This window comes from Pseudomonas sp. MWU13-3659 (assembly GCF_023757525.1).
Classification (GTDB): Bacteria; Pseudomonadota; Gammaproteobacteria; order Pseudomonadales; family Pseudomonadaceae; genus Aquipseudomonas; species Aquipseudomonas entomophila_E.
Window position 1 is genome coordinate 1 of sequence record NZ_JAMSHW010000029.1, and the last position, 56,102, is coordinate 56,102.

Sequence of the window (56,102 nt, forward strand, 5' to 3'; positions counted from 1 at the left end):
TCCGTACTCACAAGCACCCACACGAATTGCTTGATTCAATTTGTTAAAGAGCGATTGGTTAAGAGCGTTTCGTCTCAACCGAGGCGCGCATTCTACGCCAACCTCATTTCGTGTCAAGCGTTATTTTCGAAGTTTTTTCCGAAGCTGCTTTTCAAAAACACCTTCAACCTCAACAACTTACCGCTTGCCTCGTCGCGTTCAACGCTGCGAGGAGGCGAATAATACGCGATTTGAAATTAGAGTCAACACCTTGATCTAAAAACTTTAAATCGCCGTTTGGCAGTCATCCGGCAACTATTCGATACGACCTCTGCTCTGTAGAGAAACACCCACGCGGAGCGCCATGGCCATGAGCGATGCACAAAGTGAAAAGACCCCGGGGCTATCGGCGGACGAAGAGCAGGAAGTCAGCCATAACCAACCCCCCAGGGCTGCGGTGCTGCACGAGATCATCCGTTCCCAAGGCGATCAGGAACTGGAACGTACCCTCGCCGCTTTATGGTGGTCGGCGCTGGCGGCCGGTCTGACCATGGGCCTGTCGTTGATGGCCATGGGGCTCTTCTATGCCCGCCTGCCAGAAGGCGACAGCACCCAGGTAATTGCCAGCCTGGGTTACGCCGCAGGTTTTCTCGCGGTGATCCTGGCTCGCCAGCAACTGTTTACTGAAAACACCCTGACCGCAGTCCTGCCGGTCATGACCACCCCTACCCTGGCCAACCTTGGCCGCTTGCTGCGTCTATGGAGCATCGTCCTGCTGGGGAATCTGGCGGGCACGTTGCTGGTAGCCTGGGTGATGCTCGAACTGCCGATCTTCGATGCCAAGACCGACAGCGCATTCCTCGAGGTGGGACGCAAGGTGATGGAGAACGGCATTTCCCAGATGTTCGCCAAGGGCATCGTTTCGGGATGGATGATTGCCACCATGGTCTGGATGATACCGTCCATGGAGCACGCCAAGATCTGGATCATCCTGATGATCACCTACCTGATGGCACTGGGCGACTTCACTCATATAGTAGTGGGCTCGGTGGAGGTGTCTTACCTGGTCTGGGCCGGAGAGCAGACTTGGCGCGCATTCTGGCTGGACTTCGCCCTGCCCACCCTGGCCGGCAATATCATGGGCGGCAGTTTCATCTTCGCCCTCATCAGCCACGCCCAGGTCCGCAGTGACAGCGGCAAGCCGCCTTCAAAGCTGTCGAAGGATGCAAGACCCTCGAAAAACGACACCTGACGTGCCACGGCCGAGTTGTTGGAACATCCATCTCGGCGCGGTGCCGGCTCGCCAGGGGTGGATAGCCAGGGGGCCCATGAGCGAGAGCATTCCGAGCAAAAAGAAAGCCTTCACGTTACCGCCCAGGGATCGGATCAACCGTGAATTGGCTTGCAAGGCCATTTTTCGCCGATGAACGATTGTTCAACAATATTCACACGACTTATGCGATAAACGGCGCCTCACAGAAGAACGACAACCATGATCGACAACCGCAGCGGCAAGGGGCTTTCTTTCGTCAGGCGCATCTATCTGCCGCGGATCATCGGCCTGGGCATCGGACTGTTCAGCGTGATGGCCGCCGTCGCACCGCTGGCCTTGCCGCACTGGGCGTGGGCGCTGTTGCTGTTCAACGGCCTGGCATGGCCGCACGTGGCCTACCAGTGGGCACTGCACTCGGCCAGCCCCTACCAGGCCGAACAGCGCAACCTGTTGATCGACTCGCTCATGGGCGGCTTCTGGACCGCTGCCATGCATTTCAATCCGCTGCCCACTGTCACCATCCTGTCGATGATGACCATGAACAACGTCGCCGCTGGTGGCAAGCGCCTGCTACTGCGGGGCCTGCTGGCCCAGTCATGCGGGATGCTGCTGGCCAGCGCCCTGCTGGGTACCGGTTATCAGCCACAAGCCACGCAGTTGCAGGTGTTCGCCTGCCTGCCCATGCTCACGCTCTACCCGCTGGCCCTGGGCTGGGTGTGCTACCAGCTGGCAATCAAACTGGCCGAGCACAAGCGCCGCCTGAGCGCCCTGAGCCGCACCGACAGCCTTACCGGCCTGCTCAACCACGGCTCATGGAAGGACCTGCTGCTGCTCAAGTTCCAGATCTGCCAACAGCAGCAACTGCCGGCGGTCATCGCCCTGATCGATATCGACCACTTCAAGACCATCAACGACACCTACGGCCATGTGGTCGGCGACTGCGTGCTGCGCCAGCTCAGCCAGGAGCTCAAGCGCAGCCTGCGCGAGGATGACCTGGCCGGGCGCTACGGTGGCGATGAGTTCTGCGTGATCCTCCCCGGCACGCAGGAAGCCCATGCCTGCCAGGCCATGGAGCGCCTGCGCGAACGCGTGGGCGACTACCGCAACCCGCAACTGCCGGACCTGCGCATCAGCTTGAGCATCGGTCTGGCGGCATTCCAGCCAGGCCTGCCCACCCCGGAACACTGGTTGGCGGAGGCCGACCGGGCGCTGTATGCGGCCAAGCACCAGGGGCGCGATCAGGTCAATTTCGCCCGCGGCGGCGTCACCACGCTCAGGCTGGCCTATCCTGAGTGAACCTTCCCCCAGGCTCGGGCGGAAGACGGCTGTCGAAGGAGTCGCCCGTACATGGACAGGAACGTCGACCTTTCACCCTCCACGCCCACCTCGCGCCTGCAGATGCGTCGCCTGGTCAGTGGTTTCTGTGCCGTGTTCGGCCTGGCCTGCCTGATTGCCCTGGGTGCCTTGTTCAACATCGCCGCCACTCTCGACCAGCAGGAACGCAAGCGCAGTACCTTCCACGCCACCCAGGCGCTGGAGCAACGGTTGCTGGCCTCGCGTCAGTTTCTTTCCAGCTATGCCGTCTGGGACGCCGCCTACGAACACCTGGTCGGCAAGGTCGACTGGCAATGGGCCTATGACGAGAAGAATGTCGGCGAATCGCTTTACAGCGCCAGCGGCTACGAAGGTGTATTCGTGGTTGAGGACGACACCACCACCTATGCGCTGTTCAAGGGCAAGCCCACTCACTCGCCTGTCGGCGCCTACCTCGATACCGCGCCGGCTGCGCTGATCGCCGAGGCGCGCCAGGCCGCCCCGGCACGAGAACAGGTCACTCATTTCATTCGCTTCAACGGCTGGCCAGCGGTGCTCAGCGGTGCGGCAATACGGCCCGACAAGGACGTGACCGAGGGCGAAGTCAGCCATGCACCGGTGATGATGTTCATCGACCAGTTGACCGAAGCCAAACTCGCCCGCCTGGGCGAAGGCGCTGGGCTGGCCAGGATGCGCCTGGAAAAAAATGCCGGCGAAGCACCTGAGCAACCGCACATCGACCTGGGCGAAACCGGCTACCACCTGGCCTGGGACAGCCCCCAGCCAGGCCGCCAGCTGCTTTGGGCGGTGCTGCCGCCCTTGCTTGGCGTGCTGCTGATCATGGGCTTGGTGCTGGTCTACCTGTTCCGTCACGCCTTGCGCAGTTCCCATGCCATCGATCAGAGCCTGCTGCGCCTGCAGCAGAGCAACCAAGCCCTGGAGGCCAGCGAGCAGCGTTTTCGGGCCGTGGCCGAGGCAGCGTCCGACTGGATCTGGGAAACCGACCGGCACCATCGGCTGACCTACCTGTCACAACGTTTCGTCAAGGTGACCGGCTACCCGGTCGAGCACTGGCTGGGGCAGCCACTCAACCAGTTGCTGGCCTGCGACACCACGCCCCTGCTGCCTTGGCTCGACAGCCAGGCCGACAGCGATGCGCAACATCTGGCCAACCTGCGCTGCAACTACGACGACGCCACCGGGCAGAACCGCTATTGCCGTGTCTCGGCGCGCTCGATCATGTTCGACGGCAAACTCGCCGGGTTCCGTGGCACGGCCAGCGACATCACCGACGAGGTCGCCGCCCATGCCCGCATCCAGCACCTGTCGATGCACGATGCCCTGACGGGCCTTGCCAACCGCAACAAACTCTCGCGCCACCTGGAGCAGGTGCTGCTGCGTGGCAGTGACTCGCCGCCCTTGACCTTGCTGCTGCTCGACCTGGACAGCTTCAAGCCGATCAACGACTCCCTCGGCCACCCCGCGGGCGACGCAGTGCTGCAGGAAGTCGCCAACCGCCTGCGCGACACCACCCGTGACGATGACCTGGTCGCCCGCCTGGGTGGCGACGAATTCGTCCTGGTGTTGCATGGCCTGGACACCCGCACCGAGATCGACCGTTTCTGCGCTCGCCTGCTCGACCTGCTGCAACAACCGATCAGCTACGAGGAGCATCAGTTGCATATCGGCGCCAGCATCGGCATCGCCCAGACCCGGGTCCAGGGCTACGATGCCGGCGAACTGATCCGCTGCGCCGACATCGCCCTGTACCAGGCCAAGGCCGACGGCAAGAACACCTGGCGCTACTTCTCGCCGGAGATGAACCAACAGATCCAGTACCGTCGCCAGCTGGAAAACGACCTGCGCCGGGCCATCAAGCAACATGAGTTCGTTCTCCACTACCAACCGCGCTATCGCCTGGACGACCTGCACATCGTCTCGGTCGAAGCCCTGCTGCGCTGGCAGCACCCTCAGGAGGGGCTGCTGGGGCCGGACACGTTCATCCCGCTGGCCGAGCAGAGCGACCTGATCGTGCCCCTGGGTCGCTGGGTGCTGGCAGAAGCCTGTCGCAATGCCCGCGACTGGCCGGAAGAGTTGCTGGTGTCGGTCAACCTGTCACCCGCGCAGTTCTCCCGCAGCGACGTGGTCGCCGATGTGCGCCAGGTGTTGCAGGAAACCGGCTTCCCGGCCCAGCGCCTGGAGCTGGAGATCACCGAGAACGTGATGCTCAACGATATCGAGGGCGCCCTGGGCACCATGCTCGCGCTCAAGGAGCTGGGCGTGCGCCTGAACATGGATGATTTCGGTACCGGCTACTCGTCGCTGGGCTACCTGCGCACCTATCCGTTCGACAGCATCAAGATCGACAAGCGCTTCATCGCCGGGCTGAACAGCCAGAGCGGTAATGACAAGGCGGTGGTTCAGGCCATCATCAACCTCGGCCAGGCCATGGGCCTGACCGTCACCGCCGAGGGGGTGGAGACCGAGCAGCAGCTCCAGGCGCTGGGCAAGGAAAACTGCCACGAAGTGCAGGGGTACTACCTGAGCAGGCCGGTGGACCGGGAAGGCTTCGAGGCTCTGTTGTCGGCGCGAGAGGTGCGCCAGGGTGTCTCCTGAAGCAACGACCTTACCGGATGACGGGGCTGCGCTCGGCAACGATTTCCGGCAGGTCGGTACGCCGCAGGTAGAGGCGCAGTGGCTCGCCGATGTTCAGGCGGTCGTCCACATGCTGGCCGAACAGCAGCGCTAGGCGCTCGCGGCACAGTGCCATGCGCAAGTCGCCATCGGCGCGCCAGACGAACTCGCTGCAGGGGGTGATGCTGTCGTCGGCCACATCCATGCCGAACGAATCTTCGGAAAAGCGCACGATATGGGTGCCGCGCTTGCCGTGAAAACCGACGAAGCCCTTGAGCTGGTCGGCGGCGTTGCAGATGTCCTGGGACGTGATGGCCATGACGTAACCTCGCAAAGAAATTCGGAAGTGACGCACGCCGGGCTGGGGCGGTCGCCTCTGGCGGGCAACGCGCAGGTGCCAGCCTAACGCAACTGCGAGACTGTTCGCCAAGGTTTTTCATTCGCTTTTCACAAGCCCGCTAAACTGGATCATGGCCCCTTTTACCCGCTTTAACTCCGGACCTTTCATGACCCAGGCCGTCAACACCGACATCGCTATCATCGGCCGTATCAATGCGGTGCCCGCCATTCTCCAGGTGATCTGCGAGACCACCGGTCTACGCTTTGCCGCCGTGGCGCGGGTAACCGAAAACAGCTGGACGGCCTGCGCCGTGCTCGACACCCTGGGCTTCGGCCTGGACGTGGGCGGCGAACTCGACGTGACCACCACGCTGTGCCACGAGATCCGCAGCACCCGCCAGACCATCGTGATAGACAAGGCCAGCGAGGACGAGCAGTACTGCCGTCATCACACGCCGCGCCAATACCGCTTCGAGAGCTATATCTCGGTGCCGCTGCTGCGCACCGATGGCAGCTTCTTCGGCACCATCTGCGCCCTCGACCCCAACCCCACTGCGTTGAAGGGGACCGCCATCCAGCCGATGATGGAATCCTTCGCCCGCCTGCTGGCCATTCAGATCGAGAGCGAGGAGAACGCCCAACGCACCGAACAGGCCCTGTTGAAGGAACGGGCCATGGCCGAGGTGCGTGAACAATTCATCGCCGTGCTGGGGCACGACCTGCGCAACCCGCTGTTCGCCATCACCGCCGGCGCCGAACTGTTGAGCCAGCGCCTGCAGGACGATAAACAGCTGCTGATCGCTCGGCACATCCTGACCTGCGGCCAACGTGCCACTCAGCTCGTACGGGATGTCCTGGACTTCGCCCGTGGGCGCTTGGGGGCCGGTATCGCGCTCAACCTGCTGCCCTGCCACGACCTGCGCGAGGCCCTTTGCCATGTCGCCTCGGAGCTGCAACGGGTGCACCCGCAACGGCGCATCGACCTGCAGATCGGTGAAATCGATGGGCTGTACTGCGACCGCGAGCGGCTCACGCAACTGCTGTCGAACCTGATCGCCAACGCCCTGGCCCATGGCGCGCCAGACAGTCCGGTAACCGTGCGCGCCAGCATCGAGGCCCGTACCTTCAACCTGAGCGTGCACAATCATGGCACGCCGATTCCGGCACAGACCTTGCCACTGCTGTTCCAGCCCTTCACTCGCCCAATGTCCGACACCCCGCAACAAGGCCTGGGGCTGGGCTTGTACATTGCCAGCCAGATCGCCCTGGCCCACGGCGGGCATATGGAAGTGGCGTCCAGCGTCCAGGGCGGCACCTTGTTCAGCTTGCGCCTGCCGCTGGATCGACCTGGGGTTCCAGCAACACCGCCAGCCAGCTCATGAAGGCCTGGACCCGGCGTGGCACATGGCGTTGCCGGGCATAGAGCAGCGACACCGGCATCGCTTGCGCCTGCCAGGGCTCGAGCACCGACACCAGCTCACCCCGACGCAGGTGTTCATCCACCCCGACCACCGGCACCTGGATCAAACCAAGGCCGGCCAGGCAGGCTGCAGAGTAGGCCTCGGCGTTGTTGACCGTGACCACGCCGCCCATGGCCTGGAAACGCAATTCGCCGTCCTGCTCGTACTCGAAGCCCTGGCTGCGGGCACCCAATGTGCGCACGTAATGGACCAGGCGATGGTCGGCGAGGTCCGACAGGCTTCTCGGCATACCGTGGCGCTCCAGGTACGCGGGGCTGGCGCAATTGCACATGCTCAGGCGGCCAACTGGGCGAGCCACCACATCCAGGTCGCCCAGGGCGCCGATCCGCATCACGCAATCGAACCCTTCGCGCAGCAGGTCGACCTGGCGGTCGGTGCAGCTGATTTCAACCTCCAGGCGCGGGAAGCGCTCGAGAAACCCTGGCAGGGCCGGCACGATGACCCGCCGCGCCATCATGGTCGGCAGGTCGATGCGCAGACGCCCGGCCAGCTCGGCATCGTCGGCGCGGAACAGGCTTTCGATGTCGTCCATGCCCGACAGCAGGTCCTTGCTGCGCTCGTACAACAATGCACCATCCTGGGTCACCTGCACACGGCGAGTGGTGCGATTGAACAGGCGTGTGCCGAGCAGACTCTCCAACGCCCGCACCTGCTCGGAGACGGTCGAACGCGGCAGCCCGAGGCTGTCGCCGGCCTGGGTGAAACTGCACAACTCGCTGACCCTCACGAAGGTGCGCAAAAGCTCCAGCTTGTTCATCGATGGTACCAACTGTCCAAATTTTGCGAACAGTATTTCCGGATTCACGGGATTTAACAGCAACCATCCGATCAATAACCTGTCGCCAACAGCCACCGCCCCACCACGAGGTAACCGCAATGACTCGCAAGATCGCCTTGATCACTGGCGCCAGCCGCGGCCTGGGCCGCAATGCCGCCGAACACCTCGCCGCCCGCGGCATCGATATCATTGGCACTTACCACAGCAAGGCCGACGAGGCCCAGGCCGTGGCAGCAAGGCTGGAACAGGCTGGCGTGCGGGCTGCCATGTTGCAGTTGGACGTCAGTGACAGCGCCGGCTTCGCCACCTTCATCGAGCGCCTGGGTGACACCCTCGAGCAGCGGTTTGGACACCGTCAGCTGGACTTCCTGGTGAACAACGCCGGCATCGGCTTGAACGTGCCGTTCAGCGAAACCAGCGAAGCACAGTTCGACCAGTTGCTGAACATCCAGCTCAAAGGCCCCTTCTTCCTGACCCAGCGCCTGCTGCCCTTGATTGCCGACGGTGGACGCATCGTCAACATTTCCACCGGCCTGACCCGCTTCGCCCTGCCCGGCTATGCCGCCTATGCGGCGATGAAGGGGGCGATGGAAGTGCTGACCCGCTACCAGGCCAAGGAGCTGGGGCCACGCGGTATCCGGGTGAACATACTTGCGCCGGGCGCCATCGAGACCGACTTCGGCGGTGGGGTGGTACGCGACAACGCACAAGTCAACGATTTCATTGCCGGGAACACTGCGCTCGGGCGGGTTGGCTTGCCCGATGACATCGGCGCGGCCATCGCGTTGTTGCTGGAAGAGGGCAATGGTTGGATCACCGGGCAGCGCCTGGAAGTCTCCGGCGGCATGTTCCTCTGATCGATCAAGTCCCCATGAGTGCCTGGTGCAAGCTGGCCAACGCCGGCAGCGCCAGGGCCTGGGTGGTGAGGCACAAACCGACACGGCGGCGCAACGACAACCCCGGGGCGGGTTGCCAATAGACCCCTGGGTACCGCTCGACCAGCGACTGGGGCAGCCATGCGCTCCCCAGGCCAGCGGCGACCATGATCAGGGCCTGCTGCAGCGAGCCGGCCTGCCCAACCTGCTCCCCCTCGTCATAGAGGCTCATCAGTCGCTGGTGCGAGGGGTGCTGCGGGCAGGTGATCCAGCGTCCATCCGGTTGGCTGCCCGTGGTCATCGCCAGGACAAAGGCCTCTTCCCACAGCGGCAGGAACAGTTCGTCCTCACACCGCTGGGCCTCGTCGGCCAGTCGCGCATCCCCGGCGCATCCTTCCAGCAAGGTCAGTTGCAACCCGGGCACAGCCTGGCTGGCCAGACGCACGCAGGATTCGACCTGGGCCGGGGCGATGTCCGCCTCGATGCCCAAGGTCAAAGGCACCCGCTCCTGCCCCTGGCGAAAACGCAGGCGCAACGCGTTGGCTTCGGCCACCATGCGACAGGCCAGGGGGTAGAGTTCGCGAGCCTGTTCACTGACTTCGACGCCACGGGCCTGGCGCAGGAACAGTTCGGCGCCCAGGTCGTCCTCCAGCTGGCGAATGGTCACCGACAAGGTCGGCTGGGCCACGCACAGGCGCTGGGCGGCTACAGTGATGTTGCGTTCCTCGAATACCGCGATGAATGCCTTGAGATGACGGATATCCATAGATAGAACCGATGCCAGCCAGAGAAATAAGCCGTTTTTCATGGCCGGAAGCGCTATCTAGAATCCCCGCCATCGAAAGCGATTATGCCTTGGAGGCCACCATGAACAAACCACTGATCATCATCACCGGCGCCAGCTCCGGCATCGGCGCCGCCACCGCCCGTCTGTTTTCCGCCGCGGGCCACCCTTTGCTGCTGATTGCCCGGCGCCTGGAGCGCCTGGAAGCCCTGGCGCTACCCAATGCCCTGTGCCGTGCGGTGGACATCCGTGATCGCGCCGCGCTGGTGGCGGCCGTGAAGGAAGCCGAAACCCTGCATGGGCCGGCCGACGCGCTGGTGAACAACGCCGGGGTGATGCTGCTCGGGCAGATGAGCGAGCAGGACCCGGAGCAATGGGAACGCATGTTCGACATCAATGTGAAGGGGCTGCTCAATGGCGTGCATGCGCTGGTCGGCGGCATGCTCGAGCGGCGCCATGGCACGCTGATCAATGTCAGCTCCGTGGCCGGGCGCAAGACCTTCCCCAACCATGTCGCCTATGTCGGCAGCAAGTTCGCCGTGCATGGCTTGTCGGAGAACCTGCGCGAGGAGCTGGCACCGCACAACGTGCGCGTGGTCACTATCGCACCGGGAGCGGTGGAGACCGAGTTGCTGGGGCATACCACCGACGAGGACATCAAGCGCGGCTACGAGGCTTGGAAAGCCAATGACATGGGCGGCGTGGTGCTGAGCGCCGAGGATGTGGCCGGGGCGATCCTGTGGGCCTACCAGCAGCCACAGCAGGTGTGCATTCGCGAAATCGTACTGGCGGCCACCGCACAGCAGCCTTGAGAACTGGCGCCGCTCATCTGTAGGAGCCAGCCTTGCTGGCGATGCCCGGCATAGCCGGGCCAGGGGCGCCAAGCGTCCCATTGCCCCATTGGACCAGGCTCATCGCTGCCCCTGGTCCTCATGCACCTGAACACTGGCCGTCATCCCCGCGCTCAGGGTCACACCCTCGGGAATCTGGTCCAACCGTATGCGCACCGGAATCCGCTGCGCCAGCCGCACCCAGTTGAACGTCGGCTCCACTTCCGGCAACAACTGCCCGTCGGGTGTCGAGTTGCGGTCGGTGATCCCGCGGCTGATGCTTTCCACATGCCCCTGCATCGACTCGCCCGCGCCCATCAACCACACGTTCACGGTATCGCCGACACGAATGCGCGGCAGCTTGGTTTCCTCGAAATAAGCCTGGATATAGAACGTGGCATCGTCTACCAGCGCCATCACCGACTGCCCGGTATTGACGAAGTTGCCCTCGGCCAGGCGCAGGTTGGTGATATGCCCGCCACGCGGGGCGCGCACTTCGCTGCGGGCCAGGTTGATCCTGGCCACCTGCAACTGCGCCTCGGCTTCGTGCAGTTCGCCGCGGGCAACGGCGGCGTTGATCTGGGCGTTCTCGCGCAGCTCGGCACTGATCGCCTCCGTCCCCAGCGCCGTGCGCCGCGCCGCTTCGCGATCACGCAGACGCAGTTGCTGGGTGCGGGTCTCGACCACGGCGCTGGCCTGGTCGAAGGCGGCCTGGAAACGCTCGCGGTCGATGGTCATCAGCAGTTCACCGGCCTTGACCTGCTGGTTGTCGCGGACCTTGAGCGCGCTGACCCAGCCCGACACATCGGGGGCGATCACCACCACGTCGGCACGCACCCGCGCATCCCGGGTCCAGGGCGTGAGCATGTAGTACTGCCAGAGCTGGTAGCCAGCGAATACGGCGAGGATCACCACGCAGAGGGTGACCAGGGTACGTACGGCTGTACGCATCGAACGACTCCTTACATTGGGCCCAGTAGACGTACCACCAGGTACAGGACACAAACGAACAACGCCGCGTCGAACAGCGCTTCATGCCAGATCCAGCGCCCCAGGGGCGTGGCCTGGACCACCAGGCGCAGCACGCCGGTAAGCAACAGCGCCATCAACACGTAGACCAGAAACGGACTGAGCAGCACGCCGCCCAGCGCCCACTCACGCAACCCCATGGGTATCCTCCTGCCAGCGGCACCACTTGCCCCAGCTCTTGCGCAATTGCAACACCGCCCCTTCGGCCAGGCGCAGCGGATCGCTGGGCGGCTGGCGACGCAAGGCGTCGATGAACTGTTCACTGGCGGCATCCAGGCGCTGGCCGCGGCCAGGTGCCGGGCCGCTGGCGAGCACCGCCTCCAGTTGTTGCAAATACTGGCGCTCGGCGCTGCCCAGGGGGGCGTTGGCCACCGCCAGGCACATGCGCAGATGCACCAGTTCGTCGCCAATGTCCAGGCCATGCAGGCCATCATCCCAACGCTTGCGCTCAGCTTCCGGCAATTCGCTGGCATGCCGCGCCAACTGCATCAGGCGATCGGCCATGCGGCCACCAAACCAGCTGTCGGCGCCACGCAGATCACGCCGGGTCAGGCGCACCAGGTCGCCTTGGGTGGCCGCCCGCAGGCGCCGGCCCAGCCAGGCCGGATGGCGCAGCACCACCAGGCGGAATGCCAGCACCGCGGCGCCCACCCCCACCAGCATGGCCTGGGCGCTGTTGAGCATACTCGCCACGTCAAAATGCATGGCATTGAGCGGCGCCACCAGCACGATGAAGTGCAGGCAGTAGGAGGTGGCGGTGGCGCCGATGCGCGGATGAGCCATGCCCAGGGCGCCGAAGAACAGTGGCACGCCCATACCCAGGCAAAGCATGGCGAAGCTGCTCCATTGCGGCAGCAGGATCTGCCCGACCAGGAACGCCGCAGGGATCGCCAGCAGGATGCCGCGCAGGAAGCTCAAGCCTATCTGCGCGCCGTTCTCGCGGCTGGCGAACAGGCTGCAGACCACGCAGGTCAGTACCAGCCCACCGGGTGCGGAAGGCCAGGCAGTAGCCAGCCAGAAGCTGCTCATCACCAGGAACGCCAAGGCACTGCGTGACCCGAACAAAAGGGCCAGCGACAGGTCGCGGTGGGCGGCCAGGCTTTGCGCGACTTCCTTCGGCGCCCTGCCCTGCTCCACATCGTCGAGGGCCTGGCTGGCGGCCATCGCGTAGTCCAACAGCAGGGTCAGGCGTGCCAGGCAGTAGTGCTCGGCGGAGCTTATCCGTTCGTCGTGGGCCGCATCCCAGAGGCGCTGGCGCAGCACCAGCAGGCTGGGCTGACTGGGTGTGGCCAGCTGGGCACGGACCTCATCCAGCCAGGGCAACAGGTGCCGGGCCTCGGCCTCGTCGAGCTGGCGCCATTGCCGACGCACCGAGCGCGACAGGCGCAACAGCACCATGAGTTTCTGGCTCAAGCCCTGGATCGCCCGGGCCCGTTGCCGGCCGCGACTGCCTTCGAACCAGGCGTGTTCGCGTTGGGCGTCGATGGCGACGATGCGCCCGAGAGTCTCCAGCAGCCCTTTGCGCGCCTCGTCTTCGCCAGCGAGCATGGCACTGGCCGCCTGCAAACCGTTCTGCCAGGCCTGGCGTGCTTGGCCGGCGAGCTGCTGTTCCACTCGCATGGGCCAGACCAGGGCACTGCTGGCGGTGGCGCAACAGATCCCCAGGCAGATCTCGGTGCAGCGGGCCACGGCCTGGTCAAACACCTGCAGCGGGTGGTCGATCGCCGGCAGGGCGATGATCGCCGCGGTGTAGCCGGCCAGAACGAAGGCATATGCCCATGCGCTGCGCAACTGGGTGGAGGCGGCGGTGCACAGCGCCAGCCAGAGCGCCAGGGTGAGCAGGAACAGCCAAGGCGTCTGCGCGAACAGGCCGATGAACACCACCGACATGAAGGTGCCGACCAGCGTCCCGGCCAAGCGCGCAAGGCCCTTCTGCACCACCATGCCCGACAGCGGCTGGGCCACGATGAACGCGGTCATCAAGGCCCAGGCAGGCTGCTCCAGCCCCCAGCGCAACGCCAGCCACAGCGCCAGGCCGCCACCGAGCAAGGTCTTGAGGGCGAACTTCAGGGCGAGGCTGCTGGGTGCGAACAGGGCCTGGAAGGTGATGGGCACGAATCGGACCTTGCGGGGGATTGGGGTGTAGAGAGAACGATAGACAACGGGAGAGAGGATAAGACGGAAAGCATTAATTAGCTAGCTAATCATCTTGTTGGCTGAGGCGCGTTGCTGCGCCTGTTGAATCGAGCGCCGCGTAACGGCGCATCGCGGATGAATCCGCTCCTACACCAAGGGCGCAAAAAATCCAGGCAAAAAAATGGGCGACCGAAGTCGCCCTAAATGCCTTGCGTGCTCGTGAATCGGGAAGGATCAGCGCTGCTTGCGCTTGTTCGAATCCTTCCAGATGAAAATTCCCAGACCGGCGAAGAACGCCAACATCAGCCCGACCGTTACCACACCCGCGATAACCACGTTGTCGAAGAACATGTCGGCCCCTCCCTTGGTGTGCCGTCATCCGATGGGTGCAAGGTAACCAATGGCGGGAGGGGGTAAATTGACCGGGGTCAATGGTGCCCGGGACCGGGCACGGGAGGCGGGTGCAGGGTTGACCTGCATCAAGTTTCAGCGCTTCTTGGGCTTGCCCTTGGGCTTTTTCTTCTTCGTTGCAGCCAGCGGCATGGCTTGTTCGAAGGCCTGGCGCATGTCGTTCAGGCGCTTGTCGTTGAGGTCGTGGATGCGTTTGGCGCGTTCGGCGCCGAAGTCGATCAGGTTGTCTTGGCTCATGGCGGGCTCGACGGACAGCAGAGGCCTCAATGATGAAGGTAGATGGCGCCGCTGGCTAGAGCGGGGTCAGACCTCGATGTCCACCAGCAACCCTTGGCGTGTACGCTCGCCCATGGGGGCCACCGGCACGGTGTTGTCGGCGTTGAGCTCGTCGCCCGGCACGGCCTCGAAGCGCTCCGCCTCGCCATTCTTGCGCCGTTGCTGCTGGCGGCGCTGTTCCTCGCGCAGCAACAGCGCCTGCTCTTCGGGATCACGGTGCTGCTTGAGGTCGACGGTACCGTCGCTGGAGGACGGCTGCGCGGGCACCACCGGCGGGATGTCCGGCGTCGGTTTGACCGGGTCGAGTTGCGACGTGACGGGCGCGGCGCTGAGCGGGATGATCGGTGGCAGCATGGCAGGGTCTCCTATGGCCACTGTGTCGGCCGGTGCTCAGCCGCCTTGAATGCGCGCGAGCCAGGCTGTGCGGCGCGTCACAGCGCCGCACCTGCGCAAGTATAGCCCGCGCTTACTCGGTATCGTCTTCCGGGTCGTCGTCGGCTGGCGCGGTGGTTTCGCTCCAGGGCCGCTTGTAGACCTGCTGCCAGACTGCGTCCATGTGCTCGCGCAAGACCTGCGGGGCGCTCTTCAGCGAGGCGCTGTCCTCGCGCTCGCCGCCGAACGCGTCTTCACCGGGAGGGCTGATCAGCGATTGCCCCGTGATGGTGTAGGCCGCCTGGCCTTCACGCATCTCGATGGCGATGTCGTGGGGGTCGATGCCGCCACCGCAGAAGGAATGGCTGGCCACGGTCACTTCGGCCACGCCATCCTTGTTCAGGTCGGTGACGTCACTGACGTCGTTGTAGAAGTCGACATCCAGGTCCAGGCCGGCACAGGTGGTTTCCTGCTCGATCTGCCAACGCGGTTTGAAGGCATCGGACGAAGCGTTGCGGCCATAAAGGGTGGCCTTGAGCACCACCTTGTCGACTTCTTCCTCGGTGTCGGGGTCGGTGGCCTGGCCGTCGACCCGGCTCAGCACCAGCAGGCCCTCGCCCTCGCGGTCGTGGAAGTGCACGCTCTTGATCGGCGTCTGCACGCCCAGCACTTCGAGCTGCTCGACCGGGATCGGCGGCAGCACTTCGAAACTTTTCTGTTCACAGGCGGCCAGCAGCGCAAGGCTGCCCAGGCCCAAGGTGACGTTCAACCAGCGGTGCTTGGCAACCATGTTGGCGCGTGGCCCTCGTGACGGGACGGTATTCGTCGATGAAAGCGCTAGACTCTTCACATTCATTGGTCTGGCGAAGCCGATCCGTTAACATAGCCGGCTTTTTCATCGCGGGAGTTTTGGCAGTATGGCGCAGCAGTATCAACCGGGGCAACGCTGGATCAGCGACAGCGAAGCCGAGCTCGGTCTTGGGACCATCCTGGCGCAGGATGGCCGCCTTCTGACCGTGCTCTACCCGGCCACGGGCGACACCCGCCAGTACTCGCTACGCAATGCGCCGCTGACCCGCGTGCGCTTCTCGCCTGGCGACCAGATCACCCACTTCGAGGGCTGGAAGCTGACGGTGCGCGAGGTCGAGGACGTCGATGGCCTGCTGGTCTACCACGGCATCGACGGGCAGAACCAGCCACACACGCTGCCCGAGACGCAGTTGTCGAACTTCATCCAGTTCCGCCTGGCCAGCGACCGCCTGTTCGCCGGGCAGATCGACCCGCTGTCGTGGTTCTCCCTGCGCTACAACACCCTGCAACACAACAGCAAGCAGATGCTGTCGTCGCTGTGGGGCCTGGGCGGCGTGCGTGCGCAACCCATCGCCCACCAGTTGCACATCGCCCGTGAAGTCGCCGACCGCATCGCCCCGCGCGTATTGCTGGCCGACGAAGTGGGCCTGGGCAAGACCATCGAAGCCGGCCTGGTGATCCACCGCCAGCTGTTGTCCGGCCGTGCCAGCCGCGTGCTGATCCTGGTGCCCGAGAACCTCCAGCACCAGTGGCTGGTGGAGATGCGCCGACGCTTCAACCTGCAGGTGGCGCTGTTCGACGCCGAGCGCTTCATCGAAAGCGACGCCAGCAACCCGTTCGAGGATGCCCAGCTGGCGCTGGTGGCCCTGGAGTGGCTGGTCGACGACGAGAAGGCCCAGGACGCGCTGTTCGCCGCCGGCTGGGACCTGATGGTGGTCGACGAGGCCCACCACCTGGTCTGGCACGAGGAACAGGCCAGCCCCGAGTACGCACTGGTCGAGCAACTGGCCCAGGTCATCCCGGGCGTGCTGCTGCTCACCGCGACGCCTGAACAGCTCGGCCAGGACAGCCACTTCGCCCGCCTGCGCCTGCTCGATCCCAACCGTTTCCATGACCTGGCCGCGTTCCGCGCCGAGAGCGAGAACTATCGCCCGGTCGCCGAAGCGGTGCAGGAACTGCTCGACGAAGGCCGCCTGTCGACCAAGGCCCACGCGACCATCCAAGGCTTCCTTGGCGCCGAAGGCGAAGCGCTGCTGGCCGCAGTCAGCGATGGCGACAGCCAGGCCAGTGCGCGCCTGATCCGCGAGCTGCTCGACCGCCACGGCACCGGTCGCGTGCTGTTCCGCAATACCCGGGCGGCAATCCAGGGCTTCCCAGAACGCCAACTGCACCCCTACCCGCTGGCCAACCCGGAGCAATACGCCGAACTACCGTCGGGCGAACGTGCCGAGCTTTACCCAGAGGTTGCTTTCCAGGCCCAGGGCGAGACCAGCGACGAAGAACGCTGGTGGCGCTTCGACCCACGGGTCGACTGGCTGATCGACACCCTGAAGATGCTCAAGCGCACCAAGGTGCTGGTGATCTGCGCCCACGCCGAGACCGCCATGGACCTGGAAGACGCCCTGCGCGTGCGCTCCGGTATTCCAGCCACCGTGTTCCATGAAGGCATGAGCATCCTCGAGCGCGACCGCGCCGCCGCCTACTTCGCCGACGAAGAGTTCGGTGCTCAGGTGCTGATCTGCTCCGAGATCGGCAGTGAAGGCCGCAACTTCCAGTTCGCCCATCACCTGGTGATGTTCGACCTGCCGGCTCACCCGGATCTGCTCGAGCAGCGTATCGGCCGTCTCGACCGGATCGGCCAGAAACACACGATCCAGCTGCACATCCCCTACCTGCAGGACAGCCCGCAGGAACGCCTGTTCCAGTGGTACCACGAAGGCCTCAACGCTTTCCTCAACACCTGCCCGACCGGCAACGCCCTGCAGCACCAGTTCGGCCCGCGCCTGCTGCCACTGCTCGCCGAAGGTGACGAGAAAGCCTGGGGCAAGCTGGTGGTTGAAGCCCGCACTGAACGTGAAAAGCTCGAAGCCGAGCTGCACAGCGGCCGCGACCGCCTGCTGGAGCTCAACTCCGGTGGCGCCGGCGAAGGCCAGGCACTGGTCGAGGCGATCCTCGAGCAGGACGACCAGTTCGCCCTGCCGATCTACATGGAAACCCTGTTCGACGCCTTCGGCATCGACAGCGAGGACCATTCCGAGAACGCCCTGGTGCTCAAGCCCAGCGAGAAGATGCTCGACGCCAGCTTCCCACTGGGAGACGACGAAGGCGTGACCATCACCTACGACCGTGGCCAGGCCCTGTCGCGCGAAGACATGCAGTTCCTGACCTGGGAACACCCGATGGTCCAGGGCGGCATGGACCTGGTGCTGTCCGGCTCGATGGGTAACACCGCGGTCGCGCTGATCAAGAACAAGGCGCTCAAGCCCGGCACCGTGCTGCTCGAGCTGCTGTACGTCAGCGAGGTGGTAGCGCCGCGCAGCCTGCAGTTGGGCCGCTACCTGCCACCGGCGGCGCTGCGTTGCCTGCTCGACGCCAACGGCAACGACCTGGCGGCGCGCGTGGCCTTCGAAACGCTCAACGATCAGCTCGAGAGCGTGCCACGGGCCAGCTCCAACAAGTTCGTCCAGGCCCAGCGCGACGTGCTGGCCAAGCGCATCGCCGCAGGCGAGGCAAAGGTCCTGCCGACGCATGAGGAGCGTGTTGCCCAGGCCCAGCAGCGCCTGGCGGCCGAGGCAGACGAAGAGCTGGCGCGCCTGACTGCGCTCAAGGCGGTCAACCCCACCGTACGCGACACTGAAATCGACGCCCTGCGCAAGCAGCGTGAAGAGGGCATGGCGGCGCTGGAAAAAGCAGCATTGCGCCTGGAAGCCATTCGGGTGCTGGTAGCGGGCTGATACCCCGTTCGCCGGCAAGCCGGCTCCTACAAGTACCTGTAGGAGCCGGCTTGCCGGCGAACCGCTCACAAAAAAACACCCGTTTAGACCACTGCGCTATTAACCTCATATCCAAACGATAGAGATCAAAGTGCCATTAATCCGGAAGGCTTAAGCACCCCTTCCTATACTCCAGCAGGAACAGTCTCCATCCGCGCTCAGTGGGGACAAGGGCTCACTCGACGAAGAGGCCTGCAATGGAGTGGCTGGGACTGCGATTGTTCGCCGAGCTACCGGCGACCGGACAAATCATCCTCGACTGCCGACACAACCCCTTCCTGGTGCTGCTCGCCTTCACCGTGGCCAGTGCCGCCTGCTTCGCCACCCTGGACATGGCCGAACGCCAGAGCCATAGCGAGGACCCCACGGCGCGCCGACAATGGCGAGTGCTGGGCGCCTGCTGCCTGGCCGGTGGCATCTGGGCCATGCATTTCATCAGCATGCTGGCCTTCCAGGCTCCGCTGGAGCTCCACTACGACGCCCCCCTGACGGCACTGTCACTGCTGATTGCACTGATTGCCGCCTGGCTGGCGATGAACAGCCTCGACCGTGGCGAGATGCGCCGCAGCCATTACCTGCAGGCCACGCTATTCATCGGCCTGGGCATCAGCACCATGCACTACGTGGGCATGGCCGCACTGCAGACCAGCGCCCACCAGTACTACCACACCGGGTTGCTGCTGGCGTCCATCGCCATCGCCATGGCCACCAGCCTGTTGGCGCTGCTGATGGCCCGCTACTTCCGCCAGGGCAGCGGCACCCTGCACCTGCTGATGAAACATGGTGCGAGCGTGTTGATGGCAGGCGGCATCGTGCTCACCCATTTCACCGGGATGGCCGCGATGACCCTGGTGATCCCTGGTGAGACCGCCCTGCGCTTGCCCGCCGCCGACAACAGCCTGCAACTGGCGCTGACCATTGCCGTCATCACCCTGCTGATCAGCGGCAGCAGCATCAGCGCCGCGCTGGCCGACAAGAAGCTGCAAAGCAAGGAACACGACCTGCGCCGGGTCAACCTGCTGCTCAGCCAACTCGACCAGGCCCGGGTATCCCTGCAGCAGGCCGCGCACTACGACGCCCTGACCGGCCTGGTCAACCGCCGAGGCTTCAACCAGGTATTCGCCGAGCGCCTGGCCGAACAGACCGCCAGCGATGGCATGCTGGCGGTGATGTTCCTCGATATCGACCACTTCAAGCGCATCAACGACAGCCTCGGTCATGTCGCCGGTGACGAACTGCTCAAGGTCATCGCCGGGCATATCAAGGCCGCGACCCGTGGCAACGACCTTGTGTCGCGCTTTGGCGGCGACGAATTCTGCATCGTCACCAGCCTGAACAGCCGCGACGAGGCGCGCCACCTGGCGCAGCGCATCATGCAGCGGATGAAGGAGCCAATCGACCTGGCCGGACGGCGCATGGTGATGACCACCAGCATCGGTATCAGCATCTTCCCCGACGACGGCCACAGCACCGAGGAACTGCTGAAGAACGCCGACCTCGCCCTCTATCAATCCAAGGGTTGCGGGCGCAACAGCCTGCATTTCTTCAGCAGCGGCCTGAAGACCCGCGCCACCCTGGAGCTGCAACTGGAAGAGGAACTGCGCCTGGCACTGTTCGAGGAACGAGGGTTATGCGTGTACTACCAGCCGATCTTCGACCTGCACAGCCGAAAAGTGAGCAAGCTCGAAGCCCTGGTGCGCTGGCAGCACCCGCAACATGGCCTGCTCAGCCCCGATCGTTTCATCCCCATCGCCGAAGCCAACGGCCTGATCGCCGAGCTCGACCTGTGGGTGCTGCGCCGCGCCTGCGAGGACCTGGCCCAGCTCAACCGGCATGGCTATGGCCACCTCAAGGTCACGGTCAACTGTTCGGCGCTCACCCTGGGCCGTGAGCAGCTGGCCAGCGAAGTGGAGATGGCGCTGTTCCAGGCGGGCCTGGCTGCACGGCAGCTGGAACTGGAAGTCACCGAGAACGCCCTGATGGGCGACATCCACCACACCATCGAGCTGCTCAAGCGCATCCGCGCCCAGGGTGTGGCCCTGTCGATCGACGATTTCGGTACGGGCTATTCATCCCTGGCCTACCTTAAGCGCCTGCCGCTGGACGTGCTGAAAATCGACCGTTCGTTCATCCAGGAAGTGCCCGGCAACCAGAAGGACCGGGAAATCGTCCAGGCGATCATCATCATGGCCCACACCCTGCACCTGAAGGTGGTCACCGAAGGCGTCGAGACGCCCGAGCAACAGGCTTTCCTCGCCGCCCACGGCTGCGATTGCCTGCAGGGTTACCTGCTCAGCCGCCCGTTGCCACCCAGCGAACTGCGGCCAGTGCTCGAACGGCTCGACCGCCAGCACGACACGCTCAGCCCTTGCTGCGATACAGCGATACCAGGGTCGCCGGATCTTTTTGCAGGTAGCCCTGGCTACCGTGCAGGCGCATCAGTTGCGCGGCGAGACCACTGAGCGGTGTCGCCGAACCCTGCTCGCGGGAGAATTTCACCGCGGTGTCGAGGTCCTTGAGCAAGGTGCGCACATGCCATTTGACCGGCTCGAAACGGCTCTCGGCCATTTGCGGGGCGAGGATCTGCAAGGGTTTCGAGTCGGCGAAACCACCGGCCAATGCCTCGGCGATCAAGCTGGCATCCACCCCTGACTGCTCGGCGAGGGCCACCACCTCGGCGATCACCAACGCATTGCAAGCCACGATCATCTGGTTGCAGGCCTTGGTCACCTGCCCCGCGCCGACACCGCCCATGTGCGTCACCCGCTGGCCAAGCGTGAGGAGCACCGGGCGCGCCCGCTCCAGGTCCGCGGCCTCGCCACCGACCATGATCGCCAGGGTACCGGCCTCGGCGCCCGGGGTACCGCCCGAGACCGGCGCATCGAGCCAGGCCATGCCACACAGTGCCGCCAGTTCGGCGGCCATTTCACGGGTGGCGGTGGGCTCCAGGCTGGAGAAGTCCACCAGCAACTGGCCGCTGCGCCCACCACTGGCAATGCCCCCCTCGCCGAATACCACCTCGCGCACCACCGTCGTGTCGGCCAGGCACAGCAACACCATGTCCGTCCCATTGCACAGATCCTCGGGGCTCGCGGCCAGACGCGCCCCCGCCGCGACCAGTTCGGCGCACTTGTCCGGGCTGCGGTTCCACACGGTCAGCGGATAACCGGCCGCCAGCAGCCGACAGCACATCGGCAAGCCCATCAGGCCGATCCCGGCGAACCCCAGCGAAGGCAAAGCAGTATTCATGGACGACTCCAGATTAAAGAAGCGTGACAAACGGACGATGCAATGCGGGTGCGAGGAGAAAACCTTAGAACGCCTAGGGAAAACCCCTATCGCACAAGAAAAAGACGCACTGATAAAGTCGCGAAATTTCTCCGTGATGGCTAGATGACATATTCCAACGGGGAACCCACCACTCCAGGCAAATGGCGCACTATGACCTCTACGAACACTTCTGCCAATGCGGTCCCTGAGTCGTCGCTCACTCCCACGTCGCTGACCGCCGGTGGTGCTCGAGAACTTCCTGCCAGCCGTAGTCTGCCGGCGCAGCAGTACCTGTATTTCACCGAACAGGACATCCAGCGCATCCTCGACAACCTCGACGGCCTGCGCGACCTGGTGTTCCCGCAGAACCTGCATGTCGAGAGCGAAGACCAGCTGCGCCTGGAACAGCAGTTCCCTTCGGTGTGCCTGATCGGCCTTGGCCGTTGCGGCTCGAACATCGCCCTGGACGTGGCGGAGCTGGTGTACAACGCCCGCACATTCTTCCTCAACGAGTTCAACAACGAGGACCGGCACAAGGGCGAAACCGGCTACAGCCCGGCGCGCTGGATCCGCCAGAACCTGCGCCTGGTGCAGAACAAGGGTACCAAGCCGGTGTTCCTGGTAGAGCCCCTGGTGATGCTCGGTGACCTGGACAAGGACATCGCCGGGCGCATCCGTTTCTCGCGCAAGGGCGAGCGCGGCGGCTTCCTGCGCGACTATAGCAAGATGAAGATCATGGACCTGTCCGAGGTGCATGCCGGTGGCGCCGGCAACGCGCCGATCCTCGGCCAGTACCTGGCCAAGATCATCCTCAACAAGGATACCCAGCGCTTCTCCAGCGCCGACTGGAAGCTGATCCACTCGTACCTGATCGACTCCTGCGGCATCAAGGCCAACCAGTCGCGCCTGTACTTCTACATCTTCAGCGCTGGCGGCGGTACCGGCTCGGGCATGGCTTCGGAATTCGGCCTGGCCCAGCAGTACTCGTACATGAACAAGACCTTCGACACCAAGCCGGCCGACGAGAACGACGGCAAGAGCGGGCATTCGTTCGTCTTCGAGCCGATCTTCACCAGCGGCATCTGCGTACTGCCGAACGCCTCCGACCACCGCAGCGAAATGTCCGAAGCCCTGCACATCAACGCCGGGCGCCTGCTGTGCAAGTACCTGTCGGAGGAATGGGACTTCTCATACAACTTCGACAATGAAGACAGCAGCGAAGCCAGCGTCATGGGCCGCATTCGCCCATGGAACGCGATGATGCTGATCTCCAACGACATCATGCGCTACGCCGAAGAGAGCGACGACGGCACGATCCAGAACATCGACGTCAACGCCATGGAGAAGCACGCCAACCAGTACATCTCCCAGCAGATCTTCAACATCCTCACCGCCCAGGCGGTGACCACCGACTACGACCAGAACTACTTCCGTCGCGCCGGCATCGACATCGGCGAGACCATCCGCCTGGACGCCAACGACCTGTTCATGAGCCTGGCCGGCCCCGTGGCCATCGCCTATGCCGAGTCGGTGGTGCCGGAGATCCCGGCCCAGGGTTCGGACAAGTTCAAGGTGTTCGAGCGCGAGCAACCGCGCCTGGATATCGACGACCTGTTCTTCCGCTCCATCGACCTGCCGCACTTCAACAAGCAGACCCAGGCCATCGAAGGTATCAGCCTGCTGCCGATCGAGTCGCGCCGTTACCGCGCCGCGCTGGAGCAGTACCAGGCCTCGGGCTACGACGCCGCGGCGCTGCATGACCTGCACTTCTTCAAGAACTGTTCGTCGGTGGTGTCGATCGTCTCGCTGCCCAAGGACTACAAGCTGTCGTACATGGACCTGAACCGGCTCAAGACCCACCTCAACAGCCTGTTCCCCAACACCACGCTCAAGCGCTACGCGCTGGTGATCGGCGCCTCGGCCAACCTGTCGCTGACCACCCTGATCGCCAAGAGCCCGTGCCTGTCGGACGACTTCCTGACCCTGATCGTGGCGTTCATCAAGCGCTGCTTCGCCCGCACCCCGTACCGCTTCGACGACACCCTGGACAACGCCATCCTCGACTTCATCACCAGCGAGCACTTCGATGAAGACAGCATCGACGACCTGCTGAACGAATTCGAGAACCCGGCGAAGATCCTCGACACCAACTGGTACGCGATCAAGCCGATGTACGAGAAGAAGTACCGCGAGTTGATCAACGACAAGAGCCGTTTCGTGTCGATCAACGACATTCGCCTGTCGCGCGAATGCGTGAAGAAGGCGGTGAAGTACCTGCGCGAGATCTTCAGGCACCGCATCGGCAAGACCCGGGTGATCTCGCTGAACAGCCATACCGGGCGCGTAGACTACTGAGTCGCCCCACGCCTGTAGGAGCCAGCCTTGCTGGCGAACCAAGCGCCACGGTGGCTGGCACCGGCGGCGCCGGTGTTCGCCGGCAAGGCCGGCTCCTACGGGCGATCACCCGCCCCCCGTTACGCATGCCGTAAACTGTTACCGCCCCGCCAAATCACCCCACCACTGTTACTTGTTTCCACCTTACGTGAGCGTCAACGCGCACCACCGCGAGGCGCCTGCGCATTTTCACGCACTAAAAAAGCGCGTGCTTATTCCGCTTTCTTCGCCTGGATCACGATGAACGGCGAAACCACCACCGCCCAGATCTCTGGATCGCGGGTTTGCAGGTCGAGCGCCTGCTCGGCGGAAACCGGCCCGACAGTGCCATCACTACGCCACTTGGCGAAGATCTCGCTGCGATTCTCGGCCATCGCCTCGGCAACGGTGATCAGGTCAAGGCTGGGGTCGACCCAAATCAGGTCACCCTTGGCCCAGAAACGCTCCAGGGCTTTCCACTCGATGACGGCGGTCTCGCCGAGCAATTTGGCATAGAGGGTGCTTACTTGATCAGTCATGGGTTTACCTGCGCAAAGAATCGACCAACAAAAAAGGTCGGCATTTTTGCAGAAAAACCCGGTTTCAAATACGTAATTTGGTCGATCCGGCCCGAGTTTGTGGGGGCGGGCCGAAGATGCAGGCAAACTGATGGCGCATTTCTGTATCTTTATGTCGACCAGGCGACACCCCTCGAAACAGACGCTTTTCGCCCGCTTTTCAAGCGCTCGGACGGCGCTCTACACTGTACCGGTACAGTTCCGGGACATGTTCCGGGGGAAGGTGGGCTAACGGCATGGCGTAGCCAAGCCGCGAATCCCGCCCGGTCTGTAGCCCTGGCCTCAGGACTATAAGAATTACAACAGAATGAGTGGAGCACTATGATCAAGATTTCCAAGCTGTTTGCCGCAATGGTTCTGGCCGGGGTTGCCAGCCATTCGTTTGCCGCCGATACCATCAAGATCGGTATCGCCGGGCCGAAGACCGGTCCCGTGACCCAATACGGCGACATGCAGTTCACCGGTGCCAAGCAAGCCATCAAGGACATCAACGCCAAGGGCGGTGTCGATGGCAAGATGCTCGAAGCCAAGGAATACGACGACGCGTGCGACCCTAAACAGGCCGTGGCCGTCGCCAACAAAGTGGTCAACGATGGCGTCAAGTTCGTGATCGGCCACCTGTGCTCCAGCTCCACCCAGCCTGCGTCCGACATTTACGAGGACGAAGGCGTGATCATGATCACCCCCGCCGCCACCTCGCCGGAAATCACCGCCCGTGGCTACAAACTGATCTTCCGCACCATCGGCCTGGACAGCGCCCAGGGCCCGGCCGCCGGCAACTACATCGCCGACCACGTCAAACCGAAAGTGGTCGCCGTCCTGCACGACAAGCAGCAATACGGTGAAGGCATCGCCACCGCGGTCAAGCAGACGCTGGAGAAGAAAGGCACCAAGGTGGCTGTCTTCGAGGGCCTGAACGCCGGTGACAAGGACTTCTCCTCGATCATCCAGAAGCTCAAGCAGAACAACGTCGACTTCGTCTACTACGGCGGCTACCACCCAGAGCTGGGCCTGATCCTGCGCCAGGCACAAGAGAAAGGCCTGAAAGCCAAGTTCATGGGCCCGGAAGGCGTGGGTAACGACTCTATCTCGCAGATCGCCCAGGGCGCCTCCGAAGGCCTGCTGGTGACGCTGCCGAAGTCGTTCGACACCGACCCGGAAAACAAGGCCATCGTCGACGCCATCAAGGCCGACGGCAAGGACCCGAGCGGTCCGTTCGTGTTCCCGGCCTACTCCGCGGTCGAGCTGATCGCCGGCGGTATCAAGGCGGCCAAGTCCGAGGACACCGCCAAGGTGGCCGAAGCGATCCACGCCGGTACCTTCAAGACCCCGACCGGCGAACTGTCGTACGACGCCAAAGGCGACCTGAAGGACTTCAAGTTCGTGGTCTACGAATGGCACTTCGGCAAGCCGAAGACCGAAGTCTCCCCTCAGTAACTGCGTGACTAATAGCTGACCGAGAAGCCCACTGTGCGAGCAGTGGGCTTTGTTTTACGAGGTTCTATGGACCTGATTCCCGCGATCCGGGAGCCGGTTCACCTGAAAATCTTAAAACCGTCACCCGCGGTTTCCTGGCAGTGCCCGCACAACGATCACGTGGCGAAGACCGCGAGAACAAATGGGCCCGGGTCACCCCCGCCAGAGAAATGCAAATCAGGTTTTTAGGAGCGCTGTAATGCCTGAGATCTACCACTTCCTCCAACAACTGGTTAACGGATTGACCATCGGCAGTACCTACGCGCTGATCGCCATCGGTTACACGATGGTGTACGGCATCATCGGCATGATCAACTTCGCCCACGGCGAGGTGTACATGATCGGCTCCTACGTGGCCTTCATCGCCCTCGCCGGGCTGGCCATGATGGGCATCCACTCCCTGCCGATCCTCATGACCGTGGCCTTCGTCGCCACCATCTGCGTTACCAGTGCCTACGGCTACAGTATCGAACGGGTCGCCTACCGGCCGCTGCGCAACAGCAACCGGTTGATCCCGCTGATCTCCGCCATCGGCATGTCGATCTTCCTGCAGAACACCGTCCTGCTTTCACAGGATTCGAAAGACAAGTCCATCCCCAACCTGATTCCCGGCGCCTTCTCCTTCGGCCCGGGCGGCGCGGAGGAAGTGCTGGTCTCGTACATGCAGATCCTGGTGTTCGTGGTGACGCTGGTCGCCATGACCTGCCTGACCCTGTTCATCTCCCGCTCCCGCCTCGGTCGCGCCTGCCGCGCCTGCGCCGAGGACATCAAGATGGCCAACCTGCTGGGCATCAACACCAACAACATCATCGCCCTGACCTTCGTCATCGGTGCCGCCCTGGCGGCGGTGGCGGCCGTGCTGCTGAGCATGCAGTACGGGGTGATCAACCCCAACGCCGGCTTCCTGGTGGGCTTGAAAGCCTTCACTGCGGCGGTATTGGGCGGCATCGGCAGCATCCCGGGCGCCATGCTCGGCGGGCTGGTGCTGGGCGTGGCCGAAGCCTTTGGCGCCGACATCTTCGGCGACCAGTACAAGGACGTGGTGGCATTCGGTCTCTTGGTTCTCGTCCTGTTGTTCCGGCCGACCGGCATCCTGGGCCGCCCGGAGGTTGAAAAAGTATGAACAGAAATCTCAAACAGGCGTTCTTCAGCGCCTTGCTGGTCTGGGCCGTGGCCTTCCCGGTGCTGGGCCTGAAACTCAGTATCGACGGCATCAGCCTGATCGTGCACAGCCAGGGTTCGTTCACCATCAGCATCATCGCCGCGTGCTCGGTACTGATGTTCCTGCGCGTACTGTTCGACAAGCAGTGGAGCGCGGTGATGGGCCGCCGCTCGGACCGCAAGCTGGTACCGCCTTCGGTGACCAACTTCCTCACCCTGCCGAAGACCCAGCGTTGGGTCATCATCGGGCTGATCGTCGCGGCGCTGATCTGGCCGTTCTTCGGCTCCCGCGGCGCGGTCGACATCGCTACCCTGATCCTGATCTACGTGTTGCTGGGCCTGGGCCTGAACATCGTGGTCGGCCTGGCGGGCCTGCTCGACCTGGGTTACGTGGGCTTCTATGCCGTCGGCGCCTACAGCTACGCCATGCTCTCCCACTACCTGGGCTGGAGCTTCTGGGTGTGCCTGCCGATCGCCGGCCTGATGGCCGCCACCTTCGGCTTCCTGCTCGGTTTCCCGGTGCTGCGCCTGCGCGGCGACTACCTGGCGATCGTCACGCTCGGTTTCGGCGAGATCATCCGCCTGTTCCTGCGCAACCTCACCGACTGGACCGGCGGCCCCAATGGCATCAGCAACATCCCCAAGCCGGAGTTCTTCGGCCTGACCTTCGAACGCCGCGCCGCCGAAGGCATGCAGACCTTCCACGAGTTCTTCGGGCTGGAATACAACTCGATCAACAAGGTCATCTTCCTCTACCTGGTGGCCCTGCTGCTGGCGTTGCTGGCGCTGTTCGTCATCAACCGCCTGCTGCGCATGCCGATCGGCCGGGCCTGGGAAGCGCTGCGTGAAGACGAGATCGCCTGCCGCGCGCTGGGCCTGAACCCCACCGTGATCAAGCTCTCGGCATTCACCCTCGGTGCCTGCTTCGCCGGTTTCGCCGGCAGCTTCTTCGCCGCCCGCCAAGGGCTGGTGACACCAGAGTCGTTCACCTTCATCGAGTCGGCGATCATCCTCGCCATCGTCGTGCTGGGCGGCATGGGTTCGCAGTTGGGCGTGATTCTCGCGGCCATCGTGATGATCCTGCTGCCGGAGATGATGCGTGAGTTCAGCGAATACCGGATGCTGATGTTCGGTGCGCTGATGGTGTTGATGATGATCTGGCGTCCGCAAGGCCTGCTGCCTATGCAACGTCCGCACATGGAGCTGCCTCGATGAGCCGCGAAATTCTGCAAGTCAGCGGCCTGAGCATGCGCTTCGGCGGCTTGTTGGCGGTCAACGGCGTGGGCCTGACCGTCAAGGAAAAACAGGTGGTGGCGCTGATCGGCCCGAATGGCGCCGGCAAGACCACCGTGTTCAACTGCCTCACCGGCTTCTACAAACCGAGCGGCGGCACCATCCTGCTCGACGGCCAGCCGATCCAGGGCCTGGCCGGCCACCAGATCGCCCGCAAGGGCGTGGTGCGGACCTTCCAGAACGTGCGCCTGTTCAAGGAGATGACCGCGCTGGAAAACCTGCTGATCGCCCAGCACCGTCACCTCAACACCAACTTCTTCGCCGGCCTGTTCAAGACCCCGAACTTCCGCCGCAGCGAGAAGGAGGCCATGGAGCGCGCGCAGTACTGGCTGGAGAAGGTCAACCTGACCGAGTTCGCCAACCGCACTGCCGGCACCCTCGCCTACGGCCAGCAACGGCGCCTGGAAATCGCCCGCTGCATGATGACCCAGCCACGGATCATCATGCTCGACGAACCCGCCGCCGGCCTGAACCCCAAGGAGACCGAGGACCTCAAGGCCCTCATCGCCTACCTGCGTGAATCCCACAACGTGACCGTGCTGCTGATCGAGCACGACATGAAGCTGGTGATGAGCATTTCCGACCACATCGTGGTGATCAACCAGGGCACGCCCCTGGCCGACGGCACGCCGGACGAGATCCGCGGCAACCCTGATGTGATCAAGGCCTACCTGGGGGAGGCGTAAATGCTGAAGTTCGAGAACGTTTCCACCTTCTACGGCAAGATCCAGGCGCTGCACAGCGTCAACGTCGAGATCAACCAGGGCGAGATCGTCACCCTGATCGGCGCCAATGGTGCTGGCAAGTCGACGCTGCTGATGACCCTCTGCGGCTCGCCCCAGGCGAGCAGCGGCAGCATCAAGTACCTGGGCGAGGAACTGGTTGGCCAGTCTTCTTCGCACATCATGCGCAAGAGCATCGCGGTGGTGCCGGAAGGCCGCCGCGTGTTCTCGCGCCTGACGGTCGAGGAAAACCTGGCCATGGGCGGTTTCTTCACCGACAAGGGCGACTACCAGGAGCAGCTGGACAAGGTCCTGCAGTTGTTCCCGCGCCTGAAGGAACGCTACATCCAGCGTGGCGGCACCATGTCCGGCGGCGAACAGCAGATGCTGGCCATCGGCCGTGCGCTGATGAGCAAACCGAAACTGCTGCTGCTCGACGAACCCTCGCTGGGCCTGGCACCGATCATCATCCAGCAGATCTTCGACATCATCGAACAGCTGCGCCGCGATGGCGTGACGGTGTTCCTGGTGGAGCAGAACGCCAACCAGGCGCTGAAGATCGCCGACCGCGCCTATGTGCTGGAAAACGGCAAGGTGGTGATGCAGGGTACCGGTGAAGCGCTGTTGACCGACCCGAAGGTGCGCGACGCGTACCTCGGGGGGTAAAAGATCAAAGGGCCTTCGGGCCCTTTTTTCTGCCTGTTGCAATTGATGCTGGCGTGGGCCTTGTAGGTGCCGGCCTTGCCGGCGAACACCGGCGTAGCCGGTGCCATCCACCGAGGCGCCTGGTTCGCCAGCAAGGCTGGCGCCTACGTGATGGCTTGTTCCCCTTGTAGACACCCGACAGGCTCGGTAACGTGGCCGGCAATTTTTGCCCGAACACCGGAGCCCGCCCGATGCGCCTCACCCCTTCCCTGCTGCTCACCGCCCTGTTGCCCCTGTTCGCCGGCTGCCAGATGCTGGCCGAAAAACCGGTCGACCCGAACCTGGGCACCACCCGCATGCAAGGCGAACTGAGCGCCGCCGGCGGCCACCTGTTGTTCAAACCCTGCAGCGAAAGCCGTCGCTTCATCGTCAACGACGCCGCCGCGACTGGCATTCTGCAAGAGGCCGCCAACCTGGCCGACGACGCCGGTGACAAACTGTTCGCCGATGTCCGCGGACGCCTGGCCGGCAGCAAGCAGGCGGGCAGCGACGGCCAGCTCGACGTGACCCGCCTGTACCGCCTCGAATCCTCCGAACATCCTGGCTGCGAAGACCCGAACTTCAAGCAACTGACCCTGCGTGCCGGCGGCCATGAGCCGGACTGGGACATCAAGGCCAGCGGCAAGGGCATGGTGCTCAACCGCGTCGGCCAGGACCCACTGCCGTTGCCTTACCTGGAAGAGGAAATGCCGGGCGGCGGCCTGAGCCTGTCCAGCGAAGCCAACGGCCAGCGCGTCGAACTGTGGGTCGCGCCGCAGCGTTGTGTCGACGGTGCCACCGGTGCCATCCGCCATCTCAAGGCCGAGCTGCGCATCGACGGCAAGACCCTGCAGGGCTGCGCCTACTACGGCGGTGCCCGCGACCTCTGATCGCCAGGTGCTTTTATCCTGCCAGTCGGGGCGGCGAACAGCTTATACTTGGCGGTTTGTGTAAAGCCGCCGGCCGCCCATGGCCGGGATACTGGACCCTGCCATGCTACGAATCACCGAACTGAAGCTGCCCCTGGACCACTCCGACGACGAGCTGCGCGCCGCCATCGTCCAGCGCTTAGGGATCAGCGACGCGCAACTGCTCGGCTTCACCCTGTTCAAGCGCAGCTACGATGCGCGCAAGAAGAACAGCGAACTGCTGTTCATCTACACCATCGATCTCGAAACCAGTAACGAAGCCGAACTGCTGCGCACCTTCGCTGACGACCCGAAGGTCGGCGTCGCGCCGGATGTCAGCTACAAGTTCGTCGGCCATGCGCCGAACGAGCCGCAGGAACGCCCGATCGTCGTCGGCTTCGGCCCTTGCGGTATCTTCGCCGGTCTGTTGCTGGCACAGATGGGCTTCAAGCCCATCGTCCTCGAGCGCGGCAAGGAGGTACGTCAGCGCACCAAGGATACCTGGGGCCTGTGGCGCAAGAGCGTGCTCAACCCAGAGTCGAACGTGCAGTTCGGCGAAGGCGGCGCCGGCACCTTCTCCGACGGCAAGCTGTACAGCCAGATCAAGGACCCGAACCACCACGGCCGCAAGGTGCTGGAAGAGTTCGTCAAGGCGGGCGCCCCGGAAGAAATCCTCTACATCAACAAGCCGCACATCGGTACCTTCCGCCTGACCAGCATGGTCGAGAAAATGCGTGAGGAAATCATCAGCCTGGGCGGTGAGGTGCGCTTCGAGCAGAAAGTTACCGACCTGCTGGTGGACGGCGAGCAGCTCACCGGCGTGGTGCTGCACAGCAGTGAACAGCTGCATTCGCGTCATGTCGTCCTGGCCCTGGGCCACAGCGCCCGCGATACCTTCCGCATGCTCCACGCCAAAGGCGTGTTCATGGAAGCCAAGCCGTTCTCGGTCGGTTTCCGAATCGAGCACCCGCAGTCGCTGATCGACAAGGCACGCCTGGGCAAATACGCCGGCCACCCGAAACTCGGCGCCGCCGACTACAAGCTGGTGCACCACGCCAAGAACGGCCGTTCGGTGTACAGCTTCTGCATGTGCCCGGGCGGTACCGTAGTCGCCGCCACCAGCGAGCCTGGCCGTGTGGTCACCAACGGTATGAGCCAATACTCACGCAACGAGCGTAATGCCAACTCCGGCATCGTCGTCGGTATCGACCCCGAGCGTGACTACCCGGGCGGCCCACTGGCCGGCATCGAGCTGCAGGAACGCCTGGAAGCCCACGCCTATGTAATGGGTGGCAGCAACTACCAGGCCCCCGCGCAACTGGTGGGTGACTTCGTCGCTGGCCGCCCGTCCACGGCACTGGGCAGCGTCGAGCCTTCCTATAAGCCCGGCGTCACTCTCGGCGACCTGGCTCCGAGCCTGCCGGACTTCGCCATCGAGGCGATCCGTGAAGCGCTGCCGGCCTTCGATCGCCAGATCAAGGGCTACAACCTGCACGACGCGGTGCTGACCGGCATCGAGACGCGCACCTCGTCGCCATTGCGCATCACCCGCGGCGCCGACTTCCAGAGCCTCAACCTCAAGGGCCTGTTCCCGGCTGGTGAAGGCGCGGGCTATGCTGGCGGCATCTTGTCTGCCGGTGTCGATGGCATCCGCATCGCCGAAGCAGTAGCACGCGACATGCTCGGGCTGAACGACTGATCCAGCGGCCTTCCCCGGCACAAAAAAGAAACCCCGACGCGGCCAAGCCGGTCGGGGTTTCTTTTTGCATGCGTTATCAGTGAGTGACGCGGCTGGTGCCATCAACCGTCATGATGCGCACACGCTCACCCACGCGGAAGACCTCGTTCTGCTGCACTTGCTGCACATAGGCGCGCATGCTGCCATCGTCCTCGCGCACGGTGATCTCGACGCCTTGTGTGCGGGTCAGGCCTTCTTCTGCAGCGGAGCCGGCCAGGCCACCGGCCACAGCACCGATCACGGCTGCGACGATGCTGCCACGGCCACCACCGACTGCACTGCCGGCGACACCACCGACGATAGCGCCAGCACCACCACCGATCGGGGTCTTGGTGCCTTCGATCTTCACCGGACGCAGGGATTCGATGGTGCCCATGCGCACGGTCTGCACGCGGCGAGCCTCATCACGGGAGTAGCTGTCGCCAGTCAGCGACGATTGGCAGCCGCCCAGCAGCAGCGACACGGTGGTGAAGCTGGCCAGCAGCAAAGCGGATTTACGCATGGGGTAATCTCCAAAAGTTACAGGTGCTCATTAGACGCTTCGTCTTGACAGCTGTCACGGCGCAAACGTTATAAATTTGTTCTCATTCAGCTCAGGTACAGCCGCAACGGGCTGTGAAGCCAGTTCAAACGTTGGACCAAGGATAGCCATGGATTACTTCATCGTCGTCATCGTCACCGCCACGGGCCTGTATTTCCATTGGTGGCTGTACGTGCGCATGCGGCGCTGGATGGACCGTGACCTGGCGTTGTCGCTGGCTGGAGAGGATCCGGACAAGCGTGAATACATGCTTGGGCTGTTGGAGCGGGCGCGGGCAGAGAAAGTTGGACGCAAGGCGCTGGCGGCGTGGCTGGAGCGGGAATCGGCGGGGTATCGGTGAAACGGGGGCTGCTTTGCAGCCCTGCGCCGGCAAAGCCGGCTCCTACAGGGGACGCGTTGCCAATCTGATCTGTATGAAGGGCCGCATAGCGGCCCCGTTTGATTCAAGGGGCCAGGCGCTCGCGCTGCCATTGGCCATCGACCAGGCGATAGTTCAGCCGATCATGCAAGCGACTGGCCCGCCCCTGCCAGAACTCGATACGCTCCGGCAACAGACGGTAACCGCCCCAATGCTCGGGACAATGGGGTTGCGTGTCGGTGAACCGCGCTTCGGTAGCCTTGACCAGCCCCTCCAGTTCCTCACGGTCAGCAATCACCCGGCTCTGCGGCGACGCCCAGGCCCCCAGGCGGCTACCCATGGGGCGCACCTGGTAGTAGTCGTCGGACTCCTTGGCCGTCACCTTCTCCACCCGCCCTTCGATGCGCACCTGACGCTCCAGCGCCGGCCAGAAGAATGTCATGGCGGCGAACGGATTGGCCGCGATGTGCTGGCCCTTGGCGCTTTCGTAGTTGGTGAAGAAGGTGAACCCTCGCGCATCGAGGGCCTTGAGCAACAGCACCCGGCAATGCGGACGGCCATCGGCATCCACCGTGGCCAGGGTCATGGCGTTGGCTTCCACCGGCAGTTGCTCGGTCTTCACCGCATCGGCGAACCATTGGTGGAACAGCGCGAACGGCTCCCCCGGGGCCTGGGCTTCGGCCAGGCCATCACGGGTATAGTCGCGGCGCATATCGGCCAGGGATTGGGTCATGTCTGCGTTTCCTTGACGATCAGTTGGTCTTCGCAGGGCTGTTGGCGGCGACTTTCTTGTCGGTGGCGGCCTTCTTCGCGGCGGGCTTGGCCGGAGCGGCTTTCTTCTTCGCAGTGGTGCTGGCCTTGGCCGGCGCCTTGGCCTTGGCGGCAGGCTTCTTCGCCACAGGCTTGGCGGCGGGCTTGGCGGCCACCGGGGCCTTGGTTTCCTGGGTGGCCACCATCGCCGCCGGAGCCGGCGCTGGCGCGGCCTGCTGGTACTTGGCCAGCAGGGCGACCATGGTGTTCTGCGGGGTCAGCAGCATTTCGACGCGACGGTTCAGGGCACGGCCTTCAGCGCTGTCGTTGGCGGCACGTGGCATGACCGAGCCCATGCCCTTGAGCATCAGGCGATCACGCTGCAAACCACTGAGGCGGAAGATCGCCGACACCGAAGCGGCGCGCTCGAGGCTGAGCTTCTGGTTGGCGGCGGTGGCGCCGCTGGTGTCACCATGGCCGAGGATCAGCACGGCTGTTTTGGTATCGGTTTCAATGACCTTGGCAACCTGGGTGATCGGACCGAGGGTGATCGGCAGCAGCATGTTCGGGCGATCCGGGTTGTACGAGCTGTCCACCGGAATGGTCACTGCCAGCACATCTTCGCGGCGCTCGAGCTCGAGCTTGCTGCCCTTGATGGCTTCGCGCACCTTGGGTTCGTACTGGTCGAGCCAGGCCTGGGTGGCCTTCTGGTCGATCTTCGGCACGGCTGCGGCGGCAGGCTTCTTCTCTTCAGAACCAAACGGCCACCACCAGCGGCTGCTGCTCTCGGACTTGGCATCGGCCTTGGCCACGTTCTCGGTCACGGCGGCCTTCACTTCCTGCTCGGCGACCTTGTCGGAGCCGAAGGGCCACCAGCTCAGGCCGCCTTCCTTGGAAGCGTCCTGGGAGTGGCTGGCACAGCCGGTCATGGTCAGGCACAGGGCAAGTGCTAAGGTTTTATGTGAAGACATCAGCGATACACCATGAAATTGAAAGAAATTTTGCCCACGCACATCAGGCGTTGGCATTGAGGATAGTCAAAGGGTCCGGGCAATACCCGCATTACCCGATCAAAGGCAACCGCCAAGGACACGCACCAGTTGTTGGGCGCGAGGGTCCATCAGCACATAAGGGCCAAGCGTGTTGGTGACGAAGCCGAAGGCCACGTCATGTTCAGGGTCGGCAAACCCGACCGAGCCACCGGCGCCTGGGTGGCCGAAGGCGCGGCCACCGAGGCCGAAGGTAGCATTGGCCACGTCAGGCTGGTCGAGCATGCAGCCCAGGCCGAAACGCGTCTGGGTCAACAAGGTGCGGTCCTGGCCCAGGCTGTGTTCGCGGGTCAGTTCGTCGAGCAGTTCGGATTCGAGCAGGCTGCCATCGAGCAAGCCGGCGTAGAAACCCGCCAGGCTGCGTGCATTACCATGACCGTTGGCGGCAGGCTGTTGCATGCGCCGCCATTCCGGCTTGTTGGTGCTGGTAAGGATGGCCGGCGGATTGGTGAAGGCGCGGGTCGACAGTGCCTCGGGCTCGCGCATCGTCACCTGCAGCAGGCGCTGTGCAGCCGCGTCGCCCGGGTTGCCCTTGCCGCGGGCAATGTGCGCCACGCGATGAAATTCTTCGTCCGCCAGGCCGACATGGAAATCCAGCCCCAACGGCCGCGCGGTACGAGCCACGATGGACTCGCCCGGGCCACGGCCATCGGCGCGGCGGATCAATTCGCCGATCAACCAGCCATAGGTGATGGCGGCGTAGCCATGCTCGGTGCCAGGCGTCCACCAGGGCGTCTCGGCAGCCAGGGCATCGACCATCGCCTGCCAGTCATACAGCGCTTCGGCCGGCAGCAATTCGCGAATCGCCGGCAGGCCAGCACGATGGCTGAGCAGTTGGCGCAGGGTGATCGTCGCTTTGCCGGCCTGGGCGAACTCCGGCCAGTAGCGGGCCACCGGGGCGTCGAGAGCCAGCTTGCCCTCGCCGACCAACTGCAGGGCGGTGACGGCGGTGAAGGTCTTGGTGCAGGAGAACAGGTTGGCGATGGTGTCGCTGTGCCAAGCCTCGCGGCCGTCTTTGTCGGCGCTGCCGGCCCACAGGTCGACCACGGTTTCCCCGCCGACCTGGATGCACAACGCTGCACCACGCTCCTGGGGATCCTCGAACAACGCGGCGAAGGCTTCGCGCACCGCCTCGAACTTCAGCTCATAGTGACCCTGGATCTGCACCCGACTGCTCTCCGTACGACCTAACGTGCAAAAGCGTGCATTGTTTCAGCAGTTGGCCGTTTTGCAAACTGAATGTGGCTGGATGGTCGTGAAGAAAAGTCGACAATCCGAGGGCATGACGCCCCCGGACTCGCTCACTGGCTGGGTTTGCCCAGCGCGTCGCGCAACTGACCAACGGCCTGCAGGTTGCTCCGGCGTACCGCCTCGACAAACCCCGGATAGGCCACGTCGGTAATGGCCACCAGCCCCAGGTGGCCATTCTCGCCATCAAGCAGGCGGCCACTGGCGGGCTGGTCAAGGTACTGGAACCAGTGCGCGCCCACGATCATCGGCTGGGCCAGGGCGGCCTTGAGGAAGTTGGCATAGGCCGGGCCGCGGTCCTCTTCACGGGTAACCTCCACCGGGCCTGGCCAGAACGGGCCACGATCACGGGAACCGAACTGGAACTCCGAGACCAGTACCGGCTTGTCCAGCTCGGCCAGACGGGTGAAGTCGTAGCCGTCCTCGGGCTTGAGGGTATAGAAGTTGAAACTCAGCACATCACAGAACTCGGCACAGGCCTTGACAGCTTCAGGCGTGCTCACGGCATAGCGCCCCCCCAGGAGCATGTGGTTGGGCGCATGCCATTTCAGCGCATCGGAGATGGTCTTGAAGTAGGTCTCGGCGAACACCTGCTGGAAGTACTGGTAGTCACGCTCGATTTCCGGATGCTCCGGATTGGGCAGCGGGGCCTCGAAACCTGGGTCTTCCATCAGTTCCCAAGCCGTCAGTTCGATGCCCCAGGCCTTGGACAACCCTTCCTGGTTGCGGTACTTGTCGCGCAACTGCTTGAGGAAGGCGCGCTTGGCGGGCACGTCGGTGGTCAGGCGCAAGGTGCCATATGCCAGGCCATAGCGTGCTTTGGGATCGTCGCCCGGCGCGGCCCAGGCCAGTTCGTTGTCGGCGAAGTAGCCGATCAGCCAGGGGTCGTCGTGGTGGTCACGGGCGGCGATGGCCACGGCACGCTCGGTGGCCATGGCAAAGCGTGGGTCGAATGGGTCGGGCATACGCCCCCACCAATCCATGCCGGTGCTGATACTGGCGTAATCGCCGACGATCGCCAGCGGCAAGGTGTAGGGCATACGCTTGACCTGGGTGAAGGCCGGGTCGCTCCAGTTGCCGAGGGTATTGAAGCCCCAAGCCTGCAGGCGGTCGAGAGTATGTCCCTGCCAGCGTTGCGCATCGAAAGCCGGAGGCGGGCATTGGGCGCCTGGAACACAGGGCTGGCCATGGGTGCGTTGCAGATTGGCCGCATAGAAATCGAACCAGCGCCCCTGCTTGAAGTTGCGCCCCTGCGACGAGGCATTGCCATCGTCGTTGTTGCCCTCGCCATAAAAAGCGGCGAGCGCTTCGCCCTCGCCCGGCAAGGCCTTGAACATGCCTTCACGGCCCGACACGTAAGTGCGGCCACCGTCGGCGGCCACGGCATTGACCCCCAGCGAGTAGAACGGGTGACCGTCAGGGGTGACCAGGTACCAGCGCCCTTCGCGCTTTTCGGTGCGGAAGAACCCCTTGGCCTCGAACGCCGGCCCGGCCAGCAGACCGCCATAAGCGTCCAGGCCCTGCTTGTCCCGCTCGGCCAGCCAGCGCTTGAGCACGGATTGTTCACGTTTGTCGGCCGCCTTGAACTGATCGTCGCTGACGATCTTCTCTGGCCACCGCGCTCGGGTGGACTGGCCGTAGACGTCGATCAACTCGCTGTAGGCCGCCTTGAATGCCAAGTCGTCGTCCTGCAAACCGACCTTTTCGATCAGCAGGCTCTGGGCCACCTTGGGGTTGGGGATGGTCAGGCTGATCGAGGTGACCTGCTTGAGATCGGTTTCCCCCAAGCTGCTGGCCAGCAGCAGGCGTTGCCCTTCGAAGGCCCAGGGCATCGGAGGCCCGGCACGCATCCCCTGGCTCAGCGGCGAACTGGCCTTGAGGGGAATCATCACGGTCTGCGCAGGCCCCGCCGGCAGGTCGATGCGGCTGGTGAGCGTGCGACCGTCGCTGCTCTGCACGGTCACATCGACGGTCAGGGCCCAGTCCATGGCGCTCTGCAGGCGCAGGGTGAGGGCCTGGACGCCGGTCCAGTCCCAGGCACCGCTCTGAGGGCTCAGGCGCAGCGTCGGTTGCGCCACCGGATTGAACACTACGCGCCGTAATGCCTCACCCTCGGCTGTCTGTTCCGCATTGTACTGCGGCATCCCGGCATCCTGAGTCGTCACGTTCACGACCGAGGCAGGGCGGACAAAACTGAACAGCGTCTGTTGCCCGGCCAGCAAAGGGGCACTGAACAACAGCGTTAGCAAGGCAGGCAGGGTACGGCGAATCATGGGGCGGTTGCTCTCCTTCAGAGCCCTGCTGGGCTCACGACCAGACTTTGACAACGTGCCGGGGCGCAATACTCCGGCAGTCAGCTGATTTCCCGCCGGAAGGGCGGGAGTGCATTGAGGATAGCCTTGCCGTAGCGCTGGGTGACCAGACGCCGGTCGAGCAAGGTGATGACGCCACGGTCCTGCTCGGTGCGCAGCAGGCGGCCGCAGGCCTGGATCAGGCGTAGCGAGGCATCGGGCACGGCGATCTCCATGAACGGGTTGCCACCCCGGGCCTCGATCCACTCGGCCAAGGCCGCCTCGACCGGGTCGTCGGGCACGGCGAAGGGAATCTTGGCGATGACCACGTGCTCGCAATAGGCACCCGGCAAGTCGACCCCCTCGGCGAAGCTGGCGAGACCGAACAACACGCTGTGCTGGCCGTCATCGACCCGCGCCTTGTGCTTGTTGAGTGTTTCCTGCTTGGAGAGGTTGCCCTGGATCAGCACCAGCTTGCGCCAGTCGCGGTCCAGGCCGTCGAACACGTCCTGCATCTGCTTGCGCGAAGAGAACAGCACCAGCGCGCCACGGGCCTCCTCGACGATGTTCGGCAGCTCACGAATGATCGCCGCCGTGTGGGCGGTGGCATCCCGCGGGTCGGCGCCCAGGTCGGGCACTCGCAGCAGGCCAGCGTCACCATGCACGAACGGGCTGGGCACCACGCAGGTGACGGCGTCGCGCGGCAGGCCCGAACGCATGCGGAAACGGTCGAACTTGCCCAACGCGGTGAGCGTAGCCGAGGTGACCAGGGCGCCGTGGGCAACGTTCCAGAGGCTCTTGCGCAGCATCTCGGCAGCGAGGATCGGGCTGGCATTGACCTCGATATCGAACAACGCGCCGGATTCGGCCAGGGTGAGCCAGCGGGCCATGGGCGGGCTGTCTTCCGGGTCTTCGGCGGTGAAGGCGGTCCACAGCTCCCAGTTACCCTGGGCACGGGTCACCAGGCTGCCGAACAGTGGGTACCACTCTTCGGCCTGGTGACTGGCAATGCCAATGTTGTTCTCGCCGTCCATGCCCTCCTTGAGCAAGTCGGCCAAGCGCGTGAACAAGTCGTTGAGGCGGGCGAAGCCTTTTTTCAGCTCGATGCCGACTTCACGGATCTGCTCGGGCACCACGCCACCTTCGAAACGGTAGCGTGGGCGGTCACGCCCCTCCATGTCTTCGCCGGCGCGGAAGTCGGCAACCTGCTCACAGAGGGTGAACATGAACTGCTGCTGCGTACGCACCTCACGGGCCAGTTCCGGCACTTGCTCGATGTACCGGCCCAAGTCACCTGGCAACGGGTGTTGGGCCAACAGTTTGGTGAGGTTCTTGGCGGTCTGTTCCAGCCAGTCGGCGGTGGAGCGCAGGCGCGAATAGTGGGCGAAATGGCCAATGGCCTTGTCTGGCAGGTGATGGCCTTCGTCGAATACGTACATGGTGTCGCGCGGGTCGGGCAGCACGGCACCGCCGCCAAGCGCGAGGTCGGCCAGGACCATGTCGTGGTTGGTGACGATTACATCGACCTTGCCCATGCCTTCGCGGGCCTTGTAGAACACGCACTGCTGGAAGTTCGGGCAGTGCCGGCCGGTGCACTGGCTGTGGTCGGTGGTCAGGCGCGCCCAGTCCTGGTCCTCGACGGCTTCGGACCAGCTGTCGCGGTCGCCGTCCCAACGATTACCGGCGAGCTTCTCGATCATGCTGTTGAACAGCTTCTGGCTGCGCTCGTCGACCTCGATGTGAAAACCTTCCTCCTCGAACAACTGGGCGGTGGCCGACTGGGCGTGGCCTTCCTGCAGCAGGATGTCGAGCTTGGAGAGGCACAGGTAGCGCCCCCGGCCCTTGGCCAGGGCGAAGCTGAAGTTCAGCCCGCTGTTGCGCATCAGGTCGGGCAAGTCCTTGAACACGATCTGCTCCTGCAGCGCCACGGTCGCGGTGGCGATCACCAGGCGCTTGCCGGCGGCCTTGGCGGCGGGGATCGCGGCCAGGCTGTAGGCGACCGTCTTGCCGGTACCGGTACCGGCCTCCACCGCCACCACGGCGGGCTCGCCGGCGCGGCGCCCTTCGTCGTCGCAGGCGATGTCACCGAGCACCTTGGCGACTTCGGCGATCATCAGGCGCTGGCCGTAGCGTGGCTTGAGGCTTTTGGCTTCGAGGAAACGCGAATAGGCGCCCTGGATGGTGGCTTTGAGTTCGTTGCTGATCATGGTCTGCAGGCGCCCGGAGGGCTGGATATATTTTCAGTGTTTCGCATGGGCCGGCTATCATACCCCGCTATTGCCCTTTGTGCCGCATGGAGATCCGGATGCTCGCCTTTGCCCTACCCTACACCTTGCACTTGCTTGCCGCCCTGGTCTGGGTTGGCGGTATGTTCTTCGCCTGGCTGGTGCTGCGCCCTGCCACAGTCGCCGCCCTCGAAGGGCCGGCGCGGCTGCGGTTGTGGGTGGAGGTTTTCCAGCGATTCTTCAGATGGGTCTGGCTGGCGGTGGCGGTGCTGGCTGTCAGCGGGGTGGGCATGATCCACCTGCGCTTTGCCGGGTTCGAGACGGCGCCTCGGTATGTGCAGGTGATGATCGGTGGCGGTATCGTGATGTTCGCCTTGTTCATGCGGATCCAGTCGTTGCTGCTACCGGAGTTGCGGGCGGCGGTGCAGGTTGAGAATTGGGCGTCGGGAGCCGGGGTCCTGGGGCGGATTCGACGGCTGGTTGGGGTCAACCTGGCGATTGGACTGCTGGTGGTGGCGGTGGCGGGGTCGCGGGTATTGGTTTAAGGCTGAGGCCAGGCCTCTCAAGAAGTTCAGCGGGAGAAATACGGCGTCCAGGAGACCGAGCGCCGCCGCGCGGCGCATCGCGGATGAATCCGCTCCTACAGGCAAGCGGGGATCGTTAGCACCAGCCACGGTGCAGCAGATGCAGGAGCGGATTTATTCGCGATGCGCCGCGCCGGCGGCGCTCGATCTCGAGAACGCAAGGCCGCCACCCCTGCCTCGTGTCATCATCACGCGATCAAAATCCGCTCCATAGGCCTCACCCCTTCAACGCCTTCTTGGGATAGATATCGTACCGACTCGATTTCCCCTCCAGGCTGTGACTCGGCTTCACCCCCTCGATGATCGGCGCCTTGCGCGGCCGCTTGACCACCACCCGGTGCGATGCCAACGCCAGGGCCGCCTCAAGCAAGGCCGGGGCATCCAGGTCATCCCCGACCAGGGGCCTGAACACCCGCATCTCCTTCTTCACCAGGGCACTCTTGTCCCGATGCGGGAACATCGGATCGAGGTAGATCACCTGCGGCGCTTCCCCCTCCCAGGCACGCATGCGCTCGATGGCATTGCCCGTCAGCAAGCGCATGCGCTCAACTATCCCACCCACCTCAAGATCGCCTCGCGCCCGCGCCAGCCCATCCTCGAGCAGCGCGGCAATCAATGGCTGACGCTCGATCAACGTCATCTGGCAGCCCAGGCTGGCCAGCACGAACGCATCCTTGCCGAGCCCCGCGGTAGCATCCAGCACCTGCGGCCTAACACCCTGGGCGATACCGACCGCCTTGGCGATCATCTGCCCGCTGCCGCCGCCGTACAGCCGCCGATGCGCCGCCTGCCCCTCGACGAAGTCCACCCGCACCGGCCCGGGTGCCTGCGGCCCCAACTGCTGAACCTGCAGGCCATCGGCGCCGACCTGCACGGCAAAACCGGCCTCGTCGTCGATCATCGGCAAGCCCAATCGCTGTGCCCATGCCTGGGCCTGCGCCTGGAACTCCGGGGCCAACGCTTCGACCCTGATACCTGTGCCCTGCTCTTGCTCTGCCATCCGTTCCCGCACTCGAAAAAAATTAATGAAACCCCGGCCACGGCCGATACACGCAGTATCCGCTATTCTGCCAGAGCACAACGCGCGCGACTGCCATGTCAGATACTCTCCCCATCGGCTTGACCTACCTGTCGCCTGTCGGCAACTACGGTCGGCAGAATACCCAGGCACTGGGTGGCGTCAGCCACCTGTGGCAGGATTTCTTCGCCCGCGCCATGGCCGAGCAGCAAGGGGATGTAACCGACAGCTTCAGCAAGGCGTTGGTGCAATACGACGAGGAGAGCGGCGAGCCCATCGGCGGTGCCAAGGCCCTGGCGCTGATCGATGCCCAGCGCGCCCTGCCGGTGCAGGACACCGAAGTGACACCGCCCGAGCCCCTGTTCCTGCCCAAGGCGGAGCTCGAAGCCAACCTGCTGGAGCCCGCGCCGGAGCCCTACAGCACGGTTGAACTGATCGAACAGCAGCGCCAGCTCGACCTGAACAACAGCTGGTTGCGCCCGGTGGTCATGAGCCAGGGCCACCCCCTTCCCGAGCCTGGCCCGGCACCCTCGCCCCGGCCCTTGTTCCTGCCGATCGCCGAGTTCGAGATGAACCTGCTCGACCCGGCACCGGAGCCCTTCGACGCGCCCACCCTCGCCAAACAGCAGAACGAACTGGAGTTCGATACCCACTGGGCGCGCCCGGTGGTGCTCAACAACGTTCGCGTACAGGCCTGAGCGCTCTCAACCATCAGCCCGTTTTAGGTGTTTGGCCACAAGGTTATTGATCAGTGGTGGCAGCGAGGCGCTTGGCGATGGCCTTGCAGCGGTCTCGAGATCGAGCGCCGCCCGCGCGGCGCATCGCGGATGAATCCGCTCCTACATCTGTTGCAACGTGCCGTACCTGTGAGGCCATGGTTGCCTGCCTAGGTGTCCGTCAAAGTACCGCGTCGGGCCCGCCCAGGCATAACTGGCCCGAAACAAACCTGTAGGAGCGGATTTATCCGCGATGCGCCGCGCGGGCGGCGCTCGATCGCCAGATCACTGCAACTCTACCGTCGAGCACCTTGAAAACGCCGGCCTCAACGACGAAACAGCTCATTGAGCTCGGCAAATGGCAAGGCCTGCTCACCATAGGCAAACGTACCCTGCTCACGGATTTCCTGCGCCGCGCGCTGGAATGCGCCCAATGCGGCGCGCGCCAGTGACGAACCCACGCTGATGCGCCGTACCCCCAGGTCCTGCAACTGGTTCACGCTCAGCGCCACACCCGGCATGCCCATCAGCACGTTCACCGGCTTCGGCGCCAGCGCCTGGACCACCGCGCGGATTTCATCGACGCTGCGCAGGCCAGGTGCGTACAACACATCGGCACCGGCTTCGGCGTAGGCCTGCAGACGCTTGATGGTGTCGTCCAGGTCCAGACGCCCATGCAGCAGGTTTTCGGCGCGGGCACAGAGGGTAAAGGGGAACGACAGGCTGCGTGCGGCCTGCGCCGCGGCGCGTACCCGGGCCACGGAAAGCTCGAAGTCGTAGATCGGCACATCGCTCCGGCCGCTGGCATCCTCGATCGATCCGCCAACCAGGCCTACCTCGGCAGCGCGCAGAATAGCCTGGGCACAGTCCTCGGGTAGATCGGCGAAGCCATTCTCAAGGTCCGCCGCCACCGGCAAAGGCGTGGCATCGACAATCGACTGGGCGTTAGCGAGGGTTTCATCGAGGGTCAGGGCGCCTTCCGCATCCGGCCGCCCCAGGCTGAACGCCAGGCCCGCGCTGGTAGTGGCCAGCGCCTCGAAGCCCAGGCTCGCCAGCAGCTTGGCGGAGCCGGCATCCCACGGATTGGGGATGACGAACACGCCCTCACGCTCATGCAGCGCCTTGAAGGCCTCGGCTCGCAGGGTTTGCACATCCATGGGTCAACCTCCGGCAGTTGAACAGTGGGGTCAGAGTAGCCCCAGTTGTTCGACCTCGGGGGCACGCGGCAATTCCGGCAATGCAGCCAACCCAGGCAGGCGTGCCATCAGGCGCTGGTGGAAATGCTGGGCCAGGGCGGCAGCCAGGCGGTTGTCCGAAGTATGCAGGAACATGTACGGGTTACGGCCCTCTTCGATCCAGGCCGCGACCTTATCGACCCAAGGGGTGAGGAAGGCTTCATTGGCGGCCAGCTCAGGGTGGCCGATGAAGCGCACCTGCGGGTGCTGGCTGAAGGCGCAAGGGCGCGGCGGTACCTTGGGTTTCTTGGCCTGGGCATGCAACACGCCGGGGTCACGCGAAGTGCAACTGAACAGGGCCCGTGGGTCCAGGCAGATACGTTCGACGCCACGCTCATGTAGCAATCGGTTGAGCTGGCGCTCCTCCTCGCCCCGTGCGAAGAACGCATCGTTGCGCACTTCCACGGCCACCGGCACGCCGATCTCGTCGAGAAAATGGGCCAATTCACCCATGCGCGCCGGGCCGAACTGCGCGGGCAACTGCAGCCAGTAAGGCGATACCCGCTCCCCCAATGGCGACATCAGGCGCGTGAAGTCGATAGCCGAATCGAGCTGGGCACGCAGATCGCCCCCATGGCTGACGTCGCCGGGAAACTTGGCGGTAAAACGAAAACCAGATGGCATGGTCTGCGCCCAGCGCTCCACTGTGGCAGGGGCGGGACGGGCATAGAAGGTGGTGTTGCCTTCGACGGCATTGAACACCCGGCTGTACAGGCCGAGAAATTCAGTGGGTCGGGAATCGGTGGGGTACAGGTAGTCGCGCCAGGCGTTTTCGCTCCAGGACGGACAACCGAGGTAGTAAGGGAGGGGGGATGGTGTCATCCATCAAATGTACAGGTCCAGCCCCAGCACTTCCATCTCCCAGTCGGTGAAGCCCGCGGTGGTCAGGTAACTGGCCAGGGCGGTGGAAGTACGGCGGTCACGGGCACGGGGGAAGATCAGGTCCTGCTGACGGGCTGGCAGGTTGCTGCCACGGCTTTTGCTGCGAGCCACCTGGACCTCGACTTCGTCGATGATCTCGGCGTCGGCTTCGTCGACGACTTCGTCACGCACCGACGCCTTGCGCGGCGCGCGCTTGATGGGGTAGCTCTGTGAAGAAAAGCCGTCGATACGCATGGACTGGGCACTCAGGATCAATGATGGCAATTTAGCAGCATCAGGGATCCATCGCTAATGCCCGAACTGATAACTGGACCACAGTTCGCGCAAAAGGTTTTATCTCGAACGGCGATAGCCGACGAAATGCCTCAGCGCGCCTTGGGCGTAGCTACATTATCGCGCAGGTAGACCGGTTGCGCCTGCTCGGCGGCGACGGCCTCGCCTCGGTTCCAGGCGAACGAAGCCAGGCTGAGGATATCCAGGGCGTTGGGCAACGCGGCTGCATCGCTGGCGCTGACCTGCGCCGCCAGACGTTCGGCGTAGCCCCAACCGGTACCGGCCCCGAACCACTCGGCACCCTGCCCGTCTGGCAAGGTTACACGTTCTGGTGGCAGCACCATTTCCTGACCGACCAGGCGCATCTCGCCCTGCTGCGCCTGGTAGCACCCCCAGTACACCTCGTCCATGCGCGCATCGATGGCCGCCGCCACCTGCTGCACGCCACGCTCGCGCAACGCGCCCTGGGCCAGGGCGGCCAGGTTCGATACCGGCAACACCGGGCGCTCCAGGGCGAAAGCCAGCCCCTGGACCACGCCGATGGCGATGCGCACGCCGGTGAAAGCGCCCGGCCCACGACCAAAGGCGATGGCATCAACAGCGCTCAACGCCACACCGGCATCGGCCAGCAACTGCTTGATCATGGGCAGCAGCTTCTGCGCGTGCATGCGCGGGATGACCTCGTAATGACTGGTGACCTTGCCATCATGCAGCAAGGCAACGGAACAGGCTTCGGTGGCGGTATCCAGGGCCAGCAGAGTGGTCATCGAACGCGGTATCCAGGCGACAGAAGAAAAAGAGCGGCAGTATAAACGACAACGGCCCGCAAGCGGGCCGTCGTGACGCACGGTGTTGGATCAGCTCAGGGCTGCCAGCACCTTGGCGGTGATCGACTCGACCGAACCGACACCTTCGATGTGGCTGTACTTCGGCTTGCCGGCGTTCGCGGCCGACAGCTTCTGGTAGAAGTCCACCAGCGGCTTGGTCTGGCTGTGGTAGACCGACAGGCGATGACGCACGGTTTCTTCCCGATCGTCGTCACGCTGGATCAGCTCTTCACCGGTGACATCGTCCTTGCCTTCGACTTTCGGCGGGTTATAGACGATGTGGTAGGTGCGGCCCGAAGCCAGGTGCACACGGCGGCCCGCCATGCGGCCGACGATTTCTTCGTCGTCCACGGCAATCTCGACCACGGCGTCAATGTCGACACCGGCGGCGACCATGGCTTCAGCTTGCGGGATGGTGCGCGGGAAACCGTCGAACAGGCAGCCTTTGGCGCAGTCCGGCTGGGCGATGCGCTCCTTGACCAGGCTGATGATCAGTTCGTCGGAGACCAGCTGGCCAGCATCCATGACTTTCTTGAGCTCCAGGCCCAGTGGGGTGCCGGCCTTGACGGCGGCACGCAGCATGTCACCGGTGGAGATCTGTGGAATACCGAACTTCTCGGTGATGAACTTTGCCTGAGTACCTTTACCGGCCCCGGGAGCTCCCAGCAGAATTACGCGCATCTTGTGCTCCTCATATTTTTCTATGCAAATCAACGGATTCGGCGCACAAGGCCAACTCCGGAAAATCGGACGAGACCGCAAAATCGGTCAAAAGGCTGCTCAAGATACACAGCGCCCGCCCCCCCGACAAGCGTCCCAAAGTGGCAGGAACACGCCAATCGCGGCCTGCCGGGGTGCTGGTTGCGCCCGGCGCAACCCGCCATCCCTGCCCTGCCCGACAGCGGCAGGCACAGTCCTAGCCCGGCTCTCCTGGGCAATTCAGCCAGTGTTACGCAAACCGGCAGCAATACCCGCCACAGTGACCAGCAAGGCCTGCTCCAGCGGGCTGTCCAGAGCGGCTTCGCGGCTGCGCGAACGGGCCAGCAGCTCGGCCTGCAGGCGGTGCAGCGGGTCCAGGTAGGTGTTGCGCAGGCGGATGAATTCCAGGGTTTCGGGGCTGTGTGCCAGTAGCACCTGCTGCCCGGTCAAGCCCAGCACTACCTGGCACGACTGCGACAATAGGTCGCGCAAATGCGCGCCCAACGGTAGCAGCCCCGGTTGCACCAGACGTTCGTCGTAGGCCTCGGCGATCTGCGCGTCGGCCTTGGCCAGGACCATCTCGAGCATGTCGATGCGGGTGCGGAAGAACGGCCACTGCTCGCGCATCTGCGCCAGCAGGTCGGCCTGCCCCCGCGTCAGGGCATTGCTCAACGCAGTCTCCCAGCCCAGCCAGGCCGGCAGCATCAGGCGAGTCTGGGTCCAGCCAAAGATCCACGGGATCGCCCGCAGGCTTTCGATCCCCCCGGCGCGACGCTTGGCCGGGCGACTGCCCAGCGGCAGGCGCCCGAGCTCCTGCTCCGGCGTCGACTGGCGGAAGTACTCGACGAAGTCCGGGTTGTCCCGCACCACGCCGCGGTACGCCTTCACACCGTCGGTGGCCAGTTGGTCCATCAATGCGCGCCATGCGGGTTCAGGCGGTGGCGGCGGCAACAAGGTCGCCTCCAGCACGGCGGCAAGATACAGGTTGAGATTCTGTTCAGCGATGCCTGGGAGGCCGAACTTGAAACGGATCATCTCGCCCTGCTCTGTAGTACGGAAACGACCGCCCACCGAGCCTGGCGGCTGCGACAGGATCGCCGCGTGGGCCGGGCCACCGCCGCGCCCCACGGTACCTCCACGGCCATGGAACAGCAGCAACTCGACCTGGTGCTCGCGGCAGATGCGCACCAGGTTCTCCTGGGCGCGGTACTGGGCCCACGCAGCCGCCGTGGTGCCGGCGTCCTTGGCCGAGTCGGAGTAGCCGATCATCACTTCCTGCGGGCCGTGCAACCCCGCGCGATAGCCCGGCAACCCCAGCAACCGCTCCATCACCGGCCCGGCATTGTCCAGGTCGGCCAGGGTCTCGAACAGCGGCACCACGCGCATTGGCCGGGTCAGCCCGGCCTCCTTGAGCAGCAATTGCACAGCCAGCACATCCGAAGCAGTGCCGGCCATGGAGATCACATACGAGCCCAACGAGGCGGCTGGCGCGGCAGCGACCTCTCGACAGGTGGCCAGCACCTCGGCCGTCTCGGCAGCTGGCTTGAAGTGCGCCGGCAGCAAGGGCCGACGGTTCTTCAGCTCATGCTGGAGGAACTGGATGCGACGCTCTTCGTCCCAGTCGGCGTAGCGTCCGAGGCCCAGGTAATCGGTGATCTCCGACAGCGCGTCACGGTGCCGGGCGGCGTCCTGACGCACGTCCAGACGCACCAGGAACAGCCCGAAGGTCACCGCCCGGCGCAGGCAGTCGAGCAACGGGCCATCGGCGATCACACCCATGCCGCAGGCGTGCAGTGACTGGTAGCACAGCTCCAGCGGCGCGATCAGCTCACGGTTGTCCACCAGCACCGCGGCACTGGCCGGTTGCGGACCGGCCAATGAGGCATGGGCCCAGGCGCGAGTGGCACGCAGGCGATCGCGCAATTGCTTGAGCAGCGCGCGGTAGGGCTCGGCGCTGTCGCCGACGTGCTCGCGAAGGGCGTCGCTGGCCTGCTGCATCGAGAGCTCGGCGGCCAGGTAGTCGATATCGCGCAGGAACAGGTCGGCCGCCATCCAGCGCGCCAATAGCAGGACTTCCCGGGTGACGGCAGCCGTCACGTGGGGGTTGCCATCGCGGTCCCCGCCCATCCACGAAGCGAAGCGCACCGGTGCCGACTCAAGCGGCAGGTGCAGGCCGGTAGCCTCGAACAGCGCCTTGTCGACCTTGCGCAGGTGGTTGGGCACCGCCTGCCACAGGGAATGCTCGATCACCGCAAAGCCCCATTTGGCCTCGTCCACCGGCGTGGGCCGGGTGCGTCGGATCTCTTCGGTGTGCCAGGCCTCGGCAATCAGCCGGCGTAGGCGCTCACGCACTTGCTGGCGTTCGGCGGGGATGAGATCGCGGTGATCCTGCGCCGCCAGTTGCGCAGCGATGGCATCGTACTTCTGGATCAAGGTGCGGCGTGCCACTTCCGTGGGGTGGGCCGTGAGCACCAGCTGGATGTCGAGCCGGGCCAATTGCCGGGCCAGGGCATCATTGCCGTGCCCGGCCGCTTTCAACCGCGCCAGCAGCTCGGGAAGCACCCGGGCCTCGAACGGCTCCGGCTGGTCGGCGTCGCGACGATGGATCAACTGGTACTGTTCGGCGATGTTGGCCAGGTTGAGGAACTGGTTGAACGCCCGCGCCACGGGCAGCAGGTCTTCTTCGGCCAGGTCGCCGAGGGTGGAACTGAGCTGCTCGCCCTCCCCGCGCCGCTCGGCCTTGGCGCTGTGGCGGATGTCCTCGATCTTCTGCAAGAACGCTTCGCCATGCTGCTGGCGAATGGTTTCGCCGAGCAGCTCCCCCAACAAATGCACATCCTCACGCAGGCGCTGATCGATATCGCTCATCGGGCTTCTCCACTCCAGGAAACAGCAGGCCTCAAGAGTGCCCATTGCCACCCGCGCCTGGCAAGCCGCACGTCCGCAAAGCAACTAAAGTGAAGGGAGGTCAAGGGAAGCAATGCCATTTTCGAGGCTTTGACAGAGGTCATCATGAAAATCCGCGAACTCGCCCAGCACTGGGAACAGAATGCCGCCGGACGCCTGAGCCCCACCGGCCATGTCTTGCACCTGGATATGGAAGCCGAAGCGCGCCTGGCCGCGCTGATCGAGATGTACCCCAAGCGCAGCCCCGAGGAATTACTGGGCGAACTGGTTGCCGCGGCCCTGGAGGAGCTGGAAGCCAGCTTCCCTTACATCAAGGGCCAGCAGGTGATCGCCACTGACGAGGAAGGTGATCCGTTGTATGAGGATATCGGCCCGACACCACGCTTCCTGGCGCTGTCCAGGCGCCATCTGCAAGCCCTTGGCAGCCAGGAAAAGAACAAACGTCACTGACCGCCCCATGCTCCTCCGAGGCCTCTGCTACAGGCCTCGGTACCCCTCCGGCAGCCGAAAGTTCCAGCCTTTTCGTGCTGACTGATTAGTCAGAAAAAAATATCGTTAGCGTACGAATTTTTCTGAACCTTTGAAAAAACGCCTCGGTCACAGCCAATAGCCACCACGGCCAAACCTTGTGCAAACAAGCGTTGCCGCGTTTGTCTTGGCACAGGGAAACAGCGATGGGCCCACTGCGGACATCGTCGTTAACAGGAGTGACCCCATGGAGTTGACCCTCATGAAGACCCGCATCGCATACCCCTCTTCCACTCATCTGCGCGGGCTCAAGCTGGCCGCCTTGGCGCTGGGTAGCAGCCTGGTGCTGGCCGGTTGCGCCGGCAATCCGCCTTCCGAGCAGTACGCTGTGACCCAGTCGGCGGTCAATTCGGCGGTGAGTGCCGGCGGCACCGAGTTCGCGGCGGTGGAGATGAAAGCGGCCCAGGACAAGTTCAAGAAGGCTGAGATCGCCATGCACGACAAGCAGTACGACCAGGCAAAACTGCTGGCCGAACAAGCCGAGTGGGACGCTCGCGTCGCCGAGCGCAAGGCCCAGGCGGCCAAGGCCCAGAAAGCCGTGCAGGACGCTCGCCAGGGTGTCCGCGACGTACGTGAGGAAGGCCTGCGCAGCGCTGAATGAGCCTGCCGGCCACTGACCCCCTCTTGAAGATCAAAGGATGAACACTATGCGCAACTACGTCATGATTCCCGCCCTGCTGGCCCTGAGCGTAGGCCTGGCCGCCTGCTCCCATGACCCGAACGCCAACCTCGAGTCGGCCCGCACCAACTTCTCCGCGCTGCAGAGCGATCCGCAGTCGAGCAAGGTCGCCGCGCTCGAGACCAAGGACGCCCAGGACTGGCTGAACAAGGCCGACAAGGCCTACATGGAACGTGAGAACGAGAAGAAGGTCGACCAGCTCGCCTACCTCACCAACCAGCGTGTCGAAGTGGCCAAGCAGACCATCGCCCTGCGCACCGCCGAGGCCGAGCTGAAAAACGCCGCCGCCCAGCGCGCCCAGGCCAAGCTCGATGCCCGCGACGCGCAGATCAAGAAGCTTCAGGACAGCCTGAACGCCAAACAGACCGACCGGGGTACCCTGGTGACCTTCGGTGACGTGCTGTTCGACTTCAACAAGGCCAACCTCAAGAGCAGCGCCTACCCGAACATCACCAAGCTGGCACAGTTCCTCCAGGAGAACCCGGAGCGCAAGGTGATCATCGAGGGCTACACCGACAGCGTTGGCTCGGCCAACTACAACCAGACCCTGTCGGAGCGCCGCGCCAACAGCGTGCGCATGGCGCTGGTGCGGGCGGGCGTGGACCCGGCGCGCATCGTTGCCCAGGGCTATGGCAAGGAGTATCCGGTGGCGGACAACACCAGCAACTCCGGCCGCGCGCAGAACCGCCGGGTGGAGGTGACCATCTCCAACGACAACCAGCCGGTGGCGCCGCGGGCGGTGAGCCAGATCCAGTGATGGCTGATGCTTGAGTGAGGAACCCCGCCTTGATGGCGGGGTTTTTCGTGCCGGCCTTCAAATCATGGTGCGTCGCGAAGTGCTAGACGACAGGCTTGCAGCGCACTCCAGATCGAGCGCCGCCCGCGCGGCGCATCGCGGATGAATCCGCTCCTACAGCTGTTGCAACGTGCCGCACCTGTGAGGCCGTGGTTGCCCGCCTGATTGCGCCGCCGCCCCACCTCGCTGTAGGAGCGGATTCATCCGCGATGCGCCGCACAGGCGGCGCTCGATCTCGCAGCCAGCAAACTTCTGCGACCACAGGCCCGATTCACTGCACCTGCTGCGGCGTCTCCTGCCCCATGCAGCGCACCGCGCGCTTGCGGTTGTCCACCAGTACGCCGGTCAGGCCCTTCTGCTCGGTATCGAACAGCACCAACACGCCATCGATGCACTGCGCCACTTGCGGTGCCGGTGTCAGCGAGAGTTTGTAGTCCTCGCCCGGAATGGTCTTGAGCATGGTGAAGTCCTGCAGCAACAGGGCGTCCTGTGGCTTGGCGAAATGCAGGTAGCCGTAGTACCACAGGGTCCCCACCGTCACGATGATGCTGCCGATGCCGGTCAGGATCAGCGGGATGGCGTTGCGTTCTTCACTCATTGCGCGTTCTTCTCGTCAGGGTAGTTGGGAACTTCGGCCAGGCGGCGCAGGCCGTTGAAATGCGTGGGGTCATCCAGGAAACGCAGCATCACCTGGCGCCAGGTCGGGTCGGCGAAAGTCTGCACATGGTCGCCGCGGGTCAGTTGCAACACCCGGGGCGGTGGCGCATGCCGGTACAGGCGCAGGCCGTTTTCAAGTGGTACGAGGTGGTCGTCGATGCTGTGGAAGAACAGCTTCGGCGGGCTGTCCAGGTGTTCGATCGAGTTGATTGCGCTGTCGCCGTCCGGCACCAGCCAGGACAGCGGCACCTGCAACGGCCAGGTCATCCAGGAAGTACTGAGCGCATAGCGTCCCACCGCGCGGTAGCTGGCAGGCACGCCATCGAACACCAGCGCCCTGAAACGCCGGCGCTGCTCGGGGTGCTGGGCAAGGTAATGAATGGCCATTGCGCCGCCCAGGCTCTGGCCCAGCAGCACCAGAGGCTTGCCCTGCGCCTGCGGCGCCTTGTCGAGCCAGCCCAACGCCGCGTCAATATCGCCATACACCTCTGGCAGGGTGGCCTTGCCCTGGGACAGCCCGTAGCCGCGGTAATCGAGCATCAATACCTGGTAACCCGACGCCGGCAACCAGTAGCTGCCCCCCAGGTGCAGGGCCAGGTTACCGCCGTTACCGTGCAGGTGCAGCACGGTGCCCTTGACCTCGACACCCTCCTTCGCCGGTAACCACCAGGCATGCAGACGCGTGCCATCCGCGGCGGTAATCGTCAGGTCCTGATAGTGGAGGCGGGCCTTTTCCGGGGTGAACGGCTGGCCACGCTCTGGGTAGAACAGCAGGCTGCTGCAGCCGCTCAACAGCAGCAGCCCGAGGCCGAAGGCGAGGTGACGGCAGGCGTCAGAGAATGTTCGCGTAATCGGCTTCAATGCGGTCCAGGCTCAGGTGGTTGAGGAAGTTGGAGAAGCACATCCACGCCGACAGTGCGTTGAGGTCGCGGAACTGCTCCGGCAGGTACTTGGGCGGCTCCACCAGCCCTTCTTCGACCAGTTGGCGCAGGGTGCGCATGTCTTCCAGGGTGGTCTTGCCGCAGAACAGCAACGGGATCTGCTCCAGCTTGCCCTTCTTCACGGCCAACTGAATGTAGTTGTAAACCATGATGAAGCCCTTGAGGTAGGACAAGTCCTTGGTGAATGGCAGCCCGTTGGGCACCGAGCCACGGAACACCCGGCTGGCATTGCTGTAGCTCTGCCCCATCTCGAAGCCCTGGCCGCGGAAGAACTCGTAGACCTGCATGAAGTCGGCGCCCTCCTCGACCATGTGGATGGCGCGGGTGCGGTTGGTCAGCTTGCGCAGGCGGCTGGGGTAGGAGGCAAAGGCGATCACCTCCATGAGAATGGCCAGGCCTTCCTGGGTCACCGTGGACGAGGGCGGGCCCTTGGCCAGGAAGGTGCAGATCGGCTGGTTCAGGCCGTTGAGGGTGGTGCCGACATGCACCAGGCCCTCGTGCACTTCGAGGGCGCGCACGTCGCGGCTGTTGAACATGGCATCGGCGCGCACCTTGATGTAGTCGGCGCCGGCCGCGGCATCGGCGACGATGCCGTCGGACTCGAACACGCGGATGGTTTCCTCGGCCTCGCCGAACACCTTGTTCAGGCGACGCTGGAGGATTTCCACGGCCTCCTTCGCGGTGAGGTTCTTCGGCTCGTCCTTCAGGTCGCCACGGCCATCGATGTTGTTGAGGTAGTCCGAGAGCATCAGCCCCAGGTCGGCAAGTGTCGGGTCGCCAGCATGGAAAGCGTCGGAGGCGGCGCCGTAGAGCTCCTGGGAGATCAGCCCGAAGTCCTCGGTACCGCGTGCTTCGAGCATGCGCACGACCATGCGGTACTCCTTGCACATGCGTCGCATGATCTGCCCGACCGGGTTGAACTGGCCGAGTTGACGGGTGATGTCCCGTTCGATGTTCTGGAATTCGGCCTTCACCGCACTGGAGTCGAACGACAACGGGCGGTTCTGGTAGTACGCGCGGTCCACCGCCGGAGGCTCCTTGCCCTTGGCCTTGAGAAAGCCCTGGCGGATGCCGTCGTCCCACTTCACCGCGTCGAGCACGCGGATGGGGGTCTGCGCGGTGACGATGCGATCGGACAGTGCGCGTATGGTCTGCTGGTAATCGTCCACCGGGGACTCCTTGAATCGGATTGCCCTGCAATCAGTCGGGTCTTGTTCGCCGACAAGCCGGCTCCTACCGGAACAGTGACCGTAGGAGCCGGCTTGCCGGCAAACAGCCCATGCTATTTAGCCACGCGCTCAAAGCGTGCCACTTCGACGAACAGGTCAGAGTTGGCCGGATCGTCCAGATAAGCCAGGACCCGCTCCGACGGACTGTCGATCAGCACGCCCGGGCCGTTGTCCTCCGGCACCTCGGTGCTGCGCCCGCTCAGTTCCTTCTTGTCCAGCGCCTGCTGCACCTGCTCTACATCAAGGTTGTAGACCACCAGTTGCTTGCCATCGACCACCTCGAAACCACCGATCAGGAAGCGGCCGCCCAAACGCTTGGGCACGCCCGCCGACAGGTACCAGCGGTTGCCGTGCCGGGCCACGGTGAAGGCGTACTCCTCGGGCGCCTTGCCTTGGGCATGTGCTACCGCCTTGTAGGTGTTGCCACCCGCCCGGCTGATACTCAGCTTCAGCGGCTGGCCCCAGGCATCCTTGCTGCTCCATTGGCCCAGCAGGGCCTTGGGCGCCGCCTGGTTGACGGGCAGCGGCTCGTCGAAAGTCACCAGACAACCGCCCAGCAGGAGGAATGACAAGGTCAACAACACCACACGCCAGGCTTTCATCCGCTTCTCCTTGGAAATTCGTGTGCCGCTCAGGCCGATGCCAGCACCATCTGCAGGTATCGGACCAGGATAGCGAGCATCTGCTCATCGGCCGGCGCATCCGCAGCCTTGAGCAGGCCCTGATATTCCATCTGCTCGATTATCGCCGTCAACATCTGGGCGTCCTGATCGGGCTGGCGCGAGCCGACCACCTGGAGGATCTGCCGCGCGCCGTGCAGCAGGATCTGCTCGTGGGCCTGCACCAGCTCCGCCAACCGAGCGCACAACAGAGCCTCCTGGCGGAAGGCCTGCTCGGCCATGAGGAAGTCGCGACGGTTGTTCAGCTGGCGTCGGACATAGTCGGCCAGCATGCGCGCCACTTCGTCGGCCAGATGGGCCCGGGCCTCGGGCGTGCCGTCGCCCTGGGCCAGCAACTGGCGCAGCACGCCTTCGGTATTGGTCCACAGCTTGGCCATATAGGCCGCGCTGCGTTCGACGTACTGGGCGAAGGTGTCGGCCAGCAGGTCCTGGATATCCTTGAAGTAGTAGGTGGTCGCCGACAACGGCACCC

The 56,102-nt window shown here is 64.1% G+C and carries 52 protein-coding genes (1 of these 52 running past the window's edge); 22 read left to right on the forward strand and 30 right to left on the reverse strand.

The features are described 5' to 3' along the window. Positions 1-349 precede the first annotated feature (349 nt). The 3 genes from NGM28_RS23885 to NGM28_RS23895 all read left to right on the forward strand — a co-directional run bounded on the left by NGM28_RS23885 (position 350) and on the right by NGM28_RS23895 (position 5,182). Positions 350-1,231: a formate/nitrite transporter family protein gene (locus tag NGM28_RS23885; protein ID WP_240064785.1), complete on the forward strand. Its 882-nt coding sequence runs from the start codon at positions 350-352 to the stop codon at positions 1,229-1,231. A gap of 240 nt (positions 1,232-1,471) precedes the next feature. Beyond that, positions 1,472-2,548 (forward strand): diguanylate cyclase, encoded by a 1,077-nt coding sequence (locus NGM28_RS23890; RefSeq protein ID WP_252091770.1) that lies wholly within the window; start codon positions 1,472-1,474, stop codon positions 2,546-2,548. A 51-nt stretch (positions 2,549-2,599) separates the two neighbouring features. After that, complete coding sequence (locus NGM28_RS23895; RefSeq protein ID WP_252091772.1) at positions 2,600-5,182, forward strand: bifunctional diguanylate cyclase/phosphodiesterase; 2,583 nt, start codon at positions 2,600-2,602, stop codon at positions 5,180-5,182. A 10-nt stretch (positions 5,183-5,192) separates the two neighbouring features. On the opposite strand, the gene NGM28_RS23900 is transcribed toward NGM28_RS23895, so the two are convergent. Beyond that, positions 5,193-5,519 carry a DUF2025 family protein gene (locus NGM28_RS23900; RefSeq protein WP_252091774.1) on the reverse strand — a complete coding sequence of 109 codons (327 nt, stop codon included), beginning with the start codon at positions 5,517-5,519 and terminating at the stop codon, positions 5,193-5,195. 187 nt (positions 5,520-5,706) lie between these two features. Between NGM28_RS23900 and NGM28_RS23905 the strand changes: the two genes are divergently transcribed. After that, complete coding sequence (locus NGM28_RS23905; RefSeq protein WP_240064781.1) at positions 5,707-6,921, forward strand: GAF domain-containing sensor histidine kinase; 1,215 nt, start codon at positions 5,707-5,709, stop codon at positions 6,919-6,921. Here NGM28_RS23905 and NGM28_RS23910 read toward each other — a convergent pair. After that, entirely contained in the window at positions 6,860-7,777 is a 918-nt protein-coding gene (locus NGM28_RS23910) for a LysR family transcriptional regulator (protein ID WP_252091775.1), read from the reverse strand. The genes NGM28_RS23905 and NGM28_RS23910 overlap by 62 nt on opposite strands. A gap of 119 nt (positions 7,778-7,896) precedes the next feature. On the opposite strand from NGM28_RS23910, the gene NGM28_RS23915 reads away from it, so the two are divergent. Continuing rightward, positions 7,897-8,655 (forward strand): SDR family NAD(P)-dependent oxidoreductase, encoded by a 759-nt coding sequence (locus NGM28_RS23915; protein ID WP_252091777.1) that lies wholly within the window; start codon positions 7,897-7,899, stop codon positions 8,653-8,655. Between the two features lie 4 nt (positions 8,656-8,659). On the opposite strand, the gene NGM28_RS23920 is transcribed toward NGM28_RS23915, so the two are convergent. Continuing rightward, on the reverse strand, positions 8,660-9,439 hold the full coding sequence (locus NGM28_RS23920) for a LysR family transcriptional regulator (protein WP_252091779.1): 780 nt from the start codon (positions 9,437-9,439) through the stop codon (positions 8,660-8,662). Between the two features lie 101 nt (positions 9,440-9,540). On the opposite strand from NGM28_RS23920, the gene NGM28_RS23925 reads away from it, so the two are divergent. Continuing rightward, entirely contained in the window at positions 9,541-10,269 is a 729-nt protein-coding gene (locus NGM28_RS23925) for an SDR family oxidoreductase (protein WP_252091781.1), read from the forward strand. Positions 10,270-10,368: 99 nt separating this feature from the next. Here the strand turns inward: NGM28_RS23925 and NGM28_RS23930 are convergent, their stop codons facing one another. From NGM28_RS23930 to NGM28_RS23955, 7 genes are all read right to left on the reverse strand, one after another. Next, entirely contained in the window at positions 10,369-11,238 is an 870-nt protein-coding gene (locus NGM28_RS23930; protein WP_213659889.1) for an efflux RND transporter periplasmic adaptor subunit, read from the reverse strand. Positions 11,239-11,249: 11 nt separating this feature from the next. Beyond that, positions 11,250-11,456, reverse strand: a complete 207-nt coding sequence (locus NGM28_RS23935) for a DUF1656 domain-containing protein (protein WP_213659888.1) — start codon at positions 11,454-11,456, stop codon at positions 11,250-11,252. Further along, positions 11,443-13,431 carry an FUSC family protein gene (locus tag NGM28_RS23940; protein ID WP_240064776.1) on the reverse strand — a complete coding sequence of 663 codons (1,989 nt, stop codon included), beginning with the start codon at positions 13,429-13,431 and terminating at the stop codon, positions 11,443-11,445. Before NGM28_RS23940 ends, NGM28_RS23935 begins: the two co-directional genes overlap by 14 nt. A 255-nt stretch (positions 13,432-13,686) precedes the next feature. Then, the gene (ccoM, locus tag NGM28_RS28735; RefSeq protein ID WP_011532604.1) at positions 13,687-13,803 is read right to left on the reverse strand and encodes a cytochrome c oxidase subunit CcoM; all 117 of its coding nucleotides are present in this window, start codon (positions 13,801-13,803) and stop codon (positions 13,687-13,689) included. A 135-nt stretch (positions 13,804-13,938) separates the two neighbouring features. After that, the gene (locus NGM28_RS23945; protein WP_240064775.1) at positions 13,939-14,100 is read right to left on the reverse strand and encodes a hypothetical protein; all 162 of its coding nucleotides are present in this window, start codon (positions 14,098-14,100) and stop codon (positions 13,939-13,941) included. A 66-nt stretch (positions 14,101-14,166) separates the two neighbouring features. Continuing rightward, positions 14,167-14,493 carry an aspartate-semialdehyde dehydrogenase gene (locus NGM28_RS23950; protein WP_252091783.1) on the reverse strand — a complete coding sequence of 109 codons (327 nt, stop codon included), beginning with the start codon at positions 14,491-14,493 and terminating at the stop codon, positions 14,167-14,169. A 112-nt stretch (positions 14,494-14,605) separates the two neighbouring features. Then, complete coding sequence (locus NGM28_RS23955) at positions 14,606-15,301, reverse strand: M949_RS01915 family surface polysaccharide biosynthesis protein (protein ID WP_213659884.1); 696 nt, start codon at positions 15,299-15,301, stop codon at positions 14,606-14,608. Between the two features lie 127 nt (positions 15,302-15,428). Here NGM28_RS23955 and rapA point away from each other — a divergent pair, with 127 nt between their 5' ends. Continuing rightward, positions 15,429-18,275 (forward strand): RNA polymerase-associated protein RapA, encoded by a 2,847-nt coding sequence (rapA, locus tag NGM28_RS23960; protein ID WP_240064773.1) that lies wholly within the window; start codon positions 15,429-15,431, stop codon positions 18,273-18,275. Between the two features lie 236 nt (positions 18,276-18,511). Next, entirely contained in the window at positions 18,512-20,776 is a 2,265-nt protein-coding gene (locus NGM28_RS23965) for a putative bifunctional diguanylate cyclase/phosphodiesterase (RefSeq protein ID WP_252091785.1), read from the forward strand. Here the strand turns inward: NGM28_RS23965 and NGM28_RS23970 are convergent. Next, positions 20,676-21,563, reverse strand: a complete 888-nt coding sequence (locus NGM28_RS23970; RefSeq protein WP_252091786.1) for an NAD(P)-dependent oxidoreductase — start codon at positions 21,561-21,563, stop codon at positions 20,676-20,678. The genes NGM28_RS23965 and NGM28_RS23970 overlap by 101 nt on opposite strands. Before the next feature lie 192 nt (positions 21,564-21,755). On the opposite strand from NGM28_RS23970, the gene NGM28_RS23975 reads away from it, so the two are divergent. Then, entirely contained in the window at positions 21,756-23,939 is a 2,184-nt protein-coding gene (locus NGM28_RS23975; RefSeq protein WP_252091788.1) for a hypothetical protein, read from the forward strand. A 251-nt stretch (positions 23,940-24,190) separates the two neighbouring features. Here NGM28_RS23975 and NGM28_RS23980 read toward each other — a convergent pair whose 3' ends face one another. Beyond that, positions 24,191-24,496 (reverse strand): DUF2288 domain-containing protein, encoded by a 306-nt coding sequence (locus tag NGM28_RS23980; protein WP_050704232.1) that lies wholly within the window; start codon positions 24,494-24,496, stop codon positions 24,191-24,193. A gap of 360 nt (positions 24,497-24,856) precedes the next feature. Here NGM28_RS23980 and NGM28_RS23985 point away from each other — a divergent pair, with 360 nt between their 5' ends. The 7 genes from NGM28_RS23985 to NGM28_RS24015 all read left to right on the forward strand — a co-directional run bounded on the left by NGM28_RS23985 (position 24,857) and on the right by NGM28_RS24015 (position 32,478). Then, positions 24,857-25,972, forward strand: coding sequence for a branched-chain amino acid ABC transporter substrate-binding protein (locus NGM28_RS23985; protein WP_240064769.1), 1,116 nt, complete (start codon positions 24,857-24,859; stop codon positions 25,970-25,972). A 238-nt stretch (positions 25,973-26,210) separates the two neighbouring features. After that, complete coding sequence (gene livH / locus NGM28_RS23990; protein WP_240064768.1) at positions 26,211-27,134, forward strand: high-affinity branched-chain amino acid ABC transporter permease LivH; 924 nt, start codon at positions 26,211-26,213, stop codon at positions 27,132-27,134. Beyond that, on the forward strand, positions 27,131-28,387 hold the full coding sequence (locus tag NGM28_RS23995) for a high-affinity branched-chain amino acid ABC transporter permease LivM (RefSeq protein WP_240064767.1): 1,257 nt from the start codon (positions 27,131-27,133) through the stop codon (positions 28,385-28,387). The genes livH and NGM28_RS23995 overlap by 4 nt, the downstream gene beginning before the upstream one ends. Then, positions 28,384-29,151 carry a high-affinity branched-chain amino acid ABC transporter ATP-binding protein LivG gene (gene livG, locus NGM28_RS24000; RefSeq protein ID WP_240064766.1) on the forward strand — a complete coding sequence of 256 codons (768 nt, stop codon included), beginning with the start codon at positions 28,384-28,386 and terminating at the stop codon, positions 29,149-29,151. Before NGM28_RS23995 ends, livG begins: the two co-directional genes overlap by 4 nt. After that, complete coding sequence (locus tag NGM28_RS24005) at positions 29,152-29,853, forward strand: ABC transporter ATP-binding protein (RefSeq protein WP_011532591.1); 702 nt, start codon at positions 29,152-29,154, stop codon at positions 29,851-29,853. It begins immediately after the preceding gene. A gap of 230 nt (positions 29,854-30,083) precedes the next feature. Further along, positions 30,084-30,761, forward strand: a complete 678-nt coding sequence (locus NGM28_RS24010; protein ID WP_248918982.1) for a COG3650 family protein — start codon at positions 30,084-30,086, stop codon at positions 30,759-30,761. Positions 30,762-30,864: 103 nt separating this feature from the next. Then, on the forward strand, positions 30,865-32,478 hold the full coding sequence (locus tag NGM28_RS24015; RefSeq protein ID WP_252091790.1) for an NAD(P)/FAD-dependent oxidoreductase: 1,614 nt from the start codon (positions 30,865-30,867) through the stop codon (positions 32,476-32,478). 76 nt (positions 32,479-32,554) lie between these two features. On the opposite strand, the gene NGM28_RS24020 is transcribed toward NGM28_RS24015, so the two are convergent. Beyond that, complete coding sequence (locus NGM28_RS24020) at positions 32,555-33,019, reverse strand: outer membrane lipoprotein (protein ID WP_198744839.1); 465 nt, start codon at positions 33,017-33,019, stop codon at positions 32,555-32,557. A gap of 148 nt (positions 33,020-33,167) precedes the next feature. On the opposite strand from NGM28_RS24020, the gene NGM28_RS24025 reads away from it, so the two are divergent. Next, complete coding sequence (locus NGM28_RS24025) at positions 33,168-33,398, forward strand: hypothetical protein (protein WP_240064763.1); 231 nt, start codon at positions 33,168-33,170, stop codon at positions 33,396-33,398. Between the two features lie 103 nt (positions 33,399-33,501). Here NGM28_RS24025 and pdxH read toward each other — a convergent pair whose 3' ends face one another. The 5 genes from pdxH to dinG all read right to left on the reverse strand — a co-directional run bounded on the left by pdxH (position 33,502) and on the right by dinG (position 40,961). Next, positions 33,502-34,149, reverse strand: coding sequence for a pyridoxamine 5'-phosphate oxidase (pdxH, locus tag NGM28_RS24030; RefSeq protein ID WP_252091792.1), 648 nt, complete (start codon positions 34,147-34,149; stop codon positions 33,502-33,504). A 19-nt stretch (positions 34,150-34,168) separates the two neighbouring features. Beyond that, positions 34,169-35,137, reverse strand: coding sequence for an OmpA family protein (locus tag NGM28_RS24035; RefSeq protein ID WP_240064761.1), 969 nt, complete (start codon positions 35,135-35,137; stop codon positions 34,169-34,171). 99 nt (positions 35,138-35,236) lie between these two features. Continuing rightward, positions 35,237-36,382: a serine hydrolase domain-containing protein gene (locus NGM28_RS24040; RefSeq protein WP_240064760.1), complete on the reverse strand. Its 1,146-nt coding sequence runs from the start codon at positions 36,380-36,382 to the stop codon at positions 35,237-35,239. A gap of 134 nt (positions 36,383-36,516) precedes the next feature. Then, on the reverse strand, positions 36,517-38,736 hold the full coding sequence (locus NGM28_RS24045) for a beta-galactosidase (RefSeq protein WP_252091794.1): 2,220 nt from the start codon (positions 38,734-38,736) through the stop codon (positions 36,517-36,519). Between the two features lie 80 nt (positions 38,737-38,816). Next, positions 38,817-40,961, reverse strand: a complete 2,145-nt coding sequence (gene dinG, locus NGM28_RS24050) for an ATP-dependent DNA helicase DinG (protein WP_240064758.1) — start codon at positions 40,959-40,961, stop codon at positions 38,817-38,819. A 98-nt stretch (positions 40,962-41,059) separates the two neighbouring features. On the opposite strand from dinG, the gene NGM28_RS24055 reads away from it, so the two are divergent. Continuing rightward, positions 41,060-41,524: a CopD family protein gene (locus NGM28_RS24055; RefSeq protein ID WP_252091795.1), complete on the forward strand. Its 465-nt coding sequence runs from the start codon at positions 41,060-41,062 to the stop codon at positions 41,522-41,524. A gap of 256 nt (positions 41,525-41,780) precedes the next feature. Here the strand turns inward: NGM28_RS24055 and NGM28_RS24060 are convergent, their stop codons facing one another. Further along, entirely contained in the window at positions 41,781-42,563 is a 783-nt protein-coding gene (locus tag NGM28_RS24060; protein ID WP_252091798.1) for a class I SAM-dependent methyltransferase, read from the reverse strand. Positions 42,564-42,658: 95 nt separating this feature from the next. Here NGM28_RS24060 and NGM28_RS24065 point away from each other — a divergent pair, with 95 nt between their 5' ends. Continuing rightward, positions 42,659-43,279 (forward strand): energy transducer TonB, encoded by a 621-nt coding sequence (locus NGM28_RS24065; protein WP_252091800.1) that lies wholly within the window; start codon positions 42,659-42,661, stop codon positions 43,277-43,279. Positions 43,280-43,623: 344 nt separating this feature from the next. Here NGM28_RS24065 and NGM28_RS24070 read toward each other — a convergent pair whose 3' ends face one another. From NGM28_RS24070 to ppc, 6 genes are all read right to left on the reverse strand, one after another. Then, complete coding sequence (locus NGM28_RS24070; protein ID WP_252091801.1) at positions 43,624-44,454, reverse strand: isocitrate lyase/PEP mutase family protein; 831 nt, start codon at positions 44,452-44,454, stop codon at positions 43,624-43,626. A 30-nt stretch (positions 44,455-44,484) separates the two neighbouring features. After that, entirely contained in the window at positions 44,485-45,354 is an 870-nt protein-coding gene (locus NGM28_RS24075; RefSeq protein ID WP_252091802.1) for a DUF72 domain-containing protein, read from the reverse strand. Between the two features lie 3 nt (positions 45,355-45,357). After that, positions 45,358-45,648: a hypothetical protein gene (locus NGM28_RS24080; protein WP_252091803.1), complete on the reverse strand. Its 291-nt coding sequence runs from the start codon at positions 45,646-45,648 to the stop codon at positions 45,358-45,360. A 131-nt stretch (positions 45,649-45,779) separates the two neighbouring features. Then, positions 45,780-46,454, reverse strand: coding sequence for a tRNA (adenosine(37)-N6)-threonylcarbamoyltransferase complex dimerization subunit type 1 TsaB (gene tsaB / locus NGM28_RS24085; protein ID WP_252091806.1), 675 nt, complete (start codon positions 46,452-46,454; stop codon positions 45,780-45,782). 90 nt (positions 46,455-46,544) lie between these two features. Further along, positions 46,545-47,195 carry an adenylate kinase gene (gene adk, locus NGM28_RS24090; protein ID WP_213659860.1) on the reverse strand — a complete coding sequence of 217 codons (651 nt, stop codon included), beginning with the start codon at positions 47,193-47,195 and terminating at the stop codon, positions 46,545-46,547. A 258-nt stretch (positions 47,196-47,453) separates the two neighbouring features. Continuing rightward, positions 47,454-50,081 carry a phosphoenolpyruvate carboxylase gene (ppc, locus tag NGM28_RS24095; RefSeq protein WP_252091808.1) on the reverse strand — a complete coding sequence of 876 codons (2,628 nt, stop codon included), beginning with the start codon at positions 50,079-50,081 and terminating at the stop codon, positions 47,454-47,456. Positions 50,082-50,225: 144 nt separating this feature from the next. On the opposite strand from ppc, the gene NGM28_RS24100 reads away from it, so the two are divergent. The 3 genes from NGM28_RS24100 (at position 50,226) to lptF (ending at position 52,084) form a co-directional block, all read left to right on the forward strand. Then, positions 50,226-50,570 (forward strand): pilin assembly protein, encoded by a 345-nt coding sequence (locus tag NGM28_RS24100; protein ID WP_240064750.1) that lies wholly within the window; start codon positions 50,226-50,228, stop codon positions 50,568-50,570. Between the two features lie 265 nt (positions 50,571-50,835). Further along, complete coding sequence (locus NGM28_RS24105; RefSeq protein WP_252091810.1) at positions 50,836-51,249, forward strand: DUF4398 domain-containing protein; 414 nt, start codon at positions 50,836-50,838, stop codon at positions 51,247-51,249. 46 nt (positions 51,250-51,295) lie between these two features. Next, positions 51,296-52,084 carry a lipotoxin F family OmpA-related lipoprotein LptF gene (gene lptF / locus NGM28_RS24110; protein ID WP_252091811.1) on the forward strand — a complete coding sequence of 263 codons (789 nt, stop codon included), beginning with the start codon at positions 51,296-51,298 and terminating at the stop codon, positions 52,082-52,084. A gap of 310 nt (positions 52,085-52,394) precedes the next feature. Here lptF and NGM28_RS24115 read toward each other — a convergent pair whose 3' ends face one another. The 5 genes from NGM28_RS24115 to NGM28_RS24135 form a co-directional block, all read right to left on the reverse strand. Beyond that, entirely contained in the window at positions 52,395-52,721 is a 327-nt protein-coding gene (locus tag NGM28_RS24115; RefSeq protein ID WP_240064747.1) for a PA3694 family proteiin, read from the reverse strand. Then, complete coding sequence (locus NGM28_RS24120) at positions 52,718-53,641, reverse strand: alpha/beta hydrolase (RefSeq protein ID WP_240064746.1); 924 nt, start codon at positions 53,639-53,641, stop codon at positions 52,718-52,720. Before NGM28_RS24120 ends, NGM28_RS24115 begins: the two co-directional genes overlap by 4 nt. Continuing rightward, on the reverse strand, positions 53,613-54,890 hold the full coding sequence (locus NGM28_RS24125) for a flavohemoglobin expression-modulating QEGLA motif protein (protein WP_240064745.1): 1,278 nt from the start codon (positions 54,888-54,890) through the stop codon (positions 53,613-53,615). Before NGM28_RS24125 ends, NGM28_RS24120 begins: the two co-directional genes overlap by 29 nt. A gap of 113 nt (positions 54,891-55,003) precedes the next feature. Then, a complete protein-coding gene (locus NGM28_RS24130; protein ID WP_240064744.1) occupies positions 55,004-55,552 on the reverse strand; it encodes an outer membrane lipoprotein carrier protein LolA in 549 nt (182 codons plus the stop codon). 29 nt (positions 55,553-55,581) lie between these two features. Further along, positions 55,582-56,102 carry the 3' portion of a TetR/AcrR family transcriptional regulator gene (locus tag NGM28_RS24135; RefSeq protein ID WP_252091813.1) on the reverse strand. It continues 184 nt past the right edge of the window, so only the last 521 of its 705 coding nucleotides appear in the window; the start codon falls outside the window, past its right edge; its stop codon occupies positions 55,582-55,584.

What these genes read in the sequence shown, in the direction of transcription:
- NGM28_RS23905 (WP_240064781.1), top strand. Translation starts at nt 5,707, where the DNA reads ATGACCCAGGCCGTCAACACCGACATCGCTATCATCGGCCGTATCAAT.
- NGM28_RS24055 (WP_252091795.1), top strand. Translation starts at nt 41,060, where the DNA reads ATGCTCGCCTTTGCCCTACCCTACACCTTGCACTTGCTTGCCGCCCTG.
- NGM28_RS23965 (WP_252091785.1), top strand. Translation starts at nt 18,512, where the DNA reads ATGGAGTGGCTGGGACTGCGATTGTTCGCCGAGCTACCGGCGACCGGA.
- NGM28_RS23945 (WP_240064775.1), bottom strand. Translation starts at nt 14,100, where the DNA reads ATGAGCCAAGACAACCTGATCGACTTCGGCGCCGAACGCGCCAAACGC.
- NGM28_RS24080 (WP_252091803.1), bottom strand. Translation starts at nt 45,648, where the DNA reads ATGCGTATCGACGGCTTTTCTTCACAGAGCTACCCCATCAAGCGCGCG.
- NGM28_RS23950 (WP_252091783.1), bottom strand. Translation starts at nt 14,493, where the DNA reads ATGCTGCCACCGATCATCCCGCTCAGCGCCGCGCCCGTCACGTCGCAA.
- NGM28_RS23975 (WP_252091788.1), top strand. Translation starts at nt 21,756, where the DNA reads ATGACCTCTACGAACACTTCTGCCAATGCGGTCCCTGAGTCGTCGCTC.
- NGM28_RS23910 (WP_252091775.1), bottom strand. Translation starts at nt 7,777, where the DNA reads ATGAACAAGCTGGAGCTTTTGCGCACCTTCGTGAGGGTCAGCGAGTTG.
- NGM28_RS24115 (WP_240064747.1), bottom strand. Translation starts at nt 52,721, where the DNA reads ATGAGTGAAGAACGCAACGCCATCCCGCTGATCCTGACCGGCATCGGC.
- NGM28_RS24025 (WP_240064763.1), top strand. Translation starts at nt 33,168, where the DNA reads ATGGATTACTTCATCGTCGTCATCGTCACCGCCACGGGCCTGTATTTC.
- NGM28_RS24075 (WP_252091802.1), bottom strand. Translation starts at nt 45,354, where the DNA reads ATGACACCATCCCCCCTCCCTTACTACCTCGGTTGTCCGTCCTGGAGC.
- NGM28_RS24045 (WP_252091794.1), bottom strand. Translation starts at nt 38,736, where the DNA reads ATGATTCGCCGTACCCTGCCTGCCTTGCTAACGCTGTTGTTCAGTGCC.
- NGM28_RS23995 (WP_240064767.1), top strand. Translation starts at nt 27,131, where the DNA reads ATGAACAGAAATCTCAAACAGGCGTTCTTCAGCGCCTTGCTGGTCTGG.
- NGM28_RS23935 (WP_213659888.1), bottom strand. Translation starts at nt 11,456, where the DNA reads ATGGGGTTGCGTGAGTGGGCGCTGGGCGGCGTGCTGCTCAGTCCGTTT.
- NGM28_RS24035 (WP_240064761.1), bottom strand. Translation starts at nt 35,137, where the DNA reads ATGTCTTCACATAAAACCTTAGCACTTGCCCTGTGCCTGACCATGACC.
- NGM28_RS23890 (WP_252091770.1), top strand. Translation starts at nt 1,472, where the DNA reads ATGATCGACAACCGCAGCGGCAAGGGGCTTTCTTTCGTCAGGCGCATC.
- NGM28_RS23970 (WP_252091786.1), bottom strand. Translation starts at nt 21,563, where the DNA reads ATGAATACTGCTTTGCCTTCGCTGGGGTTCGCCGGGATCGGCCTGATG.
- ppc (WP_252091808.1), bottom strand. Translation starts at nt 50,081, where the DNA reads ATGAGCGATATCGATCAGCGCCTGCGTGAGGATGTGCATTTGTTGGGG.
- lptF (WP_252091811.1), top strand. Translation starts at nt 51,296, where the DNA reads ATGCGCAACTACGTCATGATTCCCGCCCTGCTGGCCCTGAGCGTAGGC.
- livH (WP_240064768.1), top strand. Translation starts at nt 26,211, where the DNA reads ATGCCTGAGATCTACCACTTCCTCCAACAACTGGTTAACGGATTGACC.
- NGM28_RS24060 (WP_252091798.1), bottom strand. Translation starts at nt 42,563, where the DNA reads ATGGCAGAGCAAGAGCAGGGCACAGGTATCAGGGTCGAAGCGTTGGCC.
- NGM28_RS24010 (WP_248918982.1), top strand. Translation starts at nt 30,084, where the DNA reads ATGCGCCTCACCCCTTCCCTGCTGCTCACCGCCCTGTTGCCCCTGTTC.
- adk (WP_213659860.1), bottom strand. Translation starts at nt 47,195, where the DNA reads ATGCGCGTAATTCTGCTGGGAGCTCCCGGGGCCGGTAAAGGTACTCAG.
- tsaB (WP_252091806.1), bottom strand. Translation starts at nt 46,454, where the DNA reads ATGACCACTCTGCTGGCCCTGGATACCGCCACCGAAGCCTGTTCCGTT.
- rapA (WP_240064773.1), top strand. Translation starts at nt 15,429, where the DNA reads ATGGCGCAGCAGTATCAACCGGGGCAACGCTGGATCAGCGACAGCGAA.
- ccoM (WP_011532604.1), bottom strand. Translation starts at nt 13,803, where the DNA reads ATGTTCTTCGACAACGTGGTTATCGCGGGTGTGGTAACGGTCGGGCTG.
- livG (WP_240064766.1), top strand. Translation starts at nt 28,384, where the DNA reads ATGAGCCGCGAAATTCTGCAAGTCAGCGGCCTGAGCATGCGCTTCGGC.
- NGM28_RS24015 (WP_252091790.1), top strand. Translation starts at nt 30,865, where the DNA reads ATGCTACGAATCACCGAACTGAAGCTGCCCCTGGACCACTCCGACGAC.
- NGM28_RS24005 (WP_011532591.1), top strand. Translation starts at nt 29,152, where the DNA reads ATGCTGAAGTTCGAGAACGTTTCCACCTTCTACGGCAAGATCCAGGCG.
- NGM28_RS23925 (WP_252091781.1), top strand. Translation starts at nt 9,541, where the DNA reads ATGAACAAACCACTGATCATCATCACCGGCGCCAGCTCCGGCATCGGC.
- NGM28_RS24065 (WP_252091800.1), top strand. Translation starts at nt 42,659, where the DNA reads ATGTCAGATACTCTCCCCATCGGCTTGACCTACCTGTCGCCTGTCGGC.
- NGM28_RS23920 (WP_252091779.1), bottom strand. Translation starts at nt 9,439, where the DNA reads ATGGATATCCGTCATCTCAAGGCATTCATCGCGGTATTCGAGGAACGC.
- NGM28_RS23955 (WP_213659884.1), bottom strand. Translation starts at nt 15,301, where the DNA reads ATGGTTGCCAAGCACCGCTGGTTGAACGTCACCTTGGGCCTGGGCAGC.
- NGM28_RS24100 (WP_240064750.1), top strand. Translation starts at nt 50,226, where the DNA reads ATGAAAATCCGCGAACTCGCCCAGCACTGGGAACAGAATGCCGCCGGA.
- pdxH (WP_252091792.1), bottom strand. Translation starts at nt 34,149, where the DNA reads ATGACCCAATCCCTGGCCGATATGCGCCGCGACTATACCCGTGATGGC.
- NGM28_RS23895 (WP_252091772.1), top strand. Translation starts at nt 2,600, where the DNA reads ATGGACAGGAACGTCGACCTTTCACCCTCCACGCCCACCTCGCGCCTG.
- NGM28_RS24020 (WP_198744839.1), bottom strand. Translation starts at nt 33,019, where the DNA reads ATGCGTAAATCCGCTTTGCTGCTGGCCAGCTTCACCACCGTGTCGCTG.
- NGM28_RS24130 (WP_240064744.1), bottom strand. Translation starts at nt 55,552, where the DNA reads ATGAAAGCCTGGCGTGTGGTGTTGTTGACCTTGTCATTCCTCCTGCTG.
- NGM28_RS23900 (WP_252091774.1), bottom strand. Translation starts at nt 5,519, where the DNA reads ATGGCCATCACGTCCCAGGACATCTGCAACGCCGCCGACCAGCTCAAG.
- NGM28_RS24070 (WP_252091801.1), bottom strand. Translation starts at nt 44,454, where the DNA reads ATGGATGTGCAAACCCTGCGAGCCGAGGCCTTCAAGGCGCTGCATGAG.
- NGM28_RS23930 (WP_213659889.1), bottom strand. Translation starts at nt 11,238, where the DNA reads ATGCGTACAGCCGTACGTACCCTGGTCACCCTCTGCGTGGTGATCCTC.
- NGM28_RS24105 (WP_252091810.1), top strand. Translation starts at nt 50,836, where the DNA reads ATGGAGTTGACCCTCATGAAGACCCGCATCGCATACCCCTCTTCCACT.
- NGM28_RS23980 (WP_050704232.1), bottom strand. Translation starts at nt 24,496, where the DNA reads ATGACTGATCAAGTAAGCACCCTCTATGCCAAATTGCTCGGCGAGACC.
- NGM28_RS23915 (WP_252091777.1), top strand. Translation starts at nt 7,897, where the DNA reads ATGACTCGCAAGATCGCCTTGATCACTGGCGCCAGCCGCGGCCTGGGC.
- NGM28_RS23985 (WP_240064769.1), top strand. Translation starts at nt 24,857, where the DNA reads ATGATCAAGATTTCCAAGCTGTTTGCCGCAATGGTTCTGGCCGGGGTT.
- NGM28_RS23885 (WP_240064785.1), top strand. Translation starts at nt 350, where the DNA reads ATGAGCGATGCACAAAGTGAAAAGACCCCGGGGCTATCGGCGGACGAA.
- dinG (WP_240064758.1), bottom strand. Translation starts at nt 40,961, where the DNA reads ATGATCAGCAACGAACTCAAAGCCACCATCCAGGGCGCCTATTCGCGT.